The 54,488-nt window shown below is 47.6% G+C and carries 69 protein-coding genes, 2 rRNA genes and 2 other annotated features; all 71 genes read left to right on the forward strand.

The genetic code is table 11. The annotated features are described in order from the left end of the window. Positions 1-83, forward strand: a 5S ribosomal RNA gene (rrf, locus tag KNP91_RS15910); the annotation flags it as partial. 134 nt (positions 84-217) lie between these two features. Further along, positions 218-673, forward strand: coding sequence for a CtsR family transcriptional regulator (locus tag KNP91_RS14630; protein WP_012368978.1), 456 nt, complete (start codon positions 218-220; stop codon positions 671-673). 16 nt (positions 674-689) lie between these two features. Continuing rightward, a complete protein-coding gene (locus KNP91_RS14635; protein ID WP_012368979.1) occupies positions 690-1,118 on the forward strand; it encodes a hypothetical protein in 429 nt (142 codons plus the stop codon). After that, on the forward strand, positions 1,111-2,184 hold the full coding sequence (locus KNP91_RS14640) for an ATP--guanido phosphotransferase (protein ID WP_012368980.1): 1,074 nt from the start codon (positions 1,111-1,113) through the stop codon (positions 2,182-2,184). Before KNP91_RS14635 ends, KNP91_RS14640 begins: the two co-directional genes overlap by 8 nt. Continuing rightward, positions 2,184-4,631, forward strand: coding sequence for an ATP-dependent protease ATP-binding subunit ClpC (clpC, locus tag KNP91_RS14645; RefSeq protein ID WP_012368981.1), 2,448 nt, complete (start codon positions 2,184-2,186; stop codon positions 4,629-4,631). Before KNP91_RS14640 ends, clpC begins: the two co-directional genes overlap by 1 nt. Positions 4,632-4,710: 79 nt before the next feature. Further along, positions 4,711-6,087 carry a DNA repair protein RadA gene (gene radA / locus KNP91_RS14650; protein WP_234944553.1) on the forward strand — a complete coding sequence of 459 codons (1,377 nt, stop codon included), beginning with the start codon at positions 4,711-4,713 and terminating at the stop codon, positions 6,085-6,087. A gap of 131 nt (positions 6,088-6,218) precedes the next feature. Then, positions 6,219-7,307, forward strand: a complete 1,089-nt coding sequence (locus KNP91_RS14655; protein WP_012368983.1) for a PIN/TRAM domain-containing protein — start codon at positions 6,219-6,221, stop codon at positions 7,305-7,307. 58 nt (positions 7,308-7,365) lie between these two features. After that, on the forward strand, positions 7,366-8,049 hold the full coding sequence (gene ispD, locus KNP91_RS14660; RefSeq protein ID WP_214850818.1) for a 2-C-methyl-D-erythritol 4-phosphate cytidylyltransferase: 684 nt from the start codon (positions 7,366-7,368) through the stop codon (positions 8,047-8,049). 2 nt (positions 8,050-8,051) lie between these two features. After that, a complete protein-coding gene (gene ispF / locus KNP91_RS14665; protein WP_041261398.1) occupies positions 8,052-8,534 on the forward strand; it encodes a 2-C-methyl-D-erythritol 2,4-cyclodiphosphate synthase in 483 nt (160 codons plus the stop codon). A gap of 45 nt (positions 8,535-8,579) precedes the next feature. Continuing rightward, complete coding sequence (gene gltX / locus KNP91_RS14670; RefSeq protein ID WP_012368986.1) at positions 8,580-10,025, forward strand: glutamate--tRNA ligase; 1,446 nt, start codon at positions 8,580-8,582, stop codon at positions 10,023-10,025. Continuing rightward, positions 10,026-10,243 (forward strand) — a binding site (T-box leader). It abuts the gene before it with no gap. A 45-nt stretch (positions 10,244-10,288) separates the two neighbouring features. Beyond that, the gene (cysE, locus tag KNP91_RS14675; protein ID WP_012368987.1) at positions 10,289-10,972 is read left to right on the forward strand and encodes a serine O-acetyltransferase; all 684 of its coding nucleotides are present in this window, start codon (positions 10,289-10,291) and stop codon (positions 10,970-10,972) included. After that, entirely contained in the window at positions 10,926-12,323 is a 1,398-nt protein-coding gene (cysS, locus tag KNP91_RS14680; protein WP_012368988.1) for a cysteine--tRNA ligase, read from the forward strand. Before cysE ends, cysS begins: the two co-directional genes overlap by 47 nt. Further along, positions 12,320-12,724 carry a Mini-ribonuclease 3 gene (locus KNP91_RS14685; RefSeq protein WP_214850820.1) on the forward strand — a complete coding sequence of 135 codons (405 nt, stop codon included), beginning with the start codon at positions 12,320-12,322 and terminating at the stop codon, positions 12,722-12,724. Before cysS ends, KNP91_RS14685 begins: the two co-directional genes overlap by 4 nt. Before the next feature lie 88 nt (positions 12,725-12,812). Further along, positions 12,813-13,577 carry a 23S rRNA (guanosine(2251)-2'-O)-methyltransferase RlmB gene (gene rlmB, locus KNP91_RS14690; RefSeq protein WP_012368990.1) on the forward strand — a complete coding sequence of 255 codons (765 nt, stop codon included), beginning with the start codon at positions 12,813-12,815 and terminating at the stop codon, positions 13,575-13,577. Continuing rightward, complete coding sequence (locus tag KNP91_RS14695) at positions 13,574-14,104, forward strand: NYN domain-containing protein (protein WP_012368991.1); 531 nt, start codon at positions 13,574-13,576, stop codon at positions 14,102-14,104. The genes rlmB and KNP91_RS14695 overlap by 4 nt, the downstream gene beginning before the upstream one ends. A gap of 189 nt (positions 14,105-14,293) precedes the next feature. After that, positions 14,294-14,935, forward strand: coding sequence for an RNA polymerase sporulation sigma factor SigH (gene sigH / locus KNP91_RS14700; RefSeq protein ID WP_012368992.1), 642 nt, complete (start codon positions 14,294-14,296; stop codon positions 14,933-14,935). A gap of 157 nt (positions 14,936-15,092) precedes the next feature. Continuing rightward, positions 15,093-15,239 carry a 50S ribosomal protein L33 gene (gene rpmG, locus KNP91_RS14705; RefSeq protein ID WP_012368993.1) on the forward strand — a complete coding sequence of 49 codons (147 nt, stop codon included), beginning with the start codon at positions 15,093-15,095 and terminating at the stop codon, positions 15,237-15,239. A 44-nt stretch (positions 15,240-15,283) separates the two neighbouring features. Continuing rightward, the gene (gene secE, locus KNP91_RS14710; RefSeq protein WP_012368994.1) at positions 15,284-15,454 is read left to right on the forward strand and encodes a preprotein translocase subunit SecE; all 171 of its coding nucleotides are present in this window, start codon (positions 15,284-15,286) and stop codon (positions 15,452-15,454) included. A gap of 19 nt (positions 15,455-15,473) precedes the next feature. After that, positions 15,474-16,025 carry a transcription termination/antitermination protein NusG gene (gene nusG, locus KNP91_RS14715; RefSeq protein ID WP_012368995.1) on the forward strand — a complete coding sequence of 184 codons (552 nt, stop codon included), beginning with the start codon at positions 15,474-15,476 and terminating at the stop codon, positions 16,023-16,025. Between the two features lie 149 nt (positions 16,026-16,174). Beyond that, entirely contained in the window at positions 16,175-16,600 is a 426-nt protein-coding gene (gene rplK / locus KNP91_RS14720) for a 50S ribosomal protein L11 (protein ID WP_012368996.1), read from the forward strand. A 116-nt stretch (positions 16,601-16,716) separates the two neighbouring features. After that, complete coding sequence (gene rplA / locus KNP91_RS14725) at positions 16,717-17,403, forward strand: 50S ribosomal protein L1 (protein WP_012368997.1); 687 nt, start codon at positions 16,717-16,719, stop codon at positions 17,401-17,403. A 54-nt stretch (positions 17,404-17,457) separates the two neighbouring features. Beyond that, positions 17,458-17,612, forward strand: a sequence feature (ribosomal protein L10 leader region). A gap of 50 nt (positions 17,613-17,662) precedes the next feature. After that, positions 17,663-18,169 (forward strand): 50S ribosomal protein L10, encoded by a 507-nt coding sequence (rplJ, locus tag KNP91_RS14730; RefSeq protein WP_012368998.1) that lies wholly within the window; start codon positions 17,663-17,665, stop codon positions 18,167-18,169. A 76-nt stretch (positions 18,170-18,245) separates the two neighbouring features. Next, complete coding sequence (gene rplL, locus KNP91_RS14735) at positions 18,246-18,611, forward strand: 50S ribosomal protein L7/L12 (RefSeq protein WP_012368999.1); 366 nt, start codon at positions 18,246-18,248, stop codon at positions 18,609-18,611. 83 nt (positions 18,612-18,694) lie between these two features. Then, positions 18,695-19,291, forward strand: a complete 597-nt coding sequence (locus KNP91_RS14740; RefSeq protein WP_214850823.1) for a class I SAM-dependent methyltransferase — start codon at positions 18,695-18,697, stop codon at positions 19,289-19,291. 230 nt (positions 19,292-19,521) lie between these two features. Then, positions 19,522-23,079, forward strand: coding sequence for a DNA-directed RNA polymerase subunit beta (rpoB, locus tag KNP91_RS14745; protein WP_214767216.1), 3,558 nt, complete (start codon positions 19,522-19,524; stop codon positions 23,077-23,079). Between the two features lie 20 nt (positions 23,080-23,099). Beyond that, positions 23,100-26,699: a DNA-directed RNA polymerase subunit beta' gene (gene rpoC, locus KNP91_RS14750; protein ID WP_012369002.1), complete on the forward strand. Its 3,600-nt coding sequence runs from the start codon at positions 23,100-23,102 to the stop codon at positions 26,697-26,699. An 80-nt stretch (positions 26,700-26,779) separates the two neighbouring features. After that, positions 26,780-27,031 carry a ribosomal L7Ae/L30e/S12e/Gadd45 family protein gene (locus tag KNP91_RS14755; RefSeq protein ID WP_012369003.1) on the forward strand — a complete coding sequence of 84 codons (252 nt, stop codon included), beginning with the start codon at positions 26,780-26,782 and terminating at the stop codon, positions 27,029-27,031. A 125-nt stretch (positions 27,032-27,156) separates the two neighbouring features. Then, positions 27,157-27,579 carry a 30S ribosomal protein S12 gene (gene rpsL, locus KNP91_RS14760; RefSeq protein WP_012369004.1) on the forward strand — a complete coding sequence of 141 codons (423 nt, stop codon included), beginning with the start codon at positions 27,157-27,159 and terminating at the stop codon, positions 27,577-27,579. A 49-nt stretch (positions 27,580-27,628) separates the two neighbouring features. Then, on the forward strand, positions 27,629-28,099 hold the full coding sequence (gene rpsG / locus KNP91_RS14765) for a 30S ribosomal protein S7 (protein WP_012369005.1): 471 nt from the start codon (positions 27,629-27,631) through the stop codon (positions 28,097-28,099). A 124-nt stretch (positions 28,100-28,223) separates the two neighbouring features. After that, a complete protein-coding gene (fusA, locus tag KNP91_RS14770; protein WP_012369006.1) occupies positions 28,224-30,302 on the forward strand; it encodes an elongation factor G in 2,079 nt (692 codons plus the stop codon). Between the two features lie 117 nt (positions 30,303-30,419). Next, positions 30,420-31,607 carry an elongation factor Tu gene (gene tuf, locus KNP91_RS14775; RefSeq protein WP_026834301.1) on the forward strand — a complete coding sequence of 396 codons (1,188 nt, stop codon included), beginning with the start codon at positions 30,420-30,422 and terminating at the stop codon, positions 31,605-31,607. 318 nt (positions 31,608-31,925) lie between these two features. After that, entirely contained in the window at positions 31,926-32,234 is a 309-nt protein-coding gene (gene rpsJ, locus KNP91_RS14780) for a 30S ribosomal protein S10 (RefSeq protein ID WP_012369008.1), read from the forward strand. A gap of 68 nt (positions 32,235-32,302) precedes the next feature. Then, positions 32,303-32,929, forward strand: coding sequence for a 50S ribosomal protein L3 (gene rplC, locus KNP91_RS14785; RefSeq protein ID WP_012369009.1), 627 nt, complete (start codon positions 32,303-32,305; stop codon positions 32,927-32,929). Between the two features lie 29 nt (positions 32,930-32,958). Beyond that, positions 32,959-33,582 carry a 50S ribosomal protein L4 gene (rplD, locus tag KNP91_RS14790; protein WP_012369010.1) on the forward strand — a complete coding sequence of 208 codons (624 nt, stop codon included), beginning with the start codon at positions 32,959-32,961 and terminating at the stop codon, positions 33,580-33,582. Then, entirely contained in the window at positions 33,582-33,866 is a 285-nt protein-coding gene (gene rplW, locus KNP91_RS14795) for a 50S ribosomal protein L23 (RefSeq protein WP_012369011.1), read from the forward strand. The genes rplD and rplW overlap by 1 nt, the downstream gene beginning before the upstream one ends. A gap of 32 nt (positions 33,867-33,898) precedes the next feature. Further along, positions 33,899-34,729, forward strand: coding sequence for a 50S ribosomal protein L2 (gene rplB, locus KNP91_RS14800; RefSeq protein ID WP_012369012.1), 831 nt, complete (start codon positions 33,899-33,901; stop codon positions 34,727-34,729). A gap of 63 nt (positions 34,730-34,792) precedes the next feature. Continuing rightward, positions 34,793-35,071, forward strand: a complete 279-nt coding sequence (rpsS, locus tag KNP91_RS14805; RefSeq protein WP_012369013.1) for a 30S ribosomal protein S19 — start codon at positions 34,793-34,795, stop codon at positions 35,069-35,071. 20 nt (positions 35,072-35,091) lie between these two features. Next, on the forward strand, positions 35,092-35,424 hold the full coding sequence (rplV, locus tag KNP91_RS14810) for a 50S ribosomal protein L22 (protein ID WP_012369014.1): 333 nt from the start codon (positions 35,092-35,094) through the stop codon (positions 35,422-35,424). A 12-nt stretch (positions 35,425-35,436) separates the two neighbouring features. Next, positions 35,437-36,093, forward strand: a complete 657-nt coding sequence (gene rpsC, locus KNP91_RS14815; protein WP_012369015.1) for a 30S ribosomal protein S3 — start codon at positions 35,437-35,439, stop codon at positions 36,091-36,093. 33 nt (positions 36,094-36,126) lie between these two features. Then, positions 36,127-36,564: a 50S ribosomal protein L16 gene (gene rplP, locus KNP91_RS14820; RefSeq protein ID WP_012369016.1), complete on the forward strand. Its 438-nt coding sequence runs from the start codon at positions 36,127-36,129 to the stop codon at positions 36,562-36,564. Next, positions 36,551-36,754 carry a 50S ribosomal protein L29 gene (gene rpmC / locus KNP91_RS14825; RefSeq protein WP_012369017.1) on the forward strand — a complete coding sequence of 68 codons (204 nt, stop codon included), beginning with the start codon at positions 36,551-36,553 and terminating at the stop codon, positions 36,752-36,754. The genes rplP and rpmC overlap by 14 nt, the downstream gene beginning before the upstream one ends. Before the next feature lie 31 nt (positions 36,755-36,785). After that, the gene (gene rpsQ, locus KNP91_RS14830; RefSeq protein WP_012369018.1) at positions 36,786-37,049 is read left to right on the forward strand and encodes a 30S ribosomal protein S17; all 264 of its coding nucleotides are present in this window, start codon (positions 36,786-36,788) and stop codon (positions 37,047-37,049) included. A gap of 48 nt (positions 37,050-37,097) precedes the next feature. Beyond that, positions 37,098-37,466 carry a 50S ribosomal protein L14 gene (gene rplN / locus KNP91_RS14835; protein ID WP_012369019.1) on the forward strand — a complete coding sequence of 123 codons (369 nt, stop codon included), beginning with the start codon at positions 37,098-37,100 and terminating at the stop codon, positions 37,464-37,466. Positions 37,467-37,500: 34 nt separating this feature from the next. Then, entirely contained in the window at positions 37,501-37,812 is a 312-nt protein-coding gene (gene rplX, locus KNP91_RS14840) for a 50S ribosomal protein L24 (protein ID WP_012369020.1), read from the forward strand. A 31-nt stretch (positions 37,813-37,843) separates the two neighbouring features. Continuing rightward, positions 37,844-38,383, forward strand: a complete 540-nt coding sequence (rplE, locus tag KNP91_RS14845; RefSeq protein WP_012369021.1) for a 50S ribosomal protein L5 — start codon at positions 37,844-37,846, stop codon at positions 38,381-38,383. 14 nt (positions 38,384-38,397) lie between these two features. After that, positions 38,398-38,667 (forward strand): 30S ribosomal protein S14, encoded by a 270-nt coding sequence (gene rpsN / locus KNP91_RS14850; RefSeq protein WP_012369022.1) that lies wholly within the window; start codon positions 38,398-38,400, stop codon positions 38,665-38,667. A 31-nt stretch (positions 38,668-38,698) separates the two neighbouring features. Beyond that, positions 38,699-39,097 (forward strand): 30S ribosomal protein S8, encoded by a 399-nt coding sequence (gene rpsH, locus KNP91_RS14855; RefSeq protein WP_012369023.1) that lies wholly within the window; start codon positions 38,699-38,701, stop codon positions 39,095-39,097. A 31-nt stretch (positions 39,098-39,128) separates the two neighbouring features. Further along, positions 39,129-39,665, forward strand: coding sequence for a 50S ribosomal protein L6 (gene rplF, locus KNP91_RS14860; RefSeq protein WP_012369024.1), 537 nt, complete (start codon positions 39,129-39,131; stop codon positions 39,663-39,665). A gap of 37 nt (positions 39,666-39,702) precedes the next feature. After that, positions 39,703-40,053, forward strand: coding sequence for a 50S ribosomal protein L18 (gene rplR, locus KNP91_RS14865; RefSeq protein ID WP_012369025.1), 351 nt, complete (start codon positions 39,703-39,705; stop codon positions 40,051-40,053). A gap of 22 nt (positions 40,054-40,075) precedes the next feature. Further along, on the forward strand, positions 40,076-40,576 hold the full coding sequence (gene rpsE, locus KNP91_RS14870; RefSeq protein WP_012369026.1) for a 30S ribosomal protein S5: 501 nt from the start codon (positions 40,076-40,078) through the stop codon (positions 40,574-40,576). A gap of 18 nt (positions 40,577-40,594) precedes the next feature. Further along, entirely contained in the window at positions 40,595-40,780 is a 186-nt protein-coding gene (gene rpmD, locus KNP91_RS14875; protein WP_012369027.1) for a 50S ribosomal protein L30, read from the forward strand. A gap of 36 nt (positions 40,781-40,816) precedes the next feature. After that, positions 40,817-41,257 (forward strand): 50S ribosomal protein L15, encoded by a 441-nt coding sequence (gene rplO / locus KNP91_RS14880; protein ID WP_012369028.1) that lies wholly within the window; start codon positions 40,817-40,819, stop codon positions 41,255-41,257. Continuing rightward, positions 41,257-42,546 (forward strand): preprotein translocase subunit SecY, encoded by a 1,290-nt coding sequence (secY, locus tag KNP91_RS14885; protein WP_012369029.1) that lies wholly within the window; start codon positions 41,257-41,259, stop codon positions 42,544-42,546. The genes rplO and secY overlap by 1 nt, the downstream gene beginning before the upstream one ends. A 72-nt stretch (positions 42,547-42,618) precedes the next feature. Further along, a complete protein-coding gene (locus KNP91_RS14890) occupies positions 42,619-43,266 on the forward strand; it encodes an adenylate kinase (protein ID WP_012369030.1) in 648 nt (215 codons plus the stop codon). Beyond that, positions 43,266-44,018, forward strand: coding sequence for a type I methionyl aminopeptidase (gene map / locus KNP91_RS14895; protein WP_012369031.1), 753 nt, complete (start codon positions 43,266-43,268; stop codon positions 44,016-44,018). The genes KNP91_RS14890 and map overlap by 1 nt, the downstream gene beginning before the upstream one ends. Before the next feature lie 150 nt (positions 44,019-44,168). Then, a complete protein-coding gene (infA, locus tag KNP91_RS14900; protein ID WP_012369032.1) occupies positions 44,169-44,387 on the forward strand; it encodes a translation initiation factor IF-1 in 219 nt (72 codons plus the stop codon). A 33-nt stretch (positions 44,388-44,420) separates the two neighbouring features. Next, positions 44,421-44,534, forward strand: coding sequence for a 50S ribosomal protein L36 (gene rpmJ / locus KNP91_RS14905; protein ID WP_003156543.1), 114 nt, complete (start codon positions 44,421-44,423; stop codon positions 44,532-44,534). Between the two features lie 20 nt (positions 44,535-44,554). Continuing rightward, positions 44,555-44,920, forward strand: coding sequence for a 30S ribosomal protein S13 (gene rpsM, locus KNP91_RS14910; RefSeq protein WP_012369033.1), 366 nt, complete (start codon positions 44,555-44,557; stop codon positions 44,918-44,920). 16 nt (positions 44,921-44,936) lie between these two features. Beyond that, positions 44,937-45,332: a 30S ribosomal protein S11 gene (gene rpsK / locus KNP91_RS14915; RefSeq protein WP_012369034.1), complete on the forward strand. Its 396-nt coding sequence runs from the start codon at positions 44,937-44,939 to the stop codon at positions 45,330-45,332. A 137-nt stretch (positions 45,333-45,469) separates the two neighbouring features. Then, complete coding sequence (locus KNP91_RS14920; RefSeq protein WP_012369035.1) at positions 45,470-46,414, forward strand: DNA-directed RNA polymerase subunit alpha; 945 nt, start codon at positions 45,470-45,472, stop codon at positions 46,412-46,414. Between the two features lie 33 nt (positions 46,415-46,447). Further along, on the forward strand, positions 46,448-46,819 hold the full coding sequence (gene rplQ / locus KNP91_RS14925; RefSeq protein ID WP_012369036.1) for a 50S ribosomal protein L17: 372 nt from the start codon (positions 46,448-46,450) through the stop codon (positions 46,817-46,819). A 96-nt stretch (positions 46,820-46,915) separates the two neighbouring features. Beyond that, the gene (locus tag KNP91_RS14930) at positions 46,916-47,746 is read left to right on the forward strand and encodes an energy-coupling factor ABC transporter ATP-binding protein (protein ID WP_026826922.1); all 831 of its coding nucleotides are present in this window, start codon (positions 46,916-46,918) and stop codon (positions 47,744-47,746) included. After that, on the forward strand, positions 47,734-48,591 hold the full coding sequence (locus tag KNP91_RS14935; RefSeq protein ID WP_214850833.1) for an energy-coupling factor transporter ATPase: 858 nt from the start codon (positions 47,734-47,736) through the stop codon (positions 48,589-48,591). The genes KNP91_RS14930 and KNP91_RS14935 overlap by 13 nt, the downstream gene beginning before the upstream one ends. After that, positions 48,588-49,379 carry an energy-coupling factor transporter transmembrane component T family protein gene (locus KNP91_RS14940; RefSeq protein ID WP_012369039.1) on the forward strand — a complete coding sequence of 264 codons (792 nt, stop codon included), beginning with the start codon at positions 48,588-48,590 and terminating at the stop codon, positions 49,377-49,379. Before KNP91_RS14935 ends, KNP91_RS14940 begins: the two co-directional genes overlap by 4 nt. After that, positions 49,379-50,128, forward strand: a complete 750-nt coding sequence (truA, locus tag KNP91_RS14945) for a tRNA pseudouridine(38-40) synthase TruA (protein ID WP_012369040.1) — start codon at positions 49,379-49,381, stop codon at positions 50,126-50,128. Before KNP91_RS14940 ends, truA begins: the two co-directional genes overlap by 1 nt. A 155-nt stretch (positions 50,129-50,283) precedes the next feature. Then, positions 50,284-50,721, forward strand: a complete 438-nt coding sequence (rplM, locus tag KNP91_RS14950) for a 50S ribosomal protein L13 (protein ID WP_012369041.1) — start codon at positions 50,284-50,286, stop codon at positions 50,719-50,721. A gap of 28 nt (positions 50,722-50,749) precedes the next feature. After that, on the forward strand, positions 50,750-51,142 hold the full coding sequence (gene rpsI / locus KNP91_RS14955) for a 30S ribosomal protein S9 (RefSeq protein WP_012369042.1): 393 nt from the start codon (positions 50,750-50,752) through the stop codon (positions 51,140-51,142). A gap of 485 nt (positions 51,143-51,627) precedes the next feature. Continuing rightward, a complete protein-coding gene (locus tag KNP91_RS14960) occupies positions 51,628-52,260 on the forward strand; it encodes a M15 family metallopeptidase (protein ID WP_214850836.1) in 633 nt (210 codons plus the stop codon). A 183-nt stretch (positions 52,261-52,443) separates the two neighbouring features. Further along, positions 52,444-53,475: an Mrp/NBP35 family ATP-binding protein gene (locus KNP91_RS14965; protein ID WP_012369045.1), complete on the forward strand. Its 1,032-nt coding sequence runs from the start codon at positions 52,444-52,446 to the stop codon at positions 53,473-53,475. Between the two features lie 3 nt (positions 53,476-53,478). Continuing rightward, on the forward strand, positions 53,479-54,084 hold the full coding sequence (locus tag KNP91_RS14970; protein ID WP_214767222.1) for a KinB-signaling pathway activation protein: 606 nt from the start codon (positions 53,479-53,481) through the stop codon (positions 54,082-54,084). A 342-nt stretch (positions 54,085-54,426) separates the two neighbouring features. Further along, positions 54,427-54,488, forward strand: a 16S ribosomal RNA gene (locus KNP91_RS14975); the annotation flags it as partial.

Consider the following 54,488-nt stretch of genomic DNA (forward strand, 5'->3'; position numbering starts at 1 on the left):
CCCATGCCGAACACGGAAGTTAAGCACTTGAACGCCGAAAGTAGTTGGGGGCTTCCCCCTGTGAGGATAGGACGTTGCCAGGCCAGTAAGAGACCGATCTGCATTTTGCAGGTCGGTCTTTTTGTGTACCCTAAAAAGCTAAATGTTTGCATTTCACTTTTAAGATGATTACTATTAAATCAAACAATAGTCAAAGATGGTCAGAGAGGTGGTGCCCATGCAAAACATCACAGATATCATCGAAGCCTATTTAAAGCAGATTTTACATGATGAGAAAAAAATCGAAATCAAACGCCAGGAAATTGCAGAACGATTTGATTGTGTACCCTCACAAATCAATTATGTCATCAACACGCGTTTCACGATTGAAAAAGGGTACTTTGTCGAGAGTAAACGTGGTGGCGGTGGGTATATCCGCATTCAAAAGATTGTCATTTTAGATAGTCATGATCTGTTAGACGAAATTAGTCGGTGGGTTGGAAACGATTTGACCGAACAAGCGGCAGAAGACTATCTAGTTCGTTTAATCAATGAGCAACTTTTGACACGACGGGAAGCGATTTTGATTCAATCGTTGCTACAGAAGGAAAGTCTACCAATGGCACTTGAAGATCAACGTCGGATGCGGGCTCATTTGATGCAAACCGTCTTGCAAACCATTAAACGACTGTGACACGGGAGGAATGTGTATGCGTTGTCAGCGGTGTGGTGAACGGGAAGCTGTCGTCCGTGTCAAACTTCCACAAGATCAAGAAGGAACCGAACAAATCCTTTGTTCGGTTTGTGTAAAAGAATTGGCAAAAGCCTATCAAGAAACCGCTTGTCCTTCATGTGGGATGACACGTCAACAACTTTTACATTTACGAAAAGTTGGTTGTGCAACATGCTATTCGTTTTTTAAAGAAGAAGTCGACGGGATGATTCGTCAGTTTCAACACGGTCATACGAAACATTACGGTTCACGTCCTGAAGAAGAGTCGGTCGAAAAACGTTTGGTCCAGCAGTTGAGTCGACTCAGGGAACAGTTGAATCGGAAAATCTTATCGGAAGACTATGAAGAAGCAGAAATCATCAAACAACAAATTGTAAATGTGGAGGAGGATTTGCGCCATGTTTGAAGAACTCTTGACGCAACCTCTCAGTCAAAAAATGGATCAGCAGGCACCTTACGATGATATTGTCGTTTCAACCAGAATTCGGTTAGCACGTAATGTAGCCCACTATCCATTTTCGACAAGAATGACAGAAGATCAGGCAAATGCGTTAATCAATGAAACTGAGCGTCAACTATCGGGGTTGAAAGGTTTTCAATTTGGACGGGTTGACCAAGTCGATGCTTTAACCCGGACTGCTTTAGTAGAAAAGCATTTAATTAGTCCGGCGCTGGCGACACATCCACGGACTGGACTTTTTATAAGTGAAGATGAACAGATCAGTGTCATGGTCAATGAAGAGGATCATTTCCGCATTCAAACGCTTTTACCGGGTTTACAGCTGGAAGAAGCATTTCGGGTTGCGAAGCAGGTCGATCGTTTAATCAGTGAACGCTTTAAGATTGCTTTTGATGATACGCTTGGTTATTTGACGACCTGTCCGAGCAACGTCGGAACAGGTCTGCGGGCTTCAGTCATGTTGCATTTACCGGGACTTGTCCTGACGAATCAAATCCAAGGGTACATTAAACACTTGCGGCAGCTCGGTTTTGCGATTCGTGGGCGTTACGGTGAAGGAAGCGATGCTTCCGGCCGGATGTTCCAATTGTCGAACCAACGGACGCTTGGTGCCAGTGAAGACATGTTGATTACGGATTATCAATTTGCCGTTGAAGCATTAATTGAAGCAGAACAAGCAGCAAGAAAAGGATTATTGGAGACGTATCAAGAAGAACTAGAAGACCGGCTTTACCGGTCATCCGGAATTTTACGATCGGCCCGACTGATTACGGCCCGTGAAGCAACGGAACGTTTATCCGATGTCCGGTTAGCGGACAGTCTCGGTTTGGAGGTCGAACTTCCGCCGAACTTGTTCCATCATTTGCTTGTATCGCTACAAACAGGTTTTCTACAAAAGCATTTCGGGAAACAATTAACATCAAGAGAACGGGACATCGAGCGAGCGACCATCATTCGTCAGATGTTAACCGAACAGACAAACAGGGATCACACACAAGGAGGTTTTGCGTAATGATGTTTGGACGATTCACAGAACGTGCTCAACGCGTACTCGCACTTGCTCAAGAAGAAGCGGTACGTCTTGGTCACCATAATATCGGAACAGAACACATTTTACTCGGACTTGTACGTGAAGGAGACGGGATTGCGGCGAAAGCCTTAACAGCACTCGGACTCAGTTCAGATAAGATTCAAATGGAAGTTGAAGCTTTAATCGGTCGCGGTCAAGACGGTGCGACAACGATTCACTATACACCACGTGCCAAAAAAGTCATCGAGCTTTCGATGGATGAGGCCCGTAAACTCGGTCATTCGTATGTCGGAACAGAACACCTTCTACTTGGTTTGATCCGTGAAGGAGAAGGCGTGGCAGCACGTGTATTAAACAACCTTGGCATCAGCCTCTCGAAAGCACGTCAGCAAGTACTTCAATTGCTTGGCAACAGCGAAACGACAGCGAATGCGTCACAAGCAGGATCTGGCGTCGCAACACCGACACTTGATGGTCTGGCACGCGACTTAACGCAACAAGCACGGGAAACACGTCTTGATCCGGTCATCGGTCGTTCAAAAGAAATTCAACGTGTCATTGAAGTCTTAAGCCGCCGGACGAAAAACAACCCGGTCTTGATCGGAGAACCCGGTGTCGGTAAAACAGCCGTCGTTGAAGGTCTTGCCCAACAAATCATCAATAATGAAGTGCCGGAGACATTACGGAATAAACGTGTCATGGTTCTCGATATGGGGACACTCGTCGCTGGAACAAAATACCGTGGTGAGTTCGAAGACCGTTTGAAAAAAGTCATGGATGAGATTCGTCAGGCTGGAAACATCATTCTCTTCATCGATGAATTGCACACATTGATTGGTGCCGGTGGAGCAGAAGGTGCAATCGATGCTTCGAATATCTTGAAGCCGTCACTTGCCCGCGGAGAACTCCAGTGTATCGGAGCGACAACACTCGATGAGTACCGGAAATACATCGAAAAAGATGCGGCACTCGAACGTCGTTTCCAACCGATTCAAGTAGCTGAACCGACAACGGATGAAGCGACACAAATCTTGTTCGGTCTGCGTGACCGTTATGAAGCGCACCACCGTGTGACAATCACGGATGAAGCGATCCAAGAAGCCGTTACACTCTCGGACCGTTACATTTCAGATCGTTTCCTACCGGATAAAGCAATCGACTTGATTGACGAAGCGGCTTCAAAAGTCCGTTTACGTTCTTATACAGCACCACCGAACTTAAAAGAAGTCGAAGCGAAGCTTGAAGGTATTCGCAAAGATAAAGATGAAGCCGTTCAAAGCCAGGAATTCGAAAAAGCAGCCAGTCTCCGTGATACAGAACAAAAATTACGAGATGAATTGGAACGCTTAAAAGAAGAATGGCAGAACAAGCAAGGCAACGAGAAACTGGAAGTGACAAAAGACGATATCGCCCAAGTCGTCGCCAACTGGACAGGTGTTCCGGTCACGAAGATCGCGGAAGAAGAGACAGATCGTCTGCTTCGCCTCGAAGAAATTCTTCATGGACGTGTCATCGGTCAAAACGAAGCCGTTAAATCGATTTCAAAAGCCATCCGTCGTGCACGTGCTGGTTTAAAAGATCCAAAACGTCCAATTGGTTCATTCATCTTCCTTGGACCAACCGGTGTCGGTAAAACGGAACTTGCCCGGGCTGTCGCAGAAGCGATGTTCGGTGACGAAGATGCGATCATCCGGATCGATATGTCCGAGTACATGGAGAAACATGCGACAAGTCGCCTTGTCGGTTCTCCTCCGGGATACGTCGGATATGAAGAAGGCGGTCAGTTAACTGAGAAAGTACGCCGGAAACCATATTCCGTCATCCTGCTTGATGAAATCGAGAAAGCACACCCTGAAGTCTTCAACATCTTACTTCAAGTGCTTGACGACGGTCGCTTAACGGATTCAAAAGGTCGGACTGTCGACTTCCGTAATACAATCATCGTCATGACGTCAAACGTCGGAGCAAGTGCTCTTAAACGCAATAAATATGTTGGTTTTGCGGTCTCCGATGATACGGATCGTGAGTACAAAGACATGAAGGGTAAAGTTATGGAAGAGTTGAAACGCGCCTTCCGTCCTGAATTCTTGAACCGGATTGACGAAACAATCGTCTTCCACTCACTTGAGAAGAAACACATCGAAGAAATCGTAAAACTCATGGCGAAAACGCTTGAGAAACGCCTTGCAGAACAACAGGTGCATTTCGAGTTGACGCCGGCTGCGCTCTCGAAAATCGCGGATATCGGATATGATCCGGAATACGGAGCCCGTCCAATCCGTCGGGCCCTTCAACGGGAAGCAGAAGATCGCTTGTCAGAAGCATTGCTCGCAGGCGATATTCAAAAAGGTGAGCGGGTGGCACTTGATGTCGAAGATGGTGAATTCATCGTCCGCCGTCATCAAGCTGAACCAGCAACGACCGAATAATTGATCAACAGGGTCCAGCTTTCGCAAGTATGAGGCGAAAGCTGGATTTTTTTCTTGATAAAAAGAAAGGATGAATCGCTTGGCTAAAATAAAGACGAAATTTGTCTGCCAGAGTTGTGGAACGGAATCTCCGAAATGGATGGGCCGTTGCTCCGGCTGTGGCGAATGGAACACGATGGTTGAAGAAGTCGTTGAAGAGAAGAAAGCACGGCGGGGTTCCGCTTTTGTGCATACGACGACTAAACAATTAAAACCGGAACGTTTATCGAATATCCTGTCCCAGGAGGAAAGTCGTGTCTTCACCGGCAGCGGTGAATTTGACCGGGTCCTCGGTGGTGGAATCGTCCCCGGTTCAATGGTCCTTGTCGGAGGAGACCCGGGAATCGGGAAGTCGACGATTTTACTTCAGACGAGCGCACGTCTCGCCGCACGCGGGGAGAAGGTTCTGTATATATCGGGTGAGGAATCGCTTAAGCAAACGAAATTACGGGCGGAACGACTCGGGTTACCGACGCAGGATCTGTTTGTCTTAAGTGAGACGGATATGAATATGATTGAGCGTGTCGTCGATGAAGAAAACCCGGCCTTTTTGATCATCGATTCGATTCAAACCGTCTATATTGATGAAATCCAATCAGCTCCGGGTAGTGTGACGCAAGTCCGGGAATGTACGGCGATGCTGATGAAAATCGCCAAAAGTCGTGGAATCGCCATCTTCATCGTCGGTCACGTGACGAAACAAGGATCGATTGCCGGACCTCGTCTGCTTGAGCATATGGTGGATGCCGTTTTGTACTTCGAAGGAGAGCGCCATCACACGTTCCGGATTTTGCGGGCTGTTAAAAACCGATTCGGTTCGACGAATGAAATCGGGATTTTTGAAATGCGCGAATCGGGTCTTGAAGAAGTCTTGAATCCGTCGGAGATTTTCCTCGAAGAACGGACGTCCGGTGTATCCGGTTCAACAATTGTCGCTTCGATGGAAGGGACGCGGACGGTATTGGTGGAACTGCAAGCCTTGATTTCGCCGACCTCGTTCGGGAACCCGCGTCGCATGGCAACGGGGATCGATCAAAATAAAGTCGCGTTACTGATGGCTGTTTTGGAAAAACGATCGGGCTTGTTGCTGCAGACACAAGATGCCTATCTCAAGGCAGCGGGTGGCGTCAAACTCGATGAACCAGCAATCGATTTAGCGATTTGTGTGGCGGTCGCTTCGAGTTTCCGCGATAAGCCGACACGACCGACGGATGTTGTTATCGGTGAAGTCGGATTGACCGGTGAAGTCCGACGCGTCTCACGGATTGAACAGCGTGTCGCGGAAGCGGCGAAGCTTGGCTTCACACGTGCGATCATTCCGAAGAACAACCTCGGTGGATGGACGTATCCGCCCGGCATCACGGTCATCGGCGTCGAAAGTGTCGATGAAGCATTGCGGGAAACAATTCCATTTTAAGCGGTTTCAACTACGGCAAAAGATGGGGAAGATGTAACAGACATGTAAACAGTTTCCCCATCCTAAGGCGTAGGTGATTCAAATAAATACATGTTACAATGAACTTAAAATAATAAAAGGAGGTGGGAAGATTGAAAATCGTCATCAGGATCTTTTTTGCGTTATTAGGTCTTGCGCTTGGTATCTTGTTGCTTCCTCAATTATTTCAACTGATTGAAGCAGCGACGAAGATGGCTTTCCCGGAATGGTTGATGACCACATACGTAACAGGAACGATTGGTGCACTCATATTTTTATTAATTGGATTATTCATTACGGATTCTGTGATTCGACTTCTCCGGTTTTTAGAAGAAAAGTTAGTGAAAGCACCGGTCGCCGATTTATTTTTCGGCACATTCGGCTTATTGGTTGGCCTTGTCATGGCTTTTCTTGTCAGTATGCTGATTGAACTGGTCGGTATTCCATTACTCAGTAATGTGTTGACTGTGATTGTCGCAGTTTTGTTCGGATACCTCGGATTTACGGTCGGGTACCGGAAACGTCACGAACTGACGAAAGTCTTCTTGCGTAACAGTAACAATCAGTCGGAGAAAAAAGCGGCTGAGCCCGTCGTTGTCGCAAAGTCGAACAGTAAAGTCCTGGATACGAGTGTCATCATCGATGGCCGGATTACCGATATCGCGAAAACCGGATTCGTCGAAGGCAAACTGATTGTCCCGCAATTCGTAATCGGCGAGTTGCAGTATATTGCGGATTCATCGGATACGTTGAAGCGAAACCGTGGTCGCCGCGGGCTTGATGTTCTTAAAGAACTCCAATCGATTCCCGGCATGGAAGTCGAGATTTATGACGGAGACTTTGAGGATGTTCCGGAAGTCGACATCAAGTTGATTAAACTGGCTGAGCTGATGAAAGGCATCGTCGTCACGAACGACTACAACTTAAATAAAGTCTGCGAAGTGCGGAACGTACCGGTCTTGAACATCAATGATTTGGCGAACGCCGTCAAACAGGTCGTCATTCCCGGTGAAGAGATGACAGTCCTTGTGATTAAAGAAGGAAAAGAACAAAAACAAGGAATTGCGTATCTGGAGGATGGCACGATGGTCGTCGTCGAAGAAGGAAAACACTTGATTTCAAAAACGGTTGGTGTTGTCGTGACCAGTGTGTTACAGACGTCTGCCGGACGAATGATTTTTGCGAAACCACAAGAAAAATAACCAGCGGACTGCCAAATCTATTTTGGCAGTCTTTACTTATGAGAAAAGAGGGAACTACATGAAAGAGCACACATACCGGATCGTCATTCCGGCTGCCGGCGCAGGGAAACGGATGGGGGCCGATCGGAACAAGTTGATGCTGACGTTACGAAATCGTTCCATCATCGAGTGGACACTTGACGTTTTTGAGCAGGATCCGGCTTGTCTTGAAATCATTCTCGCGATCAATCCAGCCGAGCAGTCCTGGTTCGAAGGCATTACAGCACCCTATAAGACACCAATCCGTCTTGTCCCGGGCGGACGTGAACGCCAGGAAAGCGTCCAGCGTGGTCTGGAAGCGTTGACGGAGCCCGGAATCGTGTTGATTCATGACGGGGCACGACCATTCGTGACTATTGCATCGATTCAGCAGGTCGTCGAAGCAGCGGAACGGACCGGCGCTGCAATTTTAGGTGTACCGATTAAGGATACCGTCAAACGGATTGACGGCGACACGATTGTCGAGACGGTTCCTCGGGAGCAATTAATGGCTGCTCAAACACCGCAAGCCTTTAAGCTAGAGACGATCCGAAGCATCCATGCCAAAGCGGCAACGGAATTTTTAGGTACGGATGACGCAAGTTTGATAGAATGGGACGGAGGAACGGTGACTTGGGTTACCGGACAATACGAGAACATTAAAGTGACGACACCGGACGATTTATTGTTTGGAGAAGCTATTTTAACGAAACGGGGGAAATGATGATGATTCGAATTGGACAAGGATTTGATGTACATGCCTTTGCAGAGGATCGCAAACTGATTTTAGGTGGAATCGAGATTCCGCATACGAAGGGATTACTCGGGCACTCAGATGCCGACGTCTTGTTACATACGATTGCGGACGCGGCACTCGGTGCCATCGCAGCCGGGGATATCGGGAAACACTTCCCCGATACGGATCCGGAATTTAAAGATGCTGATTCGGCAAAGTTGTTGCAACACGTCTATGCTTTAGTCAAAGCACAAGGCTATGAGCTGGGGAATTTAGATGCGACCGTCATTGCACAAGCACCGAAGTTACGTCCTTACATCGATACGATGCGGGCACGGATCGCGGAGCTGCTGGAAGCGGATATCGAACAGATCAACGTCAAGGCTACGACGACGGAATGGCTCGGCTTTACGGGACGTGAAGAAGGAATCGCATGTCAGGCTGTGATTTTGCTGAAACGAATCGAAGAATAAGGTATACTAGGTAAGCGAATTTTAGACTAAAGGAGTGAATCGGTAATGGCAGAAGTACGTGTACGTTATGCACCAAGTCCAACGGGACACCTTCATATTGGGAATGCACGAACAGCATTATTTAACTACCTGTTTGCACGACATGCAGGCGGCAAGATGATTTTACGGATTGAGGATACGGATCAGAAACGAAACATCGACGGTGGTGTGGAAAGTCAGATGAAGTACCTCGAATGGCTCGGCATCGACTGGGATGAAGGTCCAGGTCGCGGCGGCGAGTACGGTCCTTATTTCCAAATGGAGCGACTCGATCTATACAAAAAGTATACCGACGAGTTACTTGAAAAAGGATTGGCTTACCGGTGCTACATGACATCGGAAGAGCTTGAAGCAGAACGGGAAGCACAAATTGCCCGCGGCGAAGCACCACGTTACTCAGGTGCTCACCGGAACTTGACGCAGGAACAGGAAGAAGCGTTCGTGGCTGAAGGTCGGACACCGTCGATTCGAATCCGTGTACCGGAAAGCGTCACCTACACATGGAACGATATCGTCAAAGAAGATGTTTCGTTCGAATCCAAAGACTTCGGCGACTGGGTCATCGTCAAAAAAGACGGCATCCCGACGTATAACTTTGCGGTTGTCGTGGATGACCACTTGATGGCGATCAGCCACGTCCTTCGCGGAGACGACCATATCTCGAACACACCGAAGCAGATGATGATTTACGATGCGTTCGGCTGGGAGTATCCAACGTTCGGTCACATGACGCTCATCGTCAACGAAGAACACAAAAAGCTGTCGAAACGTGATCAGTCGATCATTCAATACATCGAGCAGTATAAAGATCTCGGTTACTTGCCGGAAGCGTTACTCAACTTCGTGACGTTGCTTGGCTGGTCACCGGTCGGCGAACAGGAAATTTTCACGAAAGAAGAGTTCATCGAGATTTTCGATGCATCCCGTCTTTCGAAAAGTCCGGCTGTCTTTGATCAACAAAAACTGGCCTGGATCAATGGTCAATACATGAAACACCAATCGTTCGAAGAAGTATTCGAAGCAAGTCTGCCGTTCCTGCAGGACGCGGGACGCGTTTCAAGCGAACCGACGGAAGAAGAGCTTGTCTGGGCACAAAACCTGGTCGGATTATACCGGGAACAGATGACGCACGGTGCGGAAATCGTCGAGCTTTCAGAGATGTTCTTTGAGGATGAACTGGTGTATGATGAAGAAGCAAACACTGTCTTGGCAGGAGAAACTGTTCCTGCTGTCTTAAGTGAATTCGCAAGCCAATTGCGGACACTTGAAGAATGGACACCGGAAGCGATCAAAGGGGCGATCAAAGCCACTCAAAAAGCAACCGGACAAAAAGGAAAAAATCTGTTCATGCCAATCCGTGTCGCAACGACCGGACAAACACACGGACCAGAGCTTCCGAACACGATTCAATTATTAGGAAAAGATCGCGTACTTGCGCGTCTGGACGCATAAAATAAAGCGTAGATGAGGAAAGTAGGAACGATGTCCGTTGTACAGAGACGAGCTTGAGTGGTGAGAAAGCTTGAACGGACGCGCTCTCGAAATGCCCCTCTGAGTGCTACCCGAAATCAGTGAGAGTAGGCGTAGACGTATCTCCGGCGTTAACGGACCGGAGAGGGATGATTCGTTCATCCAAACAGAGTGGGACCGCGCTGATTGGCGTCTCTGTGCAGCGATGCACGGAGGCGCTTTTTCTTATGGAGAGGAGAACAAACATGACACGGATGCGTGAAGATATCCGCAATGTATTTAAACAGGATCCGGCAGCCCGGAGTACGATAGAAGTCGTCTTGACTTATCCGGGGTTACACGCTGTCTGGATGCACCGGTTAGCCCACCGTATGTGGAAAATGAATCTGCATCTCGCCGCCCGAATGCTATCGCAATTCAGTCGGTTCCTGACAGGAATCGAAATTCATCCCGGTGCGACGATCGGACGTCGTTTCTTCATTGATCACGGTATGGGCGTCGTCATCGGCGAAACAGCGATTATCGGCGACGATGTCACGTTGTTCCAAGGTGTGACACTCGGGGGAACAGGGAAAGAAACGGGCAAACGGCATCCGACACTCGGAAATGGTGTCCTCGTATCCGCCGGAGCACGCGTACTCGGTGATATCACGATTGGTGATTCGTCGAAGATTGGTGCAAGCTCCGTCGTTTTAAAAGACGTACCGTCCAATGCGACCGTTGTCGGTATTCCCGGACGTGTCGTGATACAGGACGGTATCAAGGTCGATGCACCGCTTGATCATCAATTACCCGATCCGGTTCGTGAATGCCAGGAACGGGTTGAACTGGAACTTGAACAATTAAAATATGAGATTGAACGAATAAAAGGAGGACACCGCCATGATACAACTTTACAACAGCATGACCGGAAAAAAGGAACCGTTTAAACCGCTTGAAGAAGGAAAGGTCAAGATGTACGTCTGTGGACCGACTGTCTATAACTACATCCATATCGGAAATGCCCGTCCGGCCATCGTCTTCGATACAGTCCGCCGCTACTTTACGTACCGGGGCTACGACGTCAAGTATGTCTCGAACTTCACGGATGTTGACGATAAAATCATCCGGACAGCAAATGAGCTCGGAGAAGATTACCACGCACTGACAAAACGATTCATCGAAGCCTATCACGCGGATACAGGGGCGTTAAATGTCCAAAAAGCGGATATTCATCCGCTCGTCACGGAAACGATGGACGATATCATCGCCTTCATCGAAGTACTCGTCAAAAAAGGAAATGCTTACGCGTCAAGCGGAGATGTGTACTTCCGGACACGCAGCTTTAAAGATTACGGTCAATTGAGCCAACAGTCGATTGACGAACTCCGTTCAGGGGCCCGGATCGAGGTCGGTGAGAAAAAAGAAGATCCGCTTGATTTCGTCTTATGGAAAGCGGCAAAACCGGGTGAACCGGCATGGACGAGTCCATGGGGAGAAGGACGTCCCGGTTGGCACATCGAGTGCTCGGCGATGGCGAAAAAATATCTCGGAGATACGATTGATATTCATGCCGGCGGACAGGATCTTAAATTCCCGCACCATGAAAACGAGATTGCCCAATCGGAAGCCTGCAATTCCCAAAAGTTTGCGAACTACTGGATGCATAACGGATTCCTTAACATCGAAAATGAAAAGATGTCCAAATCACTCGGTAACTTCCTGACGGTCCACGAAGCGATTCAAGCGGTCGATCCGATGGTCTTGCGTTTCTTCATGCTGTCGGTCCAGTACCGTCATCCAATCAACTACAGCCGTGACCTGATTGATCAGGCGGCAAACGGGTTGGCACGAATCCGCGAATCGGTCGCAAACGTTGAACATCGTCTGACGATGACAGCTGACCTCGGAACGGCAACAGAAAAATGGTTGAACCGGATTGAAGAAATCAAACAGCATTTCGTCACATCGATGGATGATGATTTCAATACGGCAAATGCCGTGACTGATCTGTTTGACCTGTCGAAGGAAGCGAACCTCTATCTTGGGGAAGATCAAGTTGCAAAAGAAGTCCTGGAACGTTTCTTGGCAGTCTTCCAAGAATTGTCGACGGTTCTCGGTGTGACCCTGACGATTGAAAAAGGGTTGCTCGACGAAGAAGTGGAACAGCTGATCCGTGATCGTGATACAGCACGAAAAGAACGCGACTTCGCCCGGGCGGATGCAATCCGTGATCAATTGCGCGACCAAGGCATCTTGCTTGAGGATACAGCACAAGGGATGCGGTGGAAGCGCGGATGAAGAACTACAAACAATTAAATGCACTGGCACTCGCTTACATGGGCGATGTCGTCTACGAAATGCATGTCCGGGAACGGTTGCTTGAAAAGGGGTTCGTCAAACCGGGTGAGCTGCATCAGGCAGCCATCCAGTATGTCCGTGCCCAGGCCCAAGCGTTCGTCGTGACCCACTGGTTAAATGAAAATACGTTAACAGAAGAAGAGCAAGCCGTCGTCCGGCGCGGGAAGAACGCCAAATCCGGTTCTGTCCCGAAAAGTACGGACGTTCATACGTACCGTTATGCTACGGCGTTTGAGGCATTGCTTGGATATATCTATCTTGCAGAAGGAGGGGATCGTCTTGAAGAACTCATCGGACAAGCGTTCGAATTACTCGAAGCCGAAGCAACGGACGGAAAATAAATCGTTCCAGCCGGCACGAAAACAAAAAGATAAGCCGCATAGCGAAAAGCCGAAACAGAAGAAGGTTGAAACCAAACAGGAAGAGGTCGTGATTGAACCGCTCGCGGAAGGACAAGACTTCCTGTACGGACGGAACCCTGTTCTCGAAGCATTGCGGTCAGGTCGGGAGATGAACAAGCTCTTCATTCAGGAAGGACAGCAGAAAGGACCACTTGCCGTCATCCATGCGATGGCGAAAGAGGCAGGAGTCCAGACACAGATCGTTCCACGTTCCAAATTACATGGTCTGACGGGAAGTGACAACCACCAGGGTGTCGTCGCGGCCGTCGCGGCTTACGAGTATGCAGAACTCGATGATATTTTTGCTCTTGCAGAAAAGAAAGACGAGACGCCGTTGATGATTTTACTCGATGAACTCGAAGACCCGCATAATCTCGGATCGATTCTCCGGACGGCAGATGCTGTCGGGGCCCACGGAATCATCATTCCGAAACGCCGGTCTGTCGGATTGACGCAAGTCGTCGCGAAAGCTTCGACAGGGGCCATCGAGCACATCCCGGTCGTGCGTGTCACGAACCTGACACGGACGATGGAAGATTTAAAGAAAAAAGGAATCTGGTTCGTCGGAACGGATGCCCGCGAGAGTGATGACTACCGGACGCTCGACGGAACGATGCCGCTTGGAATCGTCATCGGTAGCGAAGGAAAAGGCATGAGTCGGCTTGTCCGCGAAAAATGCGATTTCCTCGTCCATCTCCCGATGGCAGGACACGTCACGTCACTCAACGCATCCGTTGCCGCCTCATTGTTGTTATATGAGGTCTACCGGACAAGAAAGCCGTATTCGCGATGAAATACGACCGTCTGATCGTTGATGGCTACAATATCATTGGCGCATGGCCGGAGTTCCGGACATTGCGGGAGCAGGATTTTGAATTAGCACGGGAACGATTGGTCGATGCGATGGCCGAGTACCAAGCCGTGACGGGAATCAGTGTGACGATCGTCTTTGATGCCTATCTGCAACCGGGACGGGAATCCCGAATTAAGAAAAGCGGTATCGAAGTCATTTACACACGGGAAAACGAAACGGCGGATGAATGGATTGAAAAAACAGCAGCGGAATGGTTACAGGATATCCGGGTTAAACTGACGGTCGCAACAAACGATTTCACCGAACAATGGGTCATCTTCACACTCGGTGCCTTACGGGTTTCAGCACAGGAACTGCGCCGGGACTGGAAGGCGGCGGTCGCCGTGATCCGCGGACAGACCATTACGTCAAAAACGAGTCAAAAACCACGTTCGACAATCGATATGCCGGCTGATGTCATTGAACGGCTCGAAGAAATCCGGCGGCGCAAAAATTCAGATTCATGATGAAAACGGAAAAGCGGATTCACGATGCAGTCGTGGAATCCGCTTTTTTTGATCCGGGTGCGTGAGGTGTTCCGGTCATTCCGGGAACAAAAAAGAGGTCATGCCAATTTTCATTGTCGCAGGGCAGGAAATTATTGTATAATTAGAAACAATCGATTAGTTTGTTAGAGAAGCTTGGAGGGATGACGGATGAGTTTGGTTTCGTTCGACCAGTTTGAGTGCATGACCGATGAGGCGCTTGTGGAACAGGCGAAGGTATTTGACAACAGTGATGCGCTCGAATTTCTGATCGAGCGGTATCGGAACTTTGTGCGTGCAAAAGCACGGTCTTACTTTTTGATCGGAGCGGACCGCGAAGATATCATCCAAGAAGGCATGATTGGTCTGTATAAGGCAGTCCGGGATTATCGGACGGATAAGCTGGCTTCCTTTAAAGGGTTTGCTGAACTGTGTATTACCCGGCAGATGATTACGGCGATTAAAACCGCAACACGTCAAAAACATATCCCGCTTAATTCATACATTTCGCTTGATAAACCGATTTACGATGATGAGTCGGAACGGACGTTGCTCGATATCATTACATCGACCGCCCCGTCGGATCCGCAAGTGTTGATCGTCAACCGGGAAGAGTATGCGGATATCGAAAGCAAGATGGATGAGATTCTCAGTGATCTGGAACGCAAGGTGCTTGCGCTTTATCTCGACGGAAGAACCTATCAAGAAATTTCCGACGATCTCGATCGTCATGTCAAGTCCATCGATAATGCCCTTCAACGCGTAAAGAAAAAGCTGGAACGGTATCTCGAAGCGCGAAAACTGACGGTCTGATCGAGAGGTGGATTGACCCCGTTATCCGGGTGTGCTACTGTATAAATAGCGCCTTACTAGCGAGACGCCGCTCATAGGCGTTTTTTTTTACGCTCTTTTTTGGAGAGAGGGTTCTCTTCTTGAAGAGAAGGAGTGGCAAAGAAGGAGGTCGTTTGAGATGGCGAAGAAAGTAGGCCTTGCTTGTGATATTTGCGGTGCCCGCGACTACACGACGATGAAAAAAGAGGATGTCAGCATCCGCTTGGAACTGAAGAAGTTCTGTCGCCGCTGTAACGCGCATACGATTCATAAAGAAGCGAAATAAGGCTTCATCTGTCCCCATTTAATACATCCTGGAGGGAAAGTACGATGAAATTTTTGCGTGACGTATGGAATGAACTGAAAAAGACGAGCTGGCCAAAACGAAAAGAACTGACGAAGTATACACTGACCGTAATCGGTATGGTCATTTTTATGGGTGTCTTCATCTTCGGTGTCGATTCAGGGCTCAGCGCATTCATGAGTTGGTTGATTAAGTAAAAAGAAGAGGTGACGTACCATGGATAAGCAATGGTTTGTTGTCCAGACGTACTCTGGATTCGAAAATAACGTCAAGGCAAATCTTGAACGTCGGATTGAATCTATGAACATGGACGAGAAAATCTTCCGTGTACTCGTTCCAATCGAAACGGTACAGGAAGAAGTAACAAACAAAAAAGGTGAAACGAAAATCAAGGAACGTGAAATCAAGATCTTCCCGGGGTATGTCCTCGTCGAGATGGTCATGACGGATGATTCTTGGTATGTCGTCCGTAACACACCGAACGTCACGGGATTCCTCGGTTCGGTCGGCGGTGGTTCGAAACCGACACCACTTCTTCCTGAAGAAGCAGAAAACATTCTCGGATCAATGGGACTTGTCGACATGAAGAGTCGTTATGACTTTACAATGGGACAAATCGTACGGATCAAAGAAGGCGTCTTTGCGAACCTGGAAGGTACGATCGAAGAGCTTGAAACAGAAGCTGAAAAAATGAAAGTTTCTGTCGATATGTTCGGTCGTGAAACGAAAGTAGAGCTCGATTTCTCACAAGTTGAGAAGATTGACTAAGTTTCCTATTGCGAAACTTTTATTTTAATGGTACAATTTTTCCTGTTTGATGTTGTGCTTATTTCGGTAAATTACTCGTCGAATAGAATGAGTGGGAGGACGCGCAACGTCCAATTAAACCACATTAAAGAATTAAGGAGGTGTGTCTCGTGGCGAAGAAGGTTATGAAACTAGTTAAACTTCAAATTCCTGCGGGCAAAGCAAACCCAGCTCCACCAGTTGGACCGGCACTCGGTCAAGCAGGTGTGAACATCATGGGCTTCTGTAAAGAGTTCAACGCTCGTACACAAGACCAAGCCGGCTTGATTATTCCTGTAGTCATCACGGTTTTTGAAGATCGTTCATTTACGTTTATTACTAAAACTCCACCAGCAGCAGTTCTCTTGAAGAAAGCAGCTGGAATCGAGAGCGGTTCAGGCGAGCCTAACCGTAAGAAAGTAGCGACTGTCAAACGTGACAAAGTTCGCGAAATCGCTGAAACGAAAATGCCAGACCTCAACGCAGCATCTGTTGAAACAGCGATGTTGATGGTTGAAGGTACTGCACGTTCTATGGGTATCGTAATCGAAGACTGAGTCTTTTGATTGCAATGAACAACGATGAGGGTCGCAGGCGGATAGTTACTTGAAGCCTTGCTACCCTTTCATTATGTGGGAGGATTTTCCGCACAACCACAAAGGAGGAACCTAAAATGGGTAAGAAGTATAAAGAAGCTGCTAAACTTATCGATCGTACGGTTTCATACGAACTCGCTGAAGCTGTAGATTTGACTAAAAAGTCTGCAACTGCGAAATTCGATGAAACAATCGAACTTGCTGTTCGTCTCGGAGTCGATCCGAAGAAAGCAGATCAACAAATCCGTGGAGCAGTCGTATTGCCACACGGTACTGGTAAAACACAAAAAGTTCTCGTCTTTGCTAAAGGTGAGAAATTAAAAGAAGCGGAAGCTGCTGGAGCAGATTTCGCTGGTGATTCTGAGTACATCACTAAAATCCAACAAGGATGGTTCGACTTCGATGTTATCGTTGCGACACCTGACATGATGGGTGAAGTTGGTAAACTCGGCCGTGTTCTCGGACCTAAAGGCCTCATGCCTAACCCGAAAACAGGAACAGTTACATTTGACGTCACTAAAGCAATCAACGATATCAAAGCTGGTAAAGTTGAGTACCGTGTCGACAAATCTGGTAACATCCACGTTCCAGTCGGTAAAAAATCATTTGATGACGCTAAATTGGTTGAGAACATCAACACAGTCATCGAAACTCTCGTTAAAGTTAAACCAGCTACTGCTAAAGGTGTTTACCTTAAGAACATCGCGATCGCTTCTACAATGGGTCCTGGTGTAAAAGTATCTGCAGTTGACTTCGCGAAATAATTTCGTCTAAAACGAACTTGACAACGTTCTAAGAACGCTGTTACAGTATAAAACGTTGATATATTCGACATACCGTAGACAGAAGGTGCTCATCGATTGAGCATAAACCCTTCCGAGGTGTTCTTGCTCAGAGAGCCTGTTTGTTCAGGTATCCTTTTTGACGATTACGCCTCCTCTGCCTGGCAGACGGAGGCTTTTTATTTGAAATCGAGCAGCCCCTCGCGCCGGTACATTCCATTTACCAGGAGGTGCAACAGAAATGGCAAACGAAAAAGTTATCGCTGTCAAAGCGGATCTCGTATCTGAGATCGCTGAGAAAATGCAAGCGAGCGCTGGAACAATCGTCGTCGACTACCGTGGTCTCACAGTAGACGAAGTAACAGAACTTCGTAAACAACTCCGCGAAGCGGGTGTTGAATTCAAAGTTTACAAAAACGGTCTCCTCCGCCGTGCTGCAGTTCAAAGCAATCTTGAAGGTCTTGACGAAGTATTTACAGGTCCTACTGCGATCGCCTTCAGCAATGAAGACGTTATCGCTCCAGCTAAGATCTTAAACAACTTCTCGAAAGACCACAAAGCTCTTGAGCTTAAAGGTGGTATCATCGAAGGCAAAGTCACTTCAGTAGAAGATGTCAAAGCCCTTGCGGAACTTCCATCACGCGAAGGTCTCCTTTCGATGCTTCTCAGCGTGCTTCAAGCGCCAATCCGTGGTCTTGCGGTGGCAACGAACGCAATTGCAGAGCAAAAAGAAGAACAATCTGCTTAATGTCCGCTTAGCGGGATAGGCAAACACACAATTTTTCACACCCCAACGTGGGTTAAATCAAAGGAGGAAAACCATAATGGCTTTCAACAAAGAGCAATTTATCGAAGACCTCAAGGGCATGACTGTTCTTGAACTTAACGAACTCGTAAAAACAATCGAAGAAGAATTCGGCGTATCAGCAGCAGCTCCAGTAGCAGCAGCAGGTGCAGGCGCAGCAGCAGCTGAAGAGCAAACTGAATTCGACGTAATCCTTACTAGCGCAGGTTCTGGTAAAATCAACGTCATCAAAGCAGTTCGCGAATTGACAGGCCTCGGTCTTAAAGAAGCGAAAGCACTCGTTGACGGAACTCCAGCTCCAGTTAAAGAAGGCGTTTCGAAAGAAGACGCTGACGCAATCAAAGCTAAGCTTGAAGAAGCTGGCGCAAGCGTAGAAGTTAAGTAATTTTCTTCTTCACGTAAAACAAAAGAAGCTCGCTTTGCGGGCTTCTTTTGTTTTCAACTTTAATATAGAGAGGGGAAGGAAACATGGCAGATCATTATTACACAAATGATCCCTCCTCGAAACGGGATCCAAAGTCGTGGGAATTCGTTTTACGTGGTGAAACGTTCCGCTTCACTTCGGATCATGGAGTGTTTTCAAAAGGCGGCGTTGATTTCGGTTCACGTCTACTGATTGAAGCCTTCACAGAGCCGGATGTATCGGGTGCTATCCTGGATGTCGGATGCGGATACGGTCCGATGGGGATTTCGCTTGCGAAAACGACCGGACGGGAAGCTGTTTTAGTAGATGTAAATGAGCGGGCCCTTGAGCTTGCGGCTGACAATGCACGTGCGAATGGTGTTTCCGTGACGACCGGTGTAAGTGACGGATATGCTGGCGTGGTTGGACAGACGTTTGCAGCGATCGTGACGAATCCACCGATTCGGGCGGGGAAGACGGTTGTTCACCGGATTTTACGGGAAGCGTATGATCATCTTGAAGTGGGCGGCGCTTTATGGGTCGTCATTCAAAAGAAACAAGGCGGACCATCCGCGAAGAAGTTGATGGAAGAAGTATTCGGTTCATGTGAGACGGTTACCCGCGATAAAGGGTATTCAATATTTAAATCAATTCGGTCTTGACAAATCGAGTGATTTGTCGTTGACCTTGTCTAATGTCTATGATAGTATTATAAAATGCCATTGGAGTGATTTTTGGATAAGCAGTTTGAAGCAGCTGGCGTTCTCGACTACAGATGATTGAGTAGACAAGACGTCGCTTTTTTGCGCTTATCGGTCAAAAAATGGCTTCAATGTTCGATATTACACCCGTCCTTCTCAAGAAGAAGAACTGGGTCTGAGAGGTGAATCAGTTGACTGGTCAACTTGTTCAGTACGGTCGTCACCGTCAGAGAAGAAGCTATGCACGTATCAGCGAAGTTCTAGAACTTCCAAACCTTATTGAGATTCAAACGAATTCATACGAATGGTTCCTGCGGGAAGGTCTTCGTGAGATGTTTCATGATATCTCGCCGATTTCTGACTTTACGGGAAATCTCGTATTAGAATTCATCGACTACTCGCTCGGAGAGCCGAAGTATTCGATTGATGAATCAAAAGAGCGCGATGTGACCTATTCGGCACCACTACGCGTAAAAGTCCGTCTTCAAAACAAAGAGACGGGTGAATTGAAGGAACAAGAAGTATTTATGGGTGACTTCCCGCTTATGACGGAGTCGGGAACATTCATTATTAATGGTGCGGAACGAGTTATCGTTTCCCAGCTTGTTCGTTCGCCAAGTGTGTATTACAACAATAAGTTAGATAAAAACGGTAAACGTGGATTTTCGGCAACGGTCATCCCGAACCGTGGAGCATGGCTCGAACTTGAGACAGATGCGAAAGATATCGTATACGTCCGAATCGACCGCACGCGTAAGATTCCAGTAACGGTTCTTTTACGTGCTCTTGGTTTCGGTACGGATCAGGAAATCATCGATCTCCTTGGAGATGATGAGTACCTCCGTAACTCCCTTGAAAAAGATAATACAGAAACAACGGAAAAAGCCCTCATCGAGATTTATGAGCGTCTGCGTCCGGGAGAGCCACCGACTGTCGAAAATGCGAAAGCACTTCTCGTGTCACGGTTCTTTGACCCGAAACGTTATGATTTGGCAAACGTTGGTCGTTATAAAATCAATAAGAAGCTTCATCTGAAGAATCGTCTGTTCGGGCAAAAACTGGCGGAAACGCTTGTCGATCCGGAAACAGGCGAAGTAATCGCAGAAGAAGGAACAGTTCTTGACCGTCGTATGCTCGACAAAGTCTTGCCATTCCTTGAAGGATCTGTCGGTTACATCGAAGCGACGCCAACTGGCGGAGTAACGCAAGGCGAAGCCTTCAACTTACAATCGATCAAGGTGTTCGCACCGGACGATGCTGAAGGTGAACGCATCATCAATATCATCGGTAACGGTAACATCGATCGTGACATCAAGCACATCACGCCTGCTGACATGATTGCTGCGATCAACTATTTCTTCAACTTGTTGCATGAAGTAGGAACGACAGACGATATCGACCACCTCGGTAACCGTCGTCTCCGTTCAGTCGGTGAATTGCTCCAAAACCAGTTCCGGATCGGGCTTTCCCGTATGGAGCGTGTCGTTAAGGAGCGAATGTCGATTCAAGACCAGAATGCGATCACGCCGCAGGCATTGATCAACATTCGTCCTGTTATCGCATCGATTAAAGAGTTCTTCGGTAGCTCGCAGTTATCACAGTTCATGGACCAAACGAACCCGCTTGCTGAGTTGACGCACAAACGTCGTCTATCTGCACTCGGACCCGGTGGTCTTACACGTGAGCGCGCTGGCTTTGAAGTTCGAGATGTTCACTACTCGCACTATTCCCGTATGTGTCCAATCGAAACGCCGGAGGGTCCGAACATCGGGCTGATCAACTCACTGTCTTCGTTCGCGAAAGTCAATGAGTATGGTTTCATCGAAGCGCCATACCGTCGTGTCGATCCGGAAACGGGTGTCGTCACGAATGAAATTCACTACATGACGGCCGACGAAGAGGATCTCTACGTCGTCGCACAGGCAAACATGTTGTTGACGGAAGAGAAGACGTTCCAAGATACACACGTCTTGTCACGTTTCCGCGGACAAAACTTGTCTGTCGAACCAGCTCGTGTCGATTACATGGACGTTTCACCGAAACAGGTTGTTTCGGCAGCGACGGCATGTATCCCGTTCTTAGAGAACGATGACTCGAACCGTGCCCTCATGGGAGCGAACATGCAACGTCAGGCCGTACCTCTTCTTGATCCGGAATCACCAATCGTTGGTACCGGTATGGAGTACGTGTCTGCAAAAGACTCAGGGGCTGCCGTTGTTGCAAAACATTCAGGTATCGCTGAGCGTGTAACGGCACGTGAAATCCTTGTCCGTCGTACGACGGAAGTCGATGGCAACATCGTTCAAGGTGAGCTTGACCGCTACAAGATCCAAAAATTCATCCGTTCTAACCAAGGAACGTGCTATAACCAAAAACCAATCATCAAAGTAGGAGATCCTGTCGATAAAGGCGAGATCCTTGCAGATGGTCCATCGATGGACGGTGGGGAACTTGCGCTTGGTCGTAACGTACTCGTCGGTTTCATGACATGGGATGGTTACAACTACGAGGATGCTGTCATCATGAGCGAACGTCTCGTGAAAGACGACGTCTACACGTCGATCCACATTGAAGAGTATGAGTGTGAATCACGTGATACAAAACTCGGACCGGAAGAGATCACGCGTGACATTCCGAACGTCGGCGACGACGCCCTGAAAAACCTCGACGACCGCGGAATCATCCGTGTCGGTGCTGAAGTAAAAGACGGGGATATCCTAGTCGGTAAAGTTACACCTAAGGGCGTAACGGAATTGACGGCTGAAGAACGCCTGCTTCATGCAATCTTCGGTGAAAAAGCACGTGAAGTCCGTGATACGTCACTTCGTGTTCCACACGGCGGCGACGGCATCATCCTTGACGTGAAAATCTTCGATCGTGATAACGGCGACGAGCTGTCACCTGGTGTCAACCAGTTGATCCGTGCGTACATCGTTCAGAAGCGTAAGATTCACGAAGGAGATAAAATGGCTGGACGTCACGGTAACAAAGGTGTTATCTCACGTATCCTGCCAGAAGAAGACATGCCGTACATGCCAGACGGCACACCAATCGACATCATGTTGAACCCACTTGGTGTACCATCGCGGATGAACATCGGGCAGTTGCTCGAGCTTCACCTTGGTATGGCTGCACGCCAACTCGGAATCAAAGTCGCATCACCGGTATTCGATGGTGCACGTGAGGAAGATGTTTGGGCAACGATTGAAGAAGCCGGTATGGACCGCGACGCTAAAACGATCCTGTATGATGGACGTTCTGGTGAAGCCTTCGATAACCGCATCTCGGTTGGTGTCATGTATATGATCAAACTCGCCCACATGGTCGATGATAAACTTCACGCACGTTCGACGGGTCCTTACTCGCTCGTTACGCAGCAGCCGCTCGGTGGTAAAGCCCAGTTCGGTGGACAGCGTTTCGGTGAGATGGAAGTATGGGCACTTGAAGCATACGGTGCCGCTTATACGCTCCAAGAGATCCTGACAATTAAATCCGATGATACAATCGGTCGTGTTAAAGCATATGAAGCGATCGTTAAAGGCGAAAATGTACCACAACCGGGCGTGCCGGAATCGTTCCGAGTCCTCATTAAAGAGCTTCAATCCCTTGGTATGGATGTTAAGATGATGTCTGCCGAAGATGAAGAGATCGAAATGAAAGACGACGACGAGGACAACATCCCGAACGCGACTCCAGCACTCGAAGAAGTTCAAGCGCCTGTCGCACCAGTTGTTACTGAAGAGGAATAAGCGAAAGGGAGGTCCACCCCTTGGTAGATGTTAATAGATTTGAATATATGAAAATCGGCCTCGCTTCCCCTGAAAAGATCCGTTCGTGGTCTTTCGGGGAAGTGAAGAAGCCGGAAACGATCAACTATCGTACGCTCAAGCCAGAGAAAGACGGCTTGTTCTGTGAACGGATTTTTGGTCCGACCAAAGACTGGGAATGTTACTGCGGAAAATACAAACGGATCCGTTATAAAGGAATCATTTGTGACCGTTGTGGCGTTGAAGTAACGAAGTCGAAAGTCCGTCGTGAACGCATGGGTCACATTGAACTTGCAGCACCGGTTTCGCACATCTGGTACTTTAAAGGAATCCCAAGTCGTATGGGTCTCGTCCTTGATATGTCACCGCGCGCACTCGAAGAGATCATCTACTTCGCGTCGTACGTCGTGACAGATCCGGGCGAATCGACACTCGAGAAAAAACAACTTCTTTCAGAAAAAGAGTACCGCGCTTACCGCGAGAAATTCGGTAGTTCGTTTACCGCTGAAATGGGTGCGGAAGCTGTTCGTAAATTGCTCCGTGACGTTGAACTCGAAAAAGAAGTAGCCGGTTTACGTGAAGATCTTCGAATGATTCAAGGCCAACGTCGTACACGTGCGATCAAACGTCTTGAAGTCCTCGATGCTTTCCGTAACTCAGGCAACAACCCGGAGTGGATGGTTCTGGAAGTACTTCCTGTCATCCCGCCGGAACTCCGTCCGATGGTCCAGCTTGATGGTGGACGTTTCGCGACATCTGACTTAAACGACTTATACCGTCGTGTCATCAACCGTAACAACCGTCTCAAGCGTCTTCTTGACCTTGGCGCTCCGAACATCATCGTTCAGAATGAAAAACGGATGTTGCAAGAAGCGGTCGATGCCTTGATCGATAACGGTCGTCGCGGTCGTCCGGTTACTGGACCGGGTAACCGTCCATTGAAATCTCTTTCGCACATGCTGAAAGGGAAACAAGGACGTTTCCGTCAAAACTTACTCGGTAAACGAGTCGACTATTCTGGTCGTTCGGTTATCGTCGTTGGTCCAAACCTGAAGATGTATCAATGTGGTCTTCCGAAAGAAATGGCCCTTGAACTCTTCAAACCGTTTGTCATGAAAGAGCTTGTCTCACGTGGCATCGCACCGAACATCAAGAGTGCAAAACGGAAAATCGAACGTGTTCAACCTGAAATTTGGGACGTATTAGAAGAAGTCATCCGTGAGCACCCGGTTCTCTTGAACCGTGCCCCGACGCTTCACCGTCTCGGTATCCAGGCGTTCGAACCGACACTCGTCGAAGGTCGCGCGATTCGTCTTCACCCGCTCGTATGTACGGCTTACAACGCCGATTTCGATGGTGACCAAATGGCGGTTCACGTACCACTTTCAGCAGAAGCACAAGCAGAAGCACGTCTTCTCATGCTCGCTGCACAAAACATCTTGAACCCGAAAGACGGTAAGCCTGTTGTTACACCATCGCAGGATATGGTCCTCGGTAACTACTACCTGACGCTTGAGCGTGAAAACGCAATCGGCGAAGGTAAAATCTTCTCGACAGTGAACGAAGCGTTGATTGCCTACCAAAATGGGTATGTCCACTTCCACACACGTGTTGCGATTCCAGCCGGCGTTCTGAAGAACCCGACATTCACGGAAGCACAAAACGAGAAATTATTGGTTACGACGGTCGGTAAGTTGATCTTCAACGAGATCCTCCCAACGACGTTCCCATACTTGAATGAACCATCGATGAACAATCTGCAGGAAGCAACGCCTGATCAGTACTTCCTTGAAAAAGGAACGGACATCGCGGCTGAAATCAAGAGCCGTCCGATCATCGAGCCATTCAAAAAAGGATTCCTCGGAAATGTCATCGCGGAAGTCTTCAAGCGTTTTGAAACGACTGAAACAAGCCGCATGCTTGACCGAATGAAAAACCTTGGTTTCAAACACTCGACACGTGCGGGTATTACGGTTGGTATCGCTGATATCATCGTACTTCCGGATAAACAGGAAATCCTGGTCGAGGCACAAGATAATGTTGACCGCGTTATGAAATCGTACCGTCGTGGTCTCATCACGGAAGAAGAGCGCTATGAGCGTGTCGTTAAATCGTGGAATGACGCGAAGGATGAAATTCAGTCTCGTCTGATGAAATCCCTCAACCGTTTGAACCCGATCTTCATGATGAGTGACTCCGGTGCCCGTGGTAACGCGTCAAACTTTACGCAGCTTGCAGGGATGCGTGGACTCATGGCCGCTCCAAGTGGACGGATCATCGAGCTCCCGATCAAATCTTCGTTCCGTGAGGGTCTGACGGTTCAGGAATACTTCATCTCGACGCACGGTGCCCGTAAAGGTCTTGCCGATACAGCCTTGAAGACTGCCGATTCAGGTTACCTGACTCGTCGTCTCGTTGACGTCGCGCAAGATGTTATCATTCGTGAAGATGATTGTGGTACGGATCGTGGTATCCGCGTCACAGCACTCCGCGAAGGAACGGAAGAAATCGAAAACCTCTACGACCGCCTTGTCGGCCGTACAGCGTTCGAAAAAGTCGTTCACCCGGAAACAGGAGCAGTCCTCGTTTCAACAAACGAACTCATCGACGAAGATATCGCGCGTGCGATTACCGACGCAGGCATCGACAACGTTGAGATTCGTACAGCCTTCACCTGTAATACAAGTCACGGCGTCTGTAAGAAATGTTACGGACGTAACCTTGCGACTGGTAACGACGTCGAAGTCGGCGAAGCAGTCGGAATCATCGCGGCACAATCAATCGGTGAGCCAGGAACGCAGCTTACAATGCGTACCTTCCACACAGGTGGGGTTGCCGGAGACGATATCACACAAGGTCTTCCGCGTATCCAGGAGTTGTTCGAGGCCCGTAACCCGAAAGGTCAAGCGGTCATCTCGGAAATCGACGGACAAGTCATCGACTTTACGGAGTCGCGTGATAAGCGTGAGTTGACGATTCAAGGTCTGAGCGAAACACGGACATACACGATTCCTTTCGGATCACGTCTTCGTGTTCAACTCGGTGAAGAAGTCAAAGCCGGACAAGTGTTCACGGAAGGTTCAATCGACCCGAAAGAACTCTTGAACGTCAAAGGTGTATCAGGCGTACAGAACTATCTTCTTCAAGAAGTTCAAAAAGTATACCGGATGCAAGGGGTTGAGATCGGTGACAAGCACGTCGAGGTCATGGTACGTCAGATGATCCGTCGCGTCCGCGTCATCGAGTCTGGTGAGACATCACTCTTACCAGGTTCGCTAGTCGATATCAGCACATTCAAAGAAGCATGTAAAGAAGCGCTCCGTGCCGGTAAAGCACTCGCTTCGGCTAAACCAGTTCTCCTCGGTATTACAAAAGCGTCGCTTGAGACGGATTCGTTCCTATCAGCTGCTTCGTTCCAGGAAACTACTCGTGTCCTTACGGATGCGGCGATTAAAGGGAAGAGCGACTACCTTCGCGGCTTGAAAGAGAACGTTATTATCGGTAAACTTGTTCCAGCTGGTACAGGAATGACACGTTACCGTCAAATCGGTCTCGAGATCGCAGGCGAAGCACCTGTAGAAGCAGATTCTCCTGTAGAATAAAACGCCTTGACACGCCGGTATGGCGGTGCTACTATGATATAGTGTTGCCAACCGGCTGTGTTATTTTGGAGGATATCTTCATGTCTTACAAAAAAGTAGTCGGCGCAGATTTGAAGTTTGTCGGTCAAAAGCAAACGCTCAAAGCATTGCGATCTGGCAAGGCGTCGGAAGTGATCATCGCAGATGACGCAGATGAACACGTAAAGCAAGCATTGCTCGATGCGGCGAAACAAGCAAACGTTCCAGTCGTGAACGTTCCTTCTAAGCTTGAGCTTGGTAAGGCTTGTGGAATCGACGTTGCAGCAACTGCTGTTGCTATTAAGAAAGTTTGATAATACGTTTTGTGTGGCGATGGAATGCCTGAGCCACGCAAAACGTTTCATTATGACTTTCGATGAACCACCCGGCTCGGTGGTTTTGAAACTTGTCATGAATTCAGGAAGGGAGGATCTCAAAGATGCCTACTATCAACCAATTAGTCCGTAAAGGACGTCAATCAAAAGTTGTGAAATCAGATTCGCCAGCGCTGAACAAAGGGTACAACAGCTTTATCAAAGCTCGTACTGACATCAGCTCACCACAAAAACGTGGTGTTTGTACTCGTGTAGGTACAATGACTCCGAAGAAACCGAACTCGGCTCTTCGTAAGTACGCACGTGTACGTTTAACGAACACAATGGAAGTAACAGCTTACATCCCAGGTATCGGCCACAACTTGCAAGAACACAGTGTTGTTCTTATTCGCGGCGGTCGCGTAAAAGACTTACCAGGGGTACGTTACCACATCGTTCGTGGTGCACTCGATACAGCTGGAGTTGACGGCCGTATGCAAGGTCGTTCGAAATATGGTACTAAACGTCCAAAAGCAGCAAAAAAATAATCTAGATATCAGAAGATATCACCTCACTATATGAAAGGAGGGACTCGGAATGCCACGTAAAGGTCAAGTAGAACGCCGTGATGTAATGGCTGATCCGATCTACAACTCTAAACTCGTTACCCGCCTTATCAACCGTCTTATGTTAGATGGTAAAAAAGGTACTGCTCAACAAATCTTATACAAAGCTTTTGAAGCTATCGCTGAACGTTCAGGTCGCGATGCAATGGAAGTTTTTGAAGAGGCGATGAACAACATCATGCCAGTTCTTGAAGTTAAAGCACGCCGCGTAGGTGGAGCTAACTATCAAGTTCCTGTCGAAGTCCGCCCTGAGCGCCGTACGACACTTGCACTTCGTTACCTCGTGAACTACTCACGTCTCCGTAACGAAAAAACAATGGATGCTCGTCTTGCTAACGAAATCATGGACGCTGCAAACAACACTGGTGCTTCAGTTAAGAAGCGCGAAGATATGCACAAAATGGCGGAAGCGAACAAAGCGTTTGCTCACTACCGCTGGTAAAACCGGAATTAACCACCTCATCTATGCCATTTTGTATGGAAATATGAGGTGGCTTTCGGGTATAGTCATGACGTGTGGCAACGCACGGACACTAAACTAAAATGCGAAAGGAGAATGTTTAAAGATGGCAAGAGAATTCTCCCTTAAGAACACCCGTAATATCGGGATCATGGCCCACATCGATGCTGGTAAAACAACAACGACTGAGCGTATCCTCTATTACACGGGTCGTATCCACAAGATTGGTGAAACGCACGAAGGTGCTTCACAAATGGACTGGATGGAGCAAGAGCAAGAGCGCGGAATCACGATTACATCTGCAGCAACAACTGCACAATGGAAAGGTAACCGCGTAAACATCATCGATACACCTGGACACGTAGACTTCACTGTTGAAGTTGAACGTTCACTCCGTGTACTTGATGGTGCGGTAGCAGTACTTGATGCTCAGTCTGGTGTTGAGCCACAAACTGAGACAGTATGGCGCCAAGCTACAACTTACGGCGTGCCACGTATCGTTTTCGTTAACAAAATGGATAAAATCGGTGCAGACTTCCTGTACTCGGTTGGAACGCTTCGCGACCGCCTTCAAGCTAACGCACACGCAATCCAAATCCCAATCGGCGCAGAAGATGAATTCAAAGGAATCATCGACCTCGTTGAAAAGAAAACATACATGTACGGTAACGACCTCGGTACTGATATCGAAGAAACTGAAGGTTTCCCTGCAGAATTCGCAGAAGAAGCTGAAGAACTTCGTGCATCATTAATCGAAGCAGTTGCAGATTACGAAGAAGAAATGATGATGAAATACCTCGAGGGCGAGGAAATCACAATTGAAGAGCTTAAAGCGGGTATCCGTAAAGCGACTCTTACAGTTGATTTCTACCCAGTTCTCGTTGGTTCGGCATTCAAGAACAAAGGTGTTCAGCTTATGCTTGACGCAGTCCTTGACTACCTCCCATCACCAGTCGACGTAAAAGCAATCACAGGGATTAACATGGATACAGATGAAGAGATCGTTCGTGAGTCAACTGACGAAGCGCCATTCTCTGCACTTGCATTCAAAGTTATGACTGACCCGTATGTTGGTAAATTGACGTTCTTCCGTGTGTACTCTGGTACAGCTTCGGCAGGATCTTATGTCAAGAACTCAACAAAAGGGAAACGTGAGCGTCTCGGACGTATCCTTCAAATGCACGCGAACAGCCGTGAGGAGATCCCAATGGTCTTCGCTGGTGACATCGCAGCAGCTGTAGGTCTTAAAGATACTACTACTGGAGATACGCTTTGTGCAGAGAAAGACAACGTCGTTCTCGAATCAATGACATTCCCAGAACCAGTTATCTCGGTCGCGATCGAACCAAAAACGAAAGCTGACCAAGATAAAATGGGTCAAGCACTCGCTAAGCTTGCTGAAGAGGATCCAACTTTCCGCACTGAAACTAACCCAGAGACTGGTCAAACGATCATCTCAGGTATGGGTGAGCTTCACCTCGACATCATCGTTGACCGTATGCGTCGCGAGTTCAAAGTCGAAGCAAACGTTGGTGCTCCACAAGTAGCTTACCGTGAAACGATCCGCCAATCGGCGAAAATCGATTCTAAGTTTGCTCGTCAATCAGGTGGTCGTGGTCAGTATGGTCACGTCGTCGTAGAATTCGAGCCAAACGAAGAAGGTGCTGGCTTTGAGTTCAACAACAAAATCGTCGGTGGTGTTGTTCCACGTGAATACATCCCAGCGGTTGAACACGGAATCGAAGAAGCGCTTCAAAACGGTATCCTTGCTGGTTATCCAGTAGTTGACGTTAAAGCGGCACTCGTTTTCGGATCGTACCACGATGTCGACTCGAACGAGATGGCATTTAAAATCGCGGCTTCAATGGCCGTCAAACAACTTAAAGATAAGAGCGGCGCTGTTATCCTTGAGCCAATGATGAAAGTTGAAATCGTTATCCCAGATGAATACATGGGAGACATCATGGGTGATGTTACATCACGCCGTGGACGCGTTGAAGGTATGGAAGCTCGCGGGAACGCTCAAGTCGTTCGTTCGATGATTCCACTTTCAGAGATGTTCGGTTACGCTACTGGTCTTCGTTCACGCACACAAGGTCGCGGAACGTACTCGATGCACTTCGATCACTACGAAGAAGTACCGAAATCAGTTGCTGAAGAAATCATCAAAAAAGCAAACGGCTAATCCTTCACAGGTTGTCACGCTTTTATGATTAGTGTAAGCTAAGGAAGGTGTACGTTATTCGACGATTCACCTTCCTAGTTATAAAATATTATTAGACACATAGAGGAGGAATTCAGAATGGGTAAAGAAAAATTCGACCGTTCTAAACCGCACGTTAACGTTGGTACAATTGGCCACGTCGACCACGGTAAAACAACTTTAACAGCAGCTATCTCAGCTGTACTTGCAAAAGCACAAGGTAAAGCTGCAACTAAGTTTGACCAAATCGATGGTGCTCCAGAAGAGCGCGAGCGCGGTATCACTATCGCAACAGCTCACATCGAGTACGAAACAGAAAAACGCCACTATGCACACGTTGACTGCCCAGGTCACGCTGACTATGTTAAAAACATGATCACTGGTGCTGCACAAATGGACGGCGCGATCCTCGTTGTTTCTGCAACTGATGGTCCAATGCCACAAACACGTGAGCACATCTTGCTTTCACGTCAAGTAGGTGTTCCTTTCATCGTAGTATTCATGAACAAAGTCGACATGGTTGACGACGAAGAGCTTCTTGAACTCGTTGAAATGGAAATCCGCGAACTTCTTTCTGAGTACGACTTCCCAGGCGATGACCTCCCAGTTATCCAAGGATCTGCTCTCGGCGCGCTTAACGGCGAAGCTAAATGGGAAGAAAAAATCATGGAACTCATGACAGCTGTTGATGAGTACATCCCTGAGCCAACTCGTGACACTGAAAAAGACTTCATGATGCCAGTTGAGGATGTTTTCTCAATCACTGGTCGTGGTACAGTTGCTACTGGCCGCGTTGAGCGTGGAGTTCTTAAAGTCAACGACGAAGTTGAAATCGTTGGTCTTCACGAAGAAACTAAAAAATCAGTATGTACTGGTGTAGAGATGTTCCGTAAGCTTCTTGACTATGCTGAAGCTGGCGACAACATCGGAGCACTTCTCCGTGGTGTATCACGTGACGACATCGAGCGTGGACAAGTTCTCGCGAAACCAAACACAATCACACCGCACAAAACTTTCAAAGCGCAAGTTTACATCCTTTCAAAAGAAGAGGGTGGCCGTCACACGCCATTCTTCGGTAACTACCGTCCACAGTTCTACTTCCGTACAACTGACGTAACTGGTATGTGCCAACTTCCTGAAGGAACTGAAATGGTAATGCCTGGGGACAACATCGAATTGACTGTTGAACTCATCGCGCCAATCGCTCTTGAAAAAGAAACTCGTTTCTCAATCCGTGAAGGTGGCCGTACAGTAGGCGCTGGATCAGTTACAGAAATCGTTGAGTAATTTTTAAGGTTTAAAGGTCTTCCGTCTCCCGTGACGGAAGACCTTTTTTCATTTCTTTGAAAACAGTCTTGCAACATGGTCAGACATCTTATATACTGAGGAAAGTGTTTGTGCGAGTGGTGAGAGACTTGAAAACAAATTCTATTTTTATTTTACTTGCATTCCTGCTTGGAATTCAGTAAACTAGGATATGTTGGTCACAAACACAACGCGATGAAGCGGGAGGTTATGACACACCAGGCGGCATTGCCATGGCTAGTGTGGAAATTTCCGCGGAGAATGTCTATTTACAAAATAGGCGAAAAGGAGGGAAACAACATGGCAAATGAAAAAATTCGGATCCGTTTGAAAGCATACGATCACCGCGTGCTTGATCAATCGGCTGAGAAAATTGTCGAAACAGCAAAACGTTCTGGTGCTACTGTATCTGGTCCGATCCCACTCCCAACGGAGAAAGCGATCTACACAGTACTTCGTGCCGTTCACAAGTACAAAGATGCTCGTGAGCAGTTCGAAATGCGTACACACAAACGTTTGATCGACATCGTTAACCCAACACCGAAAACAGTTGATGCGCTTATGCGTCTTGAACTTCCATCGGGCGTTGACATCGAAATCAAACTTTAATTTTTCTTCTATAAATAGTTGATACTAGCCAGAAGATCAAAATCATTCAATATTAGGAGGTGTATCTCATGGCTAAAGGAATCTTAGGAACTAAACTCGGTATGACACAAATCTTCAACGAGTCAGGCGAAGTAGTACCAGTTACTGTCGTTTCAGTAGAAGGTAACGTTGTTCTTCAATTGAAGACAATGGAAGTGGACGGTTACGAAGCAGTCCAACTCGGCTTTGGTGATATCAAAGAAGGTCGTCAAAACAAACCGCAAAAAGGTCACGCAGCGAAAGCTAGTGCGACACCTAAGCGCTTCATTAAAGAAATCCGTACATCTGTAACAGATTTCGAAATCGGTCAAGAGATTAAAGCAGATACTTTCGCTGCAGGCGAAATGGTTGATGTAACAGGTACGTCGAAAGGTAAAGGTTTCGCTGGAGCAATCAAGCGTCACAACCAATCACGTGGTCCAATGGCTCACGGTTCGCGTTACCACCGTCGCCCAGGTTCAATGGGTCCTGTCGCTCCAAACCGTGTATTCAAAGGGAAATTGCTCCCAGGACGCATGGGTGGAGAGCAAGTCACTGTTCAAAACCTTGAAATCGTAAAAGTTGATGTAGAACGCGGCTTACTCCTCGTCAAGGGTGCTATCCCAGGCGCACGTAAGAGCCAAGTTGTCGTCAAAACTGCGGTAAAAGGCAACTAATTTGTTTGCAAGGAAAGGAGGAATAACGAATGCCTAAAGTAGCTTTGCTTAACCAAACAGGTACACAAGTTGGAGACATCGAGTTGGCAGATGCCGTTTTCGGAATCGAGCCAAACGAAGCAGTCGTATACGATGCAATCGTCATGCAACAAGCTTCACGTCGCCAAGGTACACATGATACAAAAGGTCGCTCGGAAGTTCGCGGTGGCGGCCGTAAACCATGGAAACAAAAAGGTACTGGTCGTGCACGCCAAGGTTCGATCCGTTCGCCACAATGGGTTGGCGGTGGAACAGTCTTCGGTCCAACACCACGTTCGTACGCTTATAAACTTCCTAAAAAGGTTCGTCGTCTCGCATTACGTTCAGCACTTTCTTCGAAAGTCGCTAACAACGAGTTCATCGTTCTTGAAGGATTGACAATCGATGCTCCGAAAACAAAAGACATGATTTCGGTCTTCGCTGCTCTTTCAATCGAACGTAAAGTCCTCGTCGTTACTGCTGATTACAACGAGACAGTCGTTCTTTCAACACGCAACATTCCTGGTGTCACAGTCGTTGACGCTGCTGGAGTAAACGTCCTTGATCTTGTCGCACACGACAAAGTCATCTTCACGAAGGATGCTGTTGCGAGAGTAGAGGAGGTGCTTGCATAATGGCAAACGCACACGACATTATCAAACGTCCTGTAATTACTGAACGCTCAGTGAACCAAATGGCTGAGAAAAAGTACACGTTCGAAGTAGACGTAAAGGCATCTAAGACACAAATCAAAGATGCAGTTGAAGCGATCTTCGGCGTTAAAGTTGAAAAAATCAACACACTTATCTCAAAACCAAAAGCAAAACGCGTAGGTCGTCACGCTGGTTACACAGCACGCCGCAAAAAAGCGGTCGTCACGCTTACTGCAGATAGCAAAGAACTCGATTACCTCGGTTAATCGGTACTCTGTAGAAAAGGAGGGAACTCTCGATGGGAATTAAAAAGTTTAAACCGACCACTAACGGTCGTCGTAATATGACTGCGCTTGACTTTGCTGAGATTACGGCTTCACGTCCTGAAAAATCGTTAACTGAAAAGCTTTCGAAAAAGGGCGGACGTAACAACCAAGGTCGCTTGACAGTACGTCACCAAGGTGGCGGACACAAACGTAAATACCGTATCATCGACTTCAAACGGAACAAGGATGGCATCGCTGGCCGTATCGCTACAATTGAGTACGATCCGAACCGCTCTGCAAACATCGCTCTTGTCCACTACATCGATGGTGAAAAACGCTACATCCTCGCACCTAAAGGATTGAAAGTTGACATGCAAGTCATGTCAGGAGTTGAGGCTGACATTAAAGTCGGTAACGCTCTTCCACTTTCAAACATCCCAGTTGGTACATTGATCCACAACATCGAACTTAAGCCAGGTAAAGGTGGTCAGCTCGTTCGTTCAGCTGGTACTTCTGCTCAGCTTCTCGGTAAAGATGGTAAATACGCGATCGTTCGTCTCCAATCAGGCGAAACACGTATGATCCTTGCTACTTGCCGTGCAACAGTCGGCGCTGTCGGTAATGAAGAGCACGAGCTCGTCAATATCGGTAAAGCTGGTCGTTCACGCTGGCTCGGAAAACGTCCTACAGTTCGTGGTTCTGTAATGAACCCAGTTGATCACCCGCACGGTGGTGGTGAAGGACGTGCTCCAATCGGTCGTTCGGGCCCACTTACTCCTTGGGGTAAACCGGCACTCGGATACAAAACTCGTAAGAAAAACAAAGCGAGCGATAAATATATCGTCCGTCGTTCTAAAAAATAATTACGTGATTTCTGAACGGTTCGCAGGAACCGTTCCTGAATCATGCCAAAGGGAGGTACAACTATGGGTCGCAGCTTGAAAAAAGGTCCATTTGCAGATCACCATTTGCTCGCTAAGGTTGACAAAGCCAACGAAGCTGGTGACAAGCATGTTATCAAAACTTGGTCACGCCGTTCTACAATCTTCCCAGAGTTCATCGGTCACACGATCGCTGTCTACGATGGTCGTAAACACGTACCGGTTTACGTGACAGAAGATATGGTCGGTCACAAACTTGGTGAATTCGCGCCAACACGTTCTTACAAAGGACATGCTGGAAACGATAAGAAGACTAAACGTTAATCTGAGGGGAGGTACTCATTATGCAATCAAAAGCATCGGCTAATATGGTTCGCATTGCTCCTCGTAAGGCACGTCTAGTAGTAGACTTAATCCGCGGGAAGCAAATCGGTGAAGCACTTTCGATTCTTGCTTACACGAACAAGGCAGCAACGCCAATCGTTGAGAAAGTATTGAAATCGGCAATCGCGAACGCTGAGCACAACTTCGACATGAACATCGAAAACCTCGTAGTAACAGAGGCTTACGTCAACGAAGGTCCAACGCTCAAACGTTTCCGCCCACGTGCAATGGGTCGCGCAAGCCGCATCAACAAACGTACGAGCCACGTTCACATCGTGGTATCTGAAAAATAAGGAGGGATTACCGTGGGTCAGAAGATTAACCCAACTGGTCTTCGCGTAGGTATCATCAAAGACTGGGAATCACGTTGGTTCGCAGATAAAGACTATGCTGATCTCCTTCATGAAGACTACGTAGTTCGTGAATATATCGAAAAACGTCTTAAAGACGCTAGTGTCTCTAAAGTTGAAATCGAGCGCGCAGCAAACCGCTTGAACATTTCACTTCACACTGCTAAACCTGGTATGGTTATCGGTAAAGGCGGTTCTGAAATCGAAACACTTCGTACAGACATCACTAACCTTGCAAAAGGCAAACGCGTTCACGTTAACGTCGTTGAAGTGAAAAACCCGGATGCAGTTGCTAAACTTGTCGCTGAGAACATCGCACGCCAACTTGAAGGCCGTGTATCGTTCCGTCGTGCAATGAAGCAATCAATCCAACGCTCTATGCGTTCAGGTATCAAAGGAATCAAGACTGAAGTTTCTGGTCGTCTTGGCGGCGCTGATATCGCTCGTTCAGAGAAGTATTCAGAAGGAACAGTTCCACTTCATACACTCCGTGCAGACATCGATTACGGTACTGCTGAAGCTGATACAACTTACGGCAAAATTGGCGTAAAAGTATGGCTCCACCACGGTGAAGTGCTTCCTACGAAAAAAGCAGCATCTAACGAACAATAATCCACATCCGTCTAGGGAAGGAGGCAACACAACATGTTGTTACCAAAACGTGTAAAATATCGTCGTGTTCACCGCGGCAACATGCGTGGTAAAGCGAAACGTGGTACTACAGTACACTTCGGCGAGTTCGGTATCCAAGCTCAAGAAGCTAGCTGGATCACTAGCCGTCAAATCGAATCAGCGCGTATCGCGATGACTCGTTATATGAAACGTGGTGGTAAAGTGTGGATCAAGATTTTCCCACATAAACCATACACTAAAAAACCTCTTGAAGTCCGAATGGGTTCAGGTAAAGGTGCTCCGGAGGGCTGGGTTGCAGTCGTCAAACCGGGGAAAGTAATGTTTGAAATCGCAGGAGTATCGGAAGAGATCGCACGCGAAGCTCTCCGTCTTGCATCACACAAACTTCCAGTAAAATGTAAGTTCGTAAAACGTGAAGAAAATGGTGGTGATACGAATGAAAGCAACTGATCTCCGTCAGCAAACTACAGAAGAGCTCAACGGTAAAGTCGGTTCGTGGAAAGAAGAGTTGTTCAACCTTCGTTTCCAACTTGCGACTGGTCAGCTTGAGAACCCTGCTCGTATCCGTGAAGTGCGCAAGTCGATTGCACGCGCGAAAACCGTTCTTCGTGAACGCGAACTCGGCATCAACAACGCATAATTCACTCGGATTCTGAGAGGAGGAACACTCAATGGAACGCACTAACAACCGCAAAGTGTTAACTGGACGCGTCGTATCTGACAAAATGGATAAAACGATCGTAGTTACAGTTGAGACTAAAGTAAAGCACAAGCTCTACGGCAAACGCGTAAACTACTCTAAGAAGTACAAAACGCATGATGAAAACAACACAGCTAAAATCGGTGACGTTGTACGCATTCAAGAAACACGTCCACTTTCTAAAGACAAACGTTTCCGTCTCGTAGAAGTCGTCGAAAAAGCAGTAATCATCTAAACTCTAATTAGTTCGGATGAATAAACATCCGGAGGGAGGTACAATCGTATGATTCAACAAGAATCTCGCTTGAAAGTAGCAGACAACTCAGGAGCTCGTGAAGTCTTGACGATCAAAGTCCTCGGTGGATCTGGTCGCAAAACTGCTAACATCGGTGACGTAATTGTTTGCACAGTTAAACAAGCAACACCAGGTGGCGTTGTCAAAAAAGGTGAAGTTGTACGCGCAGTAGTCGTTCGTACTAAACGTGGCGTTCGTCGTAAAGACGGTTCGTACATCCGTTTTGACGAAAATGCAGCAGTCATCATCAAAGATGATAAAAGCCCACGTGGCACACGTATCTTCGGACCAGTCGCACGCGAACTTCGTGAAAAAGACTTCATGAAGATCGTCTCGTTGGCACCGGAAGTACTTTAATTCCAAAGAATTCCTACAAGGAGGTGCTCTAACGATGCATGTCAAAAAAGGTGATAAAGTTCAGGTTATGACTGGTAAAGATAAAGGCAAACAAGGTGTTGTCCTTACTGCTATGCCTAAAAAAGATCGCGTTATCGTCGAAGGCGTTAACATGATCAAAAAACACTCAAAACCTTCTCAACTCAACCCGCAAGGCGGAATTGTCGAGAAAGAAGCACCGATTCACGTATCGAACGTTATGCTCATCGACCCTAAGACAGGAAACCCAACACGCGTTGGTTTCACTGTGGTTGACGGCAAGAAAGTACGTATCGCTAAAAAATCGGGCGAAGCTTTAGATAAATAAGAAGATTTAAAGAAAGGAGGTCCACTTTCTGATGAACCGTTTAAAAGCTAAATACCAAGACGAAATCGTCAAAGTAATGATGGAGAAATTCAACTATACTTCTGTAATGCAAGCGCCGAAAGTCGATAAGATCGTAATCAACATGGGTGTTGGTGACGCTGTTACGAACACGAAAGCACTTGACATGGCAGTCGAAGAGCTTCAGCTCCTCACTGGTCAGAAGCCACTCATCACGAAAGCTAAGAAATCAATCGCTGGTTTCAAACTTCGTGAAGGTATGCCAATCGGCGCGAAGGTAACACTTCGTGGAGAGCGCATGTATGAGTTCCTCGACAAGTTGATCAACGTGTCACTTCCACGTGTACGTGACTTCCGTGGTGTATCGAAGAAATCATTCGATGGCCGTGGTAACTACACGCTAGGCGTGAAGGAACAATTGATCTTCCCAGAGATCGACTACGATCGCGTATCTAAAGTCCGTGGTATGGACATCGTTATCGTTACAACTGCTAATACGGATGAAGAGTCACGTGAGCTTCTCACAGCACTCGGCATGCCATTCCAAAAATAAGGGAGGCCGCACACATGGCTAAGAAATCAATGATCGCACGTGAAGTAAAACGCCAAGCACTCGTCGAGCGCTACGCTGAACAACGCGCAGAATTGAAAGCACAAGGCGACTACATCGGCTTGAGCAAACTCCCACGTAACTCTTCAGCGGTTCGTTTACACAACCGTTGCAGTATCACTGGCCGTCCACACGGTTACATTGGTAAATTCGGTATCAGCCGTATTAAGTTCCGTGATCTTGCTCATAAAGGTCAAATCCCTGGTGTTAAAAAAGCAAGCTGGTAATTCATTAAAGTTGTGAAAGGAGGTACATCGCATGGTTATGACAGATCCGATTGCAGATATGCTTACACGCATTCGTAATGCAAACATGGTTCGCCATGAGAAGTTGGAAATGCCAGCTTCTACAATCAAACGTGAAGTCGCTGAAATCCTCAAACGTGAAGGTTTCATCCGCGATGTTGAATATCTCGAGGACAGCAAACAAGGTACGCTCCGCGTATTCCTTAAGTACGGCGCAAGCAACGAACGCGTCATCACTGGACTCAAACGTATCTCGAAACCAGGTCTTCGCGTTTACGCGAAAGCTGATGAAATCCCGAAAGTACTCGGTGGTCTCGGAATCGCTATCGTTTCAACATCTAAAGGTGTTATGACAGACAAAGAAGCTCGCCAACAAAAAGTCGGCGGCGAAGTGATCGCATACATCTGGTAATTCACGCATAAAAAGAACGGAGGTGTCTTAAATGTCACGTATTGGTAAAAAGCCAGTCGTTATCCCAGCAGGCGTTACAGTAACAGTTGAAAACAGCACAGTTACGGTAAAAGGTCCTAAAGGTGAACTCACTCGTGAGTTCAACCCGACTATGGCTATCAACGTAGAAGGTAATGAATTGACTGTCACTCGTCCAAACGACGAGAAAGCTAACCGTACAATCCACGGAACGACTCGTGCGCTTATCGCGAACATGGTCGAAGGTGTAAACAACGGTTTCGCTAAGACACTCGATATCCAAGGTGTTGGTTACCGTGCTCAAAAGCAAGGTAACAAAATCGTACTCAACCTCGGTTATTCACACCCAATCGAGTACACTCCGGAACAAGGCATTGAAGTCGAAGTTCCTACGAATACGCAAATCATCGTCCGCGGAATCAGCAAAGAGCGTGTTGGACACGTTGCTGCATTGATCCGTTCGTACCGTCAGCCTGAGCCGTACAAAGGTAAAGGAATTCGTTACAGTGATGAAGTCGTCCGTCGTAAAGAAGGTAAAACAGGTAAGTAATTCGTTAAGACGAATTGACCGGAAAGGAGTGGCATAAATGATCTCAAAGGCAAACAAAAATGCTACGCGTAAAAAGCGTCATGGTCGTGTACGTCGTACAATCATCGGGACTGCAGCTCGTCCACGTTTGAATGTATTCCGTTCGAACAAGAACATTTACGTACAAGTCATTGACGATGCAACACATGCAACACTCGCATCTGCATCATCACTCGACCTTGAAAAAGGCAACACGACTGACGCTGCATCAGCAGTTGGTAAGCTTGCAGCTGAACGCGCTCTTGAAAAAGGTATTGAAACAGTCGTTTTCGACCGTGGAGGATACCTCTATCATGGACGTATTAAAGCAGTAGCTGAAGCAGCTCGTGAAGCTGGTCTCAAATTCTAATAGAAAAGGAGGGAACCTCTACATGCGCCAGTTAGAAATTAACATGGATCAACTCGAAGAACGCGTTGTTACTGTAAACCGCGTCGCGAAAGTAGTAAAAGGTGGCCGTCGCTTCCGTTTTGCTGCACTCGTCGTCGTAGGTGACAAGAATGGTCACGTAGGTTTCGGTACGGGTAAAGCTCAGGAAGTGCCTGAAGCGATCCGTAAAGCAATCGAAGATGCAAAGAAAAACATGGTTAACGTTCCAATCGTTAACACTACAATTCCACACGAAATCAACGGAATTTTCGGTGCAGGTCACGTCTTCTTGAAACCTGCTTCTGAAGGTACTGGAGTCATCGCTGGTGGCCCAGTTCGTGCGGTTCTCGAATTAGCGGGAATCAACGACATTCTTTCGAAATCACTTGGATCAAGCACTCCAATCAACATGGTTCGTGCGACTGTTAAAGGTCTCACTTCACTTAAACGTGCTGAAGACGTTGCGAAACTCCGCGGTAAAACCGTCGAAGAACTTCGCGGTTAAGAAAGGGAGGGAATACAGATGGCGAAACTCGCAGTTACCCTCACACGCAGCATGATCGGTCGTCCGGAGAACCAACGCGTTACTACTCGTACGCTTGGTCTCCGTAAGATGCACCAAACTGTTGTCGTACCTGACAACGCTGCTATGCGTGGGATGATTAACCACGTGTCACACTTATTGACAGTTAAAGAAATTCAAGAGTAATACGTTTGATATAATTTTATGAGGAGGTGCCCCACTATGAAACTCCATGAATTGAAACCAGCTGCTGGTTCACGTTCAGAACGCAACCGTGTAGGTCGCGGTATGTCTTCTGGTAACGGTAAGACTTCTGGCCGTGGTCACAAAGGTCAAAAAGCTCGTTCAGGCGGTGGTGTTCGTCCAGGTTTCGAAGGTGGACAAAACCCACTTTTCCGTCGTTTACCAAAACGCGGCTTCAACAACCCGACTCGTAAAGAGTTCGCGGTTATCAACCTTGACACACTTAACCGTTTTGAAGATGGAACGGAAGTAACACCAGAACTTCTTATCGAGACTCGCGCAGTCAAAGGTATGAAGGATGGCGTGAAGATCCTTTCTAACGGTAAGATTGAAAAGAAACTGACAGTAAAAGCTCACAAGTTCTCCGAAGCTGCGAAGCAAGCGATCGAAGCTGCCGGCGGTACGGTTGAGGTGATCTAATGTTTCAAGCGATCTCCAATATGTGGCGCGTAGCCGACATTCGTCGGCGCATTCTCTTTACCTTGGCTCTGATTATCGTGTTCCGTATCGGAGCACATATCCCGGTGCCGATGGTAAACACTGAAGTATTCAAGATCGACCAGAATGGTATTCTTGGTTTCTTGAATTCCTTCGGCGGGAATGCTTTGCAGAATTTCTCACTCTTTGCGATGGGAATCATGCCGTATATCACGGCCTCGATCGTTGTCCAACTCTTACAGATGGACGTTGTTCCAAAGTTTGCCGAATGGGCAAAACAAGGAGAGGCGGGCCGTAAGAAGTTAGCAACGGTAACGCGCTATGGAACGATCGTACTCGGCTTAGTCCAAGCGTTTGGAATCGCGCTTGGATTTAACCGTATCTACCCAGGTCTTGTCGATGAGCAATACGGCACCTGGACGTACGTTATGATTGCACTTGTTTTGACGGCGGGTACCGCATTCTTGATGTTCCTCGGTGAACTCATCACGGAGAAGGGCATTGGTAACGGGATATCAATGATCATCTTCGCTGGGATTGTCGCAGGCTTCCCGAACGCGTTCCGTCAGATCTACGAAACAAAGCTCCAAAATGCAGGGGATGCTTTGTTTGTCAATGTGCTTTATATCGTACTGTTGCTTTTAATCATCATCGCGGTCATCGTCGGAGTCATCTATGTGCAGCAAGCTGCCCGTAAGATTCCGATTCAGTACGCTAAGCGTACGGTGAACCGTGCACCAGTAGGCGGTCAATCGACACACTTGCCGATTAAACTGAATGCTGCTGGTGTTATCCCAGTTATCTTCGCTGTATCGTTCATGGTGACGCCACCAACGGTTGCAAGTTTCTTTGCAAGTCCGGAAAATGCGACGAAAATCCGTGACATTTTCGACTATACGAGTCCAATCGGTATGTCGATCTATGTGGCACTGATCATTGCATTTTCTTACTTCTATACATTCGTTCAGGTTAACCCGGAACAAATGGCAGAGAACCTTCAAAAGCAAGGCGGATACATTCCTGGTATTCGTCCTGGTAAGCAAACGGAACAGTACATCACGAAGATCCTGTACCGTCTGACATTCTTCGGCTCACTTTTCCTCGCTGTCATCGCGGTGACGCCAACGTTCTTTATTAAGTTCGCTGGTTTACCGAACTCGGTGCAGATTGGTGGAACAAGCCTGTTGATCGTCATCGGTGTAGGTCTTGAGACGATGAAACAGATTGAAAGTCAACTGGTTAAACGACACTACAAAGGCTTTATCCGATAAGGCGGGAGGAAGGGGACCATCCCTTTCCTTTCTGTTGTGTCTATAGAGTCTATAGAAGTGGAGGCTACCGACATGAATCTTGTATTGATGGGCTTGCCGGGTGCTGGAAAAGGAACGCAGGCTGCGAAAATTATCGAAGACTACGCCATTCCACACATCTCGACAGGCGACATGTTCCGTGCGGCGATCAAAGATCAAACACCGCTCGGGCAGGAAGCGAAATCGTACATGGATAAAGGGGAACTCGTTCCGGACGAAGTCACAATCGGCATCGTACGTGAGCGTCTCGCCAAAGAAGACTGTGCCAATGGTTTTCTTCTTGACGGTTTCCCACGCACAGTGAAACAAGCGGATGCTCTTGAAGTATTGCTTGCGGATCTAAATAAACAAATCGATCACGTCGTTCACATCGGTGTGAACCCGGAGAAACTTGTCCCTCGTTTGACAGGCCGCCGGATTTGCCCGACATGTGGAGCAACGTATCATGTCATCTATAACCCACCAAAAGTGGAGGGTGTCTGTGATATCGACGGATCAGCACTTGTTCAACGTGAAGATGATCAAGAAGAAACGGTTCGCCGTCGTCTTGAAGTCAACGTCGCTCAAGCGCAACCTTTGATTGACTTTTACGCTGAAAAAGGGTATCTTCGTAATTTGGACGGTGATCGTCCGATTAATGAAGTTTATTCCGATGTTCAAGCACTTCTTGGTGGTCAGTAATGATCATTACGAAAGCGCCGCGTGAAATCGACATCATGCGTCAGGCAGGACAAATCGTCGCCCGGACGCATAAGGAGCTCAAAGCTCATATTCGTCCAGGGATCACAACGGGGCAACTCGATGCGATTGCTGAACGCTATATTCGAAGTCAAGGGGCAACACCATCGTTTAAAGGTTATAATGGGTTTACTGGCAGCATCTGTGCTTCAGTAAATGAAGAACTTGTCCATGGTATTCCGGGTGACCGCGTACTCCACGATGGAGACATCATCTCGATTGATATCGGGGCGGAGTATAACGGATATCACGGAGATTCAGCCTGGACATATCCGGTAGGTACAATCTCTGAAGAGACGAAGCGGTTACTTGACGTAACTGAAGAATCTCTGTATAAAGGATTGGAGCGCGCCAAAGCCGGCGTGCACCTGACAGATATTTCGCATGCGATTCAGTCACATGTTGAAGCAGCGAATTTTTCTGTAGTCCGCGAATATGTGGGCCACGGCGTGGGACAAAATTTGCATGAAGATCCGCAAATTCCACATTATGGACCACCGGGGAAAGGGCCGCGCCTGAAAACTGGCATGACCTTGGCGATTGAGCCAATGGTTAATGTTGGAAAACGCTATGTTCGCACGCTATCCGACAATTGGACGGTAGTGACAGTGGACGGTAGCATGTGCGCCCACTTTGAGCACACCATCGCCATCACAGACGAAGGCTACGAGATCTTAACGGTCGATGCAGAGTGAGCTGTGCGCGTTATTGGTGTCACCTTTCTATAAGCCGCTATCCACTCGTGTTTGTGACCGATGATTCTCTCACGGCTACTGTAGAAAGCCCCTAAGCGCTACAAATCGTCTGGGCTCCCAATCAACTTTATAGAGAAAGGGGTATAATTGATGGCGAAACAAGATGTAATCGAAGTGGAAGGTACGGTTATCGAACCGCTTCCAAACGCGATGTTTAAGGTGGAGTTAGAAAACGGCCACACGGTCCTCGCGCACGTCTCAGGAAAAATTCGGATGCACTTCATTCGGATCCTACCAGGAGATAAAGTAACGGTTGAGTTGTCACCATACGACTTGACTCGCGGACGGATCACATACCGTTTCAAATAAAAACTCCGATTTTTTCAGGAGGAGGTATTCACAATGAAAGTAAGACCTTCGGTTAAACCGATCTGTGAAAAATGTAAAGTTATCCGCCGTAAAGGCAAAGTAATGGTTATTTGCGAAAACCCTAAGCATAAACAAAAACAAGGGTAATTAAACAAGGAGGTGCACACATGGCACGTATTGCTGGTGTAGATATTCCACGTGAGAAACGCATCGTTATCTCACTCACTTACATCTATGGTGTTGGTAAAACAACTGCTCAGAAAGTCTTGAAAGAAGCTGGTATCTCTGAAGATACTCGTACTCGTGAATTGACTGAAGAACAACTCAACCAACTCCGTGATGGATTAGATAAAGTAAAAGTTGAGGGTGACCTTCGTCGTGAAATCTCACTCAACATCAAACGTTTGATCGAAATCGGTTGCTACCGTGGTGTTCGTCACCGTCGTGGTCTTCCAGTTCGTGGTCAAAACACTAAAAACAACTCGCGTACTCGTAAAGGCCCACGCCGTACAGTAGCGAACAAGAAGAAGTAAGGGAGGGTAAACTAAGATGGCAAAACGTAAACAGAATGTTCGTAGTAAACGTAAAGTCAAAAAGAATATTGAATCTGGTATCGTGCATATCCGTTCAACATTCAACAACACAATCGTTACGATCACTGACATGCAAGGGAATGCAATCTCTTGGGCAACTGCAGGTAACATGGGCTTCAAAGGCTCACGTAAATCTACTCCATTTGCTGCGCAACTCGCTTCAGAAACTGCTGCGAAAACAGCAATGGACAACGGTATGCGTACTGTAGAAGTTAACGTTAAAGGTCCTGGTGCAGGTCGTGAAGCTGCAATCCGTGCGCTCCAAGCAATCGGTCTTGAAGTAACAGCGATCCGTGACGTAACTCCAGTTCCGCACAACGGTTGCCGCCCTCCAAAACGTCGTCGCGTGTAACCCGTCTTGTACTGCAAAGCGGGAATTCGAGTAGACTTTTGTTGATCGTTTGACCAAGCAAGGCAGTAGAAACGTGCACAAGACGGTTGGCGATTGAACGCGATGGCCAACATGACGATATTCAAGGAGGGGTTCAGATGATCGAAATCGAAAAGCCGAAGATTGAAACGGTCGAATTAAGCGACAACGCTACGTTTGGTAAATTCGTGGTAGAACCGCTTGAGCGTGGATTCGGTACAACGCTTGGTAACTCATTGCGTCGTATCCTATTATCTTCACTTCCGGGTGCTGCAGTCACTGCAGTCCAAATCGATGGCGTTCTTCATGAGTTCTCGACGATTGATGGCGTTGTAGAAGACGTTACCCAAATCATCTTGAACCTCAAGAAACTCGCCCTCAAAGTTTACTCGGAAGAAGAGAAAACACTTGAGATCGATATTCAAGGCGCCGGCGTTGTTACTGCAGCGAACATTACGCATGACAGCGACGTCGAAATCCTCAACCCAGAACTCCACATTGCAACACTTGCAGAAGGTGCATCACTTCATATGCGTCTGACAGCTCGTCGCGGCCGTGGTTACGTTCAGGCTGAAGATAACAAACGGGACGATATGCCAATCGGCGTCATTCCAATTGATTCGATTTACACGCCAATTCAACGTGTAAACTATCAAGTTGAAAAAACACGTGTTGGTCAGGATGCGAGCTTCGATAAGTTGACGCTTGATGTTTGGACGGACGGTTCAATCCGCCCTGAAGAAGCAGTGTCGCTCGGTGCAAAAATCATGACAGAACACTTAAACATCTTTGTTGGTCTTACGGACGAAGCGCTCCATGCCGAAATCATGGTCGAAAAGGAAGAAGATCAAAAAGAAAAAGTACTTGAAATGACGATCGAAGAACTCGATCTTTCAGTTCGTTCGTACAACTGTTTGAAACGTGCCGGCATCAATACGGTTCAAGAACTCGCAAACAAGAGCGAAGACGAGATGATGAAAGTTCGTAACCTCGGACGTAAATCACTCGAAGAAGTTCAAGCGAAGCTCGATGAACTCGGACTGGGCCTACGTAAAGAAGACTAAAACTATTAATTGCACGAAGGAGGGAATCCATCCATGGCATACTCGAAATTAGGCCGTACAAGCTCACAACGTAAGGCACTTTTGCGTGACCTTGCGACTGATCTCATCATCAATGAGCGTATCCAAACTACAGAACAAAAAGCGAAGGAACTTCGTCCAGTCGTTGAGAAACTCATCACTTTAGGTAAACGCGGTGATCTCCACGCTCGTCGTCAAGTTGCATCGTTCGTTCGTCGCGAAGCTGCTGGTCAAAACGAAGCTGGTAAAACACAAGATGCAATCCAAAAGTTGTTTGCTGATGTGGCACCACGTTTTGCTGAGCGTCAAGGTGGTTACACACGTATCATGAAAATGGGACCACGTCGTGGTGACGGCGCAGAAATGGTCATCATCGAACTCGTTTAATTTTTAAATGATTCGAATAAAAGGGCAGTGCGTAACTCGCTTCTGCCCTTTTGTTACAAATGAAATTATTTTTGATTTGATGAAGGAGGAGCAGACATGACAAAGCTGATTGAGTTGGAACAGGTGACCTACCGTTACCCGGAACAAGAACAACCAGCCTTACGGAATGTCTCTCTTTCGATTCATTCGCAGGAATGGGTCGCGATCGTTGGACACAACGGCTCCGGAAAATCAACGCTGACGAAGCTGTTTAACGGATTGTTGCTTCCTGAAGAAGGAACGGTTACTGTCAATGAGACATTCTCAAGTGCGGTACCGGAGCAACTGTGGGAGATGCGCCGCGCAATCGGTATCGTCTTTCAAAATCCGGATAATCAATTCGTTGGCACGACCGTGCGCGACGACGTGGCATTTGCCCTGGAAAACTGGGGTGTGCCACGCGAGGAAATGGTTCGTCGTATCGACGACAGTCTAGCGCGCGTTGGCCTTACGGATTTTGTTGATCGGGAACCCCATCAACTATCCGGCGGACAGAAGCAGCGTGTCGCAATCGCCTCGGCGCTTGCGATGCGCCCTGATGTTCTCGTGCTCGATGAAGCGACATCGATGCTTGATCCGATTGCACGAACTGAGGTTATGTCGACCGTTCAGGAATTATATGAGCAACACCCGATGGCCGTCGTTGCCATTACACATGAACTCGATGAGGTCTTACGGGCCAGTCGTGTCATTGTCATGGATGCGGGGCAAATCGTTTTAGAAGGGACACCGCAAGAGGTGTTTGCACAATCCGCGTTTCTTGAGCAGATTGGACTAGATGTTCCATTTGTCGTCCGGGTGCAGGAGCAACTTTCAGCACGTGGTCTTACTTATGAGGACACGATACTAGATGAAAGAGACTTGGTGAACCGCTTATGCCAATCTTAATCCAGGAATTAAACTATACGTACCAACTCAATAGTCCGTTTGAACGAGTCGCGCTGCGTGATGTGAATCTTGAGATTCCGTCAGGGGCGCTTGTTGCGTTTGTAGGGCATACCGGTTCCGGGAAGTCGACACTCGTCCAACACATCAACGGCTTGTTGAAACCAACAGCTGGGAAGGTACAGGTCGATGACATCATCATCGAACCGAAACGAAAACAAGATTTAAAAGCACTCCGGAAACGGGTGGGTCTTGTCTTTCAGTATCCGGAATATCAATTGTTCGAAGAAACCGTCTTGAAAGATGTCATGTTTGGTCCGATGAACTTCGGTCACGCACCGGCAGAGGCAGAACGGTTAGCGAAAGATGCCTTACGTACCGTTGGACTCGATGAAGTCTTTTGGTCACGTTCTCCGTTTGACCTGTCTGGTGGGCAAATGAGGCGTGTTGCGATTGCGGGCGTACTCGCTAGTCAACCAGACGTGTTGATCGTCGATGAACCGACAGCAGGACTCGATCCGCAAGGACGGAAGCAGATGCTTTCTCTCTTTGCCGAGTTGCATGCACAGTCAGGAATGACATTGCTGTTGATTACGCATGACATGGACCAGGTGCTGGAATATACGAACCGTGTCGTCGTCATGGAAGAGGGCCAGGTTGCGTATGACGGAGAACCAATGGGTCTATTCCGTCAAGAAACGTTACTGCGTCAATTCCATCTCGATTTACCCCACGTCCTGGCCTTTGCCTGGCAGATGGCCGATCAATTGAACCAACCGCGTCCGGCGCTTCAGACGGAAGCGGAATTGATCGACTGGATTTTGCATGTACGGGAGGATAAACGATGATTGTAGGACAACATATACCGGGAACGTCGTATTTACATCGTTCGTCTGCCGTTGCGAAAATCATTTTTGCTTTCTGTTTTATTCCGCTTGTCTTTTTGGCCAATAATGCGGCAACGAATATTTTTTTACTGCTGTTTACGTTTTTTGCGTTAGCGAGCAGTAAATTACCGATTCGTTACGTCTTAAAGGGGCTCCGGCCGATCTTATTCTTAATTATCTTTACGTTTATCATTCAACTGTTGTTTACGCGTGAAGGGGCCGTTCTGTTTGAATTCGGCTGGTTCAAGATTTATGAAGAAGGATTACGTCTCGCGATCATCGTTTCGCTCCGCTTCTTTTATCTGGTCTCGATCACGACACTCGTCACGTTGACGACGTCACCGATCGAACTGACGGATGCGATTGAGTTGCTCCTGAAACCGTTTAAGGTCGTCCGTGTCCCGACCCATGAAATTGCCTTGATGTTGTCGATTTCACTCCGTTTCCTCCCGACCCTGGCGGAAGAGACGGAAAAAATCATGAAAGCGCAGCAGGCACGCGGGGTCGATTTATCGGCGGGACCGATCAAGGAACGTCTGCGGGCGATCATTCCTTTGTTGATTCCACTGTTCATCTCGGCATTTAAGCGGGCGGAAGATCTGGCAACGGCGATGGAAGCCCGCGGATACCGCGGCGGTGAAGGACGGACCCGGCTCCGTGAATCCAAGTGGACAACACGCGATACGGGATTGATCCTGCTTCTGGTCGCCCTCGGACTGTTGCTGGTGTATTTACGGGGAGGATTTTGATGCGACGCTTTAAATGTACGATTCAGTATGACGGAACGGACTATTCCGGGTATCAAGTGCAACCGAACGGTCTGACGATTCAGGAAGTCCTCGAGAAGACGCTTGGACGGATGCACAAGCACCCGGTCAAGGTCATCGGTTCCGGACGTACGGATGCCCGTGTGCACGCACAGGGACAAGTCATTCATTTTGATACGGAGCTTTCGATTGCACCGGCAAGCATGGTGAAGGCTTTAAATACGTTATTACCGGACGATATTCGTGTTCGGGACTGTAAAGAGGTCGCTTCTGACTTCGAAGCAAGGTATGATGTAGTAGGGAAAGAGTACCGGTACTTCGTGCGCCGGACGGAAAATGCGTTTCGGCGTCATCAATCCGTCCTGATTCCGTATTCGCTCGATGTTGCGCAAATTCGTCTGGGATTAGCGCATTTAGTCGGGACTCATGACTTTAGTTCGTTCTGTGTCGCGAAGACAGAGACGGACAATCGTGTTCGGACGATTTATGAAGCGGAACTGATCGAACAAGGGGAAGAACTGATTTTTCGTTTTCAAGGAAGTGGTTTTCTCTACAATCAGATCCGGATCATGGTCGGCACGTTGCTTGATGTCGGACGCGGTCGATTTGCCCCGGATGACATCAAACGGATGCTCGAAGCGAAGGATCGAAACGTCGCTGGTGTGACGGCACCACCGCACGGGTTATACCTTTGGGAAGTTTTCTACCCAGAGTCTAAAAAAGGCATTTGACATTAGCCGCTAAAAAACATACAATGTTTATTGGCATTTCATTTATTATGAAACCACAATCTTAGCCCCGTACACCTAAGATTCTGATAGATTCAAACAGTGAATAAATGAAAAATCAAAAAAGAAATTTTTAAATTCCTTAGGAGGTATTTTACATGCGCACAACTTTCATGGCGAAAGCTACTGATGTAGAACGCAAATGGCTCCTTATCGACGCAGAAGGCAAAACACTCGGTCGTCTTTCGAGCGAAGTTGCTTCACTTCTCCGCGGTAAGCACAAACCTACGTTCACACCACACGTTGACTGTGGGGATCACGTTATCCTCATCAACGTTGAGAAAATCGTTTTAACTGGTAACAAACTCGACAAAAAGGTCTACTACCGTCACTCTGGTCATCCAGGCGGCTTGAAGCAGACTGTCGCACGCGACTTACTCGCTAACAAACCTGAGCGTATGCTTGAACTCGCGATCAAAGGGATGCTTCCAAAAGGTAGCCTCGGTCGTCAAATGTTCAACAAACTCCACGTTTACGCTGGAGATACTCATAAGCAAGAAGCACAACAACCAGAAGTTTACGAACTTCGCGGTTAATTAATACGAATTTAGGAGGAACTACACGATGGCAGATGTACGTTACTACGGCACTGGTCGCCGTAAACACGCGGCAGCTCGCGTTTTCCTCGTTGCTGGAGACGGTAAAGTCACAGTTAACGGGCGCGATATCAGCGAATACTTCGGTTATGAAACATTAATCATGACTGCAAAAGAACCACTTGTACTCACAGAAACAGAAGGCAAATACGATATCATGGTAACGGTCAAAGGCGGCGGCTTCACTGGTCAAGCAGGCGCAATCCGTCACGGTATCTCACGTGCTCTTCTTCAAGCGGATCCAGACTTCCGTGGAACACTTAAAGCTAAAGGTTTCCTCACACGCGATGCTCGTATGAAAGAACGTAAAAAATACGGTCTTAAAGCAGCACGTCGTGCACCTCAGTTCTCAAAACGTTAATCGTTTTATCTCTCATCCTTACGGGTGGGAGATTTTTTTATGTCAAAAGACCGTTCTTTAATTAAAAAAAGCGGTCAAACAATGGTCTGTCGTTCAAAACGTACGTCGTCGTATTGTTCGGATGAGGAATAAGAGTGCTGTGAGAGCAATAAACGTCAGCGGGATACTCCGGAGGAAAAGATGCTGTAAAAATGCAAGAGGATCATTCGCCGTCTGTGAACCGACTGCACCGGTAAAAGACGTCTCCTGACTTAACACCGTGCTGTTTTCAGGGAGAGCGGGTTGATAAGCTATATTTGCTTCATGCCCTGCATAAAAGTAAATTGCATAGCCGATATGTAAGAGGACTGCGATGACGCTTGCGAAGACTAACAGTTTTTTTATCAAAAAACTCCTTTTTCCGAATGATTGGATAAGAACACGTCCATCGTCAAGTATACCGGATTCGGTTTTTGGGAACAGGTTACAAAGGAGTGTGATGAAAGATGACAGTATCAGTCAGTTGGTTACTCGAACGAGCCAACCGGAAATTAAATGTTCCGGGACTGTCGCCGGAAGTTGCCCGGAAAACACGCCAGGTCATCCGTGAACTCCATGTCAGAGGGATTTACGTCGGTGTGGCTCAAGGATTCCGCTCCTATGCCGAGCAGGAGAAGTTGTATGCACAAGGACGGACGACTCCGGGGGCAATCGTCACGAACGCCCGGGGGGGACAATCGAATCATAACCAGGGCATTGCCGTTGATCTGTTTCAATATTCCATGGACGGCACGGAAGCGATCTTTAATACGGATGAAAACTTTCAGCAAATCGTTCACGCCATGAAGCGGCAGGGTTTTTCCTGGGGCGGGGATTGGAGCGGCTTTAAAGACTATCCTCACTTTGAATTAAACAAAACGACGACAGACGTCTTGGTGCCTTATCCGGGGAATCCCCTTTATAAAGGAGCCGTCAACATGAACAGCCGGGACATCGAGCGGATTCAGCGGGCAGTCAAGGCGACGGTCACGAAACGCTTTGATGCGGAAACAGCGGAGAAAGTACGTGCTTACCAAAAACGGCAAGGACTTACGGTCGATGGTGTCGTCGGACCCGCAACGTGGAATCGGATGTTTTAAACACGCCGGGATCCCCTTTTTGCAGTTGCGAAGAGGGAGGTCTCTTTTTTTAATCTCCTTTTCGTCCGTTTCCTTGGTGTCGTCAAGGAAATGTCATGCTTTCCGAGTCGAAATGTGCAAGCGCTATCTTATTTTTGTTATACTGAAATGGATTAAATCGAACGTTCTCAGGGGGAAGGCATTATGTTGAATGAACAAGAAATTCGCGAGGTAGTCGGGCAAATGATCGATCCGACGATTGAACGCTCGCTTACAGATACGAATGGGATTCGGGATGTCCGCATCAAAGGAGACTATGTCAGTCTTAAAATCGCACTTGCGCAAGCAGGATCCGGCGAACAGCTTGCGTTACAACAACAGATCGTCAAAGAGTTGAAAGAAAAAGGATTCAAGACGGTTGGGTTACGTTTTGAGGCACTCGGCGATCACGGTATTCAAGCAGCAACGACACCGTCGATTCTTAAACCAGAGTCGGGCACGACGTTCATTGCGATTGCTTCCGGTAAAGGTGGCGTCGGAAAATCAACGGTTTCTGTCAACTTGGCAGTTGCCCTCGCACGGGCGGGCAAAAAAGTCGGATTGATTGATGCAGATATTTACGGATTCAGTGTACCGGACATGATGGGCATTGAAACCCGTCCGACGGTCGTCAACGACCGGATTGTTCCACCTGAACGGTTTGGCGTTAAAGTCATCTCGATGGGCTTCTTCGTCGAAGACAATGCACCTGTCATCTGGCGTGGTCCGATGCTCGGAAAGATGTTAAACAACTTCTTCTCTGACGTCGAATGGGGCGACCTCGATTACTTACTTCTTGATTTACCACCGGGTACAGGCGACGTGGCACTCGATATTCATTCAATGTTGCCAAGCTGTCAGGAACTGATTGTCACGACACCACACGCAACTGCGGCATTCGTCGCTGCACGTGCAGGAGCGATGGCGATCAAAACCAACCACCGTTTACTCGGAATCATCGAGAATATGGCGTATTTCGAAAGCAAGGTAACGGGCGAAAAAGAGTATGTGTTTGGTTCAGGCGGCGGAGAGAAGTTGTCAGAAGCGTTAAAAACAGATATTCTAGCTAAGATTCCACTTGGACAGCCGTATGCAAATGACACGGACTTTGCACCGTCGATTTACCGTGACGACCATCCATTTGAAACACACTATAATGAACTCGCAGCGCGTGTCATCGAAAAAGTAGAGGGATAATGAATGAAGACTAGAGGATTTTTGAAGCTGTTTTGGATGACGCTCCTGATCGGGACGCTCGCCGGCTTCGTGTTTAACCTTGTCGCTGAACCGGGTTATGTCCGCAATCAATCGATCAGCGGATATGTTACAGCCCTGGCTTACAGTAGTACATGGACAGCCATCAGTTTGATGGGATTCTTTTCGTATCTGATCCTTCACCGGGTCGGACTCGATATTTTCCGGGGAGCTAAGCTGTGGGACCGGGTTCAAATCGTCTTAATCGCATTTGCGTTATTCGACGGAATCTACCTTCGCGGTCTTGCTTTCGGATTTGAAAAAACAAACCTGTATATCGGAGAGATGGTTGTCTTATTGATCATTGCGTTTTTTGTCGCTCGGACGAAAGCCCGCGAGACAAACTTCACGGCGTTCGTGCCGACACTCTTTTTGATGACAGTCATCACATTGATTGAATGGGTTCCGGCTCTTCAGGCGACACAAGACAAACGGATGTTATGGGCGGCACTTGCCACATTACTCGTTTGTAATGCGTATCAGATTCTGATGTTGCACCGGTTGCAGGAAAAACCGGATTCAGCGAATGCTGCGTCGGGGAAAAGAGCATAAAAGAAAAGAGCGCCGCGCTACCGTTTTATCCGGTCAGAGCGGCGTCCATCTTTTTTTAATGTTTTTTTAGAAAAACAGTTGACGTAAAAAACAAGAGTTGATATATTAATACATGTCGCTGAGGCACACGCCACACAGACACGTCGAAAACGAAAAAAACTTACGGAAAAAGTTATTGACACCAGTTAATAGTTTACTGTAAGATTTAAAAGTCGTCAAACGACATATCGGACTTTGAAAACTGAACGATGAGGCAAAAAACGTATCTTCGGATACAAACAATGAATGAAGCGCAAGCTTCGTCAACGTGACTTTGGTCACAAAAACGAGCAAGTCAAACACTTTATGGAGAGTTTGATCCTGGCTCAGGACGAACGCTGGCGGCGTGCCTAATACATGCAAGT

Source organism: Exiguobacterium sp. s138 (assembly GCF_018618775.1).
GTDB classification, from domain to species: Bacteria; Bacillota; Bacilli; order Exiguobacteriales; family Exiguobacteriaceae; genus Exiguobacterium_A; species Exiguobacterium_A artemiae.

Bases quoted from the DNA above. Each gene is read 5' to 3' on its own strand.
- KNP91_RS14630 (WP_012368978.1), top strand. From the start codon at position 218: ATGCAAAACATCACAGATATCATCGAAGCCTATTTAAAGCAGATTTTA.
- KNP91_RS14635 (WP_012368979.1), top strand. From the start codon at position 690: ATGCGTTGTCAGCGGTGTGGTGAACGGGAAGCTGTCGTCCGTGTCAAA.
- KNP91_RS14640 (WP_012368980.1), top strand. From the start codon at position 1,111: ATGTTTGAAGAACTCTTGACGCAACCTCTCAGTCAAAAAATGGATCAG.
- clpC (WP_012368981.1), top strand. From the start codon at position 2,184: ATGATGTTTGGACGATTCACAGAACGTGCTCAACGCGTACTCGCACTT.
- ispD (WP_214850818.1), top strand. From the start codon at position 7,366: ATGAAAGAGCACACATACCGGATCGTCATTCCGGCTGCCGGCGCAGGG.
- ispF (WP_041261398.1), top strand. From the start codon at position 8,052: ATGATTCGAATTGGACAAGGATTTGATGTACATGCCTTTGCAGAGGAT.
- gltX (WP_012368986.1), top strand. From the start codon at position 8,580: ATGGCAGAAGTACGTGTACGTTATGCACCAAGTCCAACGGGACACCTT.
- cysE (WP_012368987.1), top strand. From the start codon at position 10,289: ATGACACGGATGCGTGAAGATATCCGCAATGTATTTAAACAGGATCCG.
- cysS (WP_012368988.1), top strand. From the start codon at position 10,926: ATGATACAACTTTACAACAGCATGACCGGAAAAAAGGAACCGTTTAAA.
- KNP91_RS14685 (WP_214850820.1), top strand. From the start codon at position 12,320: ATGAAGAACTACAAACAATTAAATGCACTGGCACTCGCTTACATGGGC.
- KNP91_RS14695 (WP_012368991.1), top strand. From the start codon at position 13,574: ATGAAATACGACCGTCTGATCGTTGATGGCTACAATATCATTGGCGCA.
- sigH (WP_012368992.1), top strand. From the start codon at position 14,294: ATGAGTTTGGTTTCGTTCGACCAGTTTGAGTGCATGACCGATGAGGCG.
- rpmG (WP_012368993.1), top strand. From the start codon at position 15,093: ATGGCGAAGAAAGTAGGCCTTGCTTGTGATATTTGCGGTGCCCGCGAC.
- secE (WP_012368994.1), top strand. From the start codon at position 15,284: ATGAAATTTTTGCGTGACGTATGGAATGAACTGAAAAAGACGAGCTGG.
- nusG (WP_012368995.1), top strand. From the start codon at position 15,474: ATGGATAAGCAATGGTTTGTTGTCCAGACGTACTCTGGATTCGAAAAT.
- rplA (WP_012368997.1), top strand. From the start codon at position 16,717: ATGGGTAAGAAGTATAAAGAAGCTGCTAAACTTATCGATCGTACGGTT.
- rplJ (WP_012368998.1), top strand. From the start codon at position 17,663: ATGGCAAACGAAAAAGTTATCGCTGTCAAAGCGGATCTCGTATCTGAG.
- rplL (WP_012368999.1), top strand. From the start codon at position 18,246: ATGGCTTTCAACAAAGAGCAATTTATCGAAGACCTCAAGGGCATGACT.
- KNP91_RS14740 (WP_214850823.1), top strand. From the start codon at position 18,695: ATGGCAGATCATTATTACACAAATGATCCCTCCTCGAAACGGGATCCA.
- KNP91_RS14755 (WP_012369003.1), top strand. From the start codon at position 26,780: ATGTCTTACAAAAAAGTAGTCGGCGCAGATTTGAAGTTTGTCGGTCAA.
- rpsL (WP_012369004.1), top strand. From the start codon at position 27,157: ATGCCTACTATCAACCAATTAGTCCGTAAAGGACGTCAATCAAAAGTT.
- rpsG (WP_012369005.1), top strand. From the start codon at position 27,629: ATGCCACGTAAAGGTCAAGTAGAACGCCGTGATGTAATGGCTGATCCG.
- fusA (WP_012369006.1), top strand. From the start codon at position 28,224: ATGGCAAGAGAATTCTCCCTTAAGAACACCCGTAATATCGGGATCATG.
- tuf (WP_026834301.1), top strand. From the start codon at position 30,420: ATGGGTAAAGAAAAATTCGACCGTTCTAAACCGCACGTTAACGTTGGT.
- rpsJ (WP_012369008.1), top strand. From the start codon at position 31,926: ATGGCAAATGAAAAAATTCGGATCCGTTTGAAAGCATACGATCACCGC.
- rplC (WP_012369009.1), top strand. From the start codon at position 32,303: ATGGCTAAAGGAATCTTAGGAACTAAACTCGGTATGACACAAATCTTC.
- rplD (WP_012369010.1), top strand. From the start codon at position 32,959: ATGCCTAAAGTAGCTTTGCTTAACCAAACAGGTACACAAGTTGGAGAC.
- rplW (WP_012369011.1), top strand. From the start codon at position 33,582: ATGGCAAACGCACACGACATTATCAAACGTCCTGTAATTACTGAACGC.
- rplB (WP_012369012.1), top strand. From the start codon at position 33,899: ATGGGAATTAAAAAGTTTAAACCGACCACTAACGGTCGTCGTAATATG.
- rpsS (WP_012369013.1), top strand. From the start codon at position 34,793: ATGGGTCGCAGCTTGAAAAAAGGTCCATTTGCAGATCACCATTTGCTC.
- rplV (WP_012369014.1), top strand. From the start codon at position 35,092: ATGCAATCAAAAGCATCGGCTAATATGGTTCGCATTGCTCCTCGTAAG.
- rplP (WP_012369016.1), top strand. From the start codon at position 36,127: ATGTTGTTACCAAAACGTGTAAAATATCGTCGTGTTCACCGCGGCAAC.
- rpmC (WP_012369017.1), top strand. From the start codon at position 36,551: ATGAAAGCAACTGATCTCCGTCAGCAAACTACAGAAGAGCTCAACGGT.
- rpsQ (WP_012369018.1), top strand. From the start codon at position 36,786: ATGGAACGCACTAACAACCGCAAAGTGTTAACTGGACGCGTCGTATCT.
- rplN (WP_012369019.1), top strand. From the start codon at position 37,098: ATGATTCAACAAGAATCTCGCTTGAAAGTAGCAGACAACTCAGGAGCT.
- rplX (WP_012369020.1), top strand. From the start codon at position 37,501: ATGCATGTCAAAAAAGGTGATAAAGTTCAGGTTATGACTGGTAAAGAT.
- rplE (WP_012369021.1), top strand. From the start codon at position 37,844: ATGAACCGTTTAAAAGCTAAATACCAAGACGAAATCGTCAAAGTAATG.
- rpsN (WP_012369022.1), top strand. From the start codon at position 38,398: ATGGCTAAGAAATCAATGATCGCACGTGAAGTAAAACGCCAAGCACTC.
- rpsH (WP_012369023.1), top strand. From the start codon at position 38,699: ATGGTTATGACAGATCCGATTGCAGATATGCTTACACGCATTCGTAAT.
- rplF (WP_012369024.1), top strand. From the start codon at position 39,129: ATGTCACGTATTGGTAAAAAGCCAGTCGTTATCCCAGCAGGCGTTACA.
- rplR (WP_012369025.1), top strand. From the start codon at position 39,703: ATGATCTCAAAGGCAAACAAAAATGCTACGCGTAAAAAGCGTCATGGT.
- rpsE (WP_012369026.1), top strand. From the start codon at position 40,076: ATGCGCCAGTTAGAAATTAACATGGATCAACTCGAAGAACGCGTTGTT.
- rpmD (WP_012369027.1), top strand. From the start codon at position 40,595: ATGGCGAAACTCGCAGTTACCCTCACACGCAGCATGATCGGTCGTCCG.
- rplO (WP_012369028.1), top strand. From the start codon at position 40,817: ATGAAACTCCATGAATTGAAACCAGCTGCTGGTTCACGTTCAGAACGC.
- secY (WP_012369029.1), top strand. From the start codon at position 41,257: ATGTTTCAAGCGATCTCCAATATGTGGCGCGTAGCCGACATTCGTCGG.
- KNP91_RS14890 (WP_012369030.1), top strand. From the start codon at position 42,619: ATGAATCTTGTATTGATGGGCTTGCCGGGTGCTGGAAAAGGAACGCAG.
- map (WP_012369031.1), top strand. From the start codon at position 43,266: ATGATCATTACGAAAGCGCCGCGTGAAATCGACATCATGCGTCAGGCA.
- infA (WP_012369032.1), top strand. From the start codon at position 44,169: ATGGCGAAACAAGATGTAATCGAAGTGGAAGGTACGGTTATCGAACCG.
- rpmJ (WP_003156543.1), top strand. From the start codon at position 44,421: ATGAAAGTAAGACCTTCGGTTAAACCGATCTGTGAAAAATGTAAAGTT.
- rpsM (WP_012369033.1), top strand. From the start codon at position 44,555: ATGGCACGTATTGCTGGTGTAGATATTCCACGTGAGAAACGCATCGTT.
- rpsK (WP_012369034.1), top strand. From the start codon at position 44,937: ATGGCAAAACGTAAACAGAATGTTCGTAGTAAACGTAAAGTCAAAAAG.
- KNP91_RS14920 (WP_012369035.1), top strand. From the start codon at position 45,470: ATGATCGAAATCGAAAAGCCGAAGATTGAAACGGTCGAATTAAGCGAC.
- rplQ (WP_012369036.1), top strand. From the start codon at position 46,448: ATGGCATACTCGAAATTAGGCCGTACAAGCTCACAACGTAAGGCACTT.
- KNP91_RS14930 (WP_026826922.1), top strand. From the start codon at position 46,916: ATGACAAAGCTGATTGAGTTGGAACAGGTGACCTACCGTTACCCGGAA.
- KNP91_RS14935 (WP_214850833.1), top strand. From the start codon at position 47,734: ATGCCAATCTTAATCCAGGAATTAAACTATACGTACCAACTCAATAGT.
- KNP91_RS14940 (WP_012369039.1), top strand. From the start codon at position 48,588: ATGATTGTAGGACAACATATACCGGGAACGTCGTATTTACATCGTTCG.
- truA (WP_012369040.1), top strand. From the start codon at position 49,379: ATGCGACGCTTTAAATGTACGATTCAGTATGACGGAACGGACTATTCC.
- rplM (WP_012369041.1), top strand. From the start codon at position 50,284: ATGCGCACAACTTTCATGGCGAAAGCTACTGATGTAGAACGCAAATGG.
- rpsI (WP_012369042.1), top strand. From the start codon at position 50,750: ATGGCAGATGTACGTTACTACGGCACTGGTCGCCGTAAACACGCGGCA.
- KNP91_RS14960 (WP_214850836.1), top strand. From the start codon at position 51,628: ATGACAGTATCAGTCAGTTGGTTACTCGAACGAGCCAACCGGAAATTA.
- KNP91_RS14965 (WP_012369045.1), top strand. From the start codon at position 52,444: ATGTTGAATGAACAAGAAATTCGCGAGGTAGTCGGGCAAATGATCGAT.
- KNP91_RS14970 (WP_214767222.1), top strand. From the start codon at position 53,479: ATGAAGACTAGAGGATTTTTGAAGCTGTTTTGGATGACGCTCCTGATC.